Consider the following 43,382-nt stretch of genomic DNA (forward strand, 5'->3'; position numbering starts at 1 on the left):
GTGGACATTCCCGCGCCGTATGACGGCGTGGTGGCCAAGACCTTTGGCGGCGAAGGCGACATCCTGCATGTGGGCGAGCCGCTGCTGGGCTACGAGGGCGAGGCCGACGCCGGCACCGTGGTGGGCCGCCTGGAAGGCGGTGGCGGCGCCAGTGCCGACCAGTTCTTCGTCGGCGCTGCACCGTCCACCCGCGAGCACCTGGGCACCCGGGCCACCCCGGCGGTACGGCAACTGGCGCGGCAACTGGGCGTCGACCTGACCGCACTCAGCGGCTCGGGCAGCGACGGCCTGGTCACCCGCGCCGACGTCGAAGCCGCGGCGCAAGGCGCCCAGGACCGTTTCGGCGGCGAAAAGCTGCGCGGCGTGCGCCGCAGCATGGCGTTGAACATGGCCAAGTCCCACGCTGAAGTGGTGCCGGTGACCATCTTCGGCGACGCCGACCTGCACCGCTGGGGCCAGGCCCGCGACCCGCTGATTCGCCTGGGCAAGGCCATGGCTGCCGCCTGTAAGGTGGAACCGGTGCTCAACAGCTGGTTCGATGGCCGCAGCCTGTCCATCCGCACCCATGCCCAGCTTGACCTGGGCATTGCCGTGGACACCCCCGACGGGCTGTTCGTGCCGGTGCTGCGCGATGTCGGCAACCGCAGCGCCGAGGACCTGAAGGAGGGAATGAGCCGGCTGCGCGCGGACGTCAAGGCACGCTCGATTCCAGCGAAGGAGATGATGGGCGCCACTATCACGCTGTCGAACTTCGGCACCCTGTTCGGGCGCTACGCCAACCCCGTGGTGGTACCGCCGCAGGTAGCGATCATCGGCGCAGGGGGCATTCGCGAGGAGCCGGTGGCAGTGGAGGGGCAGGTCGTGGTGCACCCGATACTGCCGCTGTCGCTGACCTTCGACCACCGGGCGGTGACGGGCGGGGAGGCCGCGCGGTTCCTGCGGGCGTTGGTGGAAGAACTGGAAAAACCCTGAAACCCCCGTAGCAGCTGCCGAAGGCTGCGTCCTGGCCCCCGCGAAATACCTGATGCCAGGCGGGGCCCATGACGCAGCCTGCGGCAGCTGCTACGGGTTTATTCGGCGCCTTCGCCGCTGATCAATTCGTTCAGCGCGTCGGGCTGGCTCTTGAACGCCTTGGCGAACACGTCGCGGTTCTTGGCCATGTAGATGCCCGCGTCTTCAACCTGTTGCTCGGTCAGGGACGGGACTGCCTTTTTCAGGACTTCTGCGAGCAGCTCAGCGAGCTCGAGCATTTTGTCATGACGGTCAGCTTCGGCTTTATCCATGAACAGACGCTCCAGATCTCGGCTGCTGCGGTATACCACTTCGACGGCCATTCACCACCTCACATGCCTTTACGAAAGTTGTCGATTTCGACCACTGGTTGTTTATACAGTAAAAGGATAAGGGATTTTGCTGCCGCTGGATAGTGGCAATTTAACCAGCATTGTCGCAGGGTGAGACAAAATGCCTTCACCGCAAGGCCCGGCTGCTGATGCACAATGAAAGCATCCGCACCCCACGAGTCAAGGAAACCGCATCGTGAAAATCAACTGGGCTGATGCCATGCGCAAGAATGTCCACCACCTGGCAGGCTCGCTGGGCAACCTGCTGGTCGAGACCTTCCACTACCTGGCGCTGTTCGCCATCGGCGCCATCACCGCCTGGGCGGCCGTGGTGGCGTTCCTGGGCATGGTGGAGAAGGGCAACATCATGGTCGATGACATCCTGCTGCTGTTCATCTACCTGGAGCTGGGGGCCATGGTCGGCATCTACTTCAAGACCAACCACATGCCCGTGCGCTTCCTGATCTACGTGGCCATCACCGCGCTGACGCGCCTGCTGATCTCCGACGTGTCGCACCACGGCCCCGCCGACCTGGGCGTGGTCTACCTGTCGGGCGCCATCCTGCTGCTGGCGTTCGCCATCCTGGTGGTGCGCTTTGCCTCCTCGCGCTTCCCCTCGGCCAAGGTCCCGGACCCGGATGCCATGGTCAAAGGGGCGCTCACCGAAGAGAAAGGCGAGACTTAAGGCAGCTGGATCTTCAACCCCCGGCCCAGTTGCGAGGCAATGTAGAAGGCATCCTTCAGCGCCCGCGACAGGTCGGGGTCACTTTCCTCGAACTCCTTCACGGCGATGCTGCCCAGGGTCAACCGGTGCAGCTTCGACTTGTCGCGCTCGCGGCCTTCCAGCACGGCCTTGATGTACGCGAGCTGGTTGAGCACGGACGCATATACCTCGAAGCCTGGCGTCTTGCGAGAGCGGTCCTGCGTGGTGACGATGGCCTTGTCGATGAAATCTACGGGTGTCATGGGCTTCCCAGGTTGAACAGGTCTTTCTGATTGGAGAACAGCTGCTGTGCGCCGCCTTCTGCCGGGAAGGATTGTCCCTTCACCGACCAGAAGTCGTCCACTGGCGCCGCGGTGCTGCGCAACACCTGCACCTTGCCGGCCGTCTGGTAGTTGCCCAGCACTTTGGGTTCGATGGTATTCAGGGCGCGGTTGGTACCCATGGGGTTGATGCCCAGCTGCGTGGGCTGCACGTCCGGGCTCAGGGTATACCAGTTGCCCTGGGGCGCGCCGGGGGACTGATATTGCCACAGGTTTTTGCCGCCATTGAGGGTCTGTACCTGTACGGGCTGGTTGAAGTCCAGGCCGTTCATGTACGACGCCGAGTCGGCCTGGCTGTAGCCCCGGGACTTGAAGAAGTTCTCCGCGACTTCGCGATTGCCACGCACGTTGATGTCGTGGTTCAGGTCACCGCTGCGGCCGTACTGTTGGTTGAGCAGCTCACGGCGCGACAGCGCTGGCTTGGCGGCCTGGGGCGCGGTCGGCTCGGAGACCTTGGCGGGGGGCGCCGCCTTGGGCTGCAGTCGAATCGGCTCCTCGGCCTGTTGCACCGGCGCGCGGGTACGTGGCTGCAGGGCACCGTCGGCCAACAGCTGGGGTTCATTGCGGGCCAGCCACTCGGCCAGGCGCCGTTCGCTTATCTGCTCCTGCAACAGCGCCGAGCGTGCGGCGAGCCCTTCGGCACTGCTGGCGAGCGTGCCCTTGACCTGCCCGCGTGTCAGGTAGGTAACGATGGCCGTCAGCAACAGCAGCACCAATTGTTCCTGCCCGCGGGCCAGTTCCCTGGCTGCCTGCTCGATATGCGCCTGGCGCGAAGTGGCGTGGCCACCCCCGGCCTCGAGGCGGCTGCCGCTGGCCTTGTTGTCTATGCGCCAGGCGCTGACGATGCCGTTCTGCAGGGTTTCCAAACAGGCCGGCAGGCCCTTGTAGAAATACTCGGCAATGGCCGAGAGCCCCAGGCCCAGCAGAATCAGGTTGCCCACCTCCAGCCCGATGCCAGCGCCGGCCACGGCGCCTGGGGCCGCGCCAACCCCTGCGCCCAGCACGCCGCCGGCCACCCCGCCAGCGATGCTGCCGAGGGTAACGCTACCGCCCAGGACCAGTGTCACCTGCTTCACCAGGTGCAGCAGTACCTCGAGAATATCGTCGATATGAAGGCTTGCCCAACGTTGGCGCAGGTCGTGGCGGATGATGGGGTAGGAAAGATGCACGGCTTGCCGCACGGCGTCGATGCGCTGGCCGCCCAGTTCGGCATAAACGTGACTGGCGCCTTGTTCCAGGCGCTGGCTGACGCCGTTCCAGCTGGCATGCAGGCCGCTGCTGGCACTGCTCAGGCCATGGTTGAGCGTGTGGTGGAAGTCGCTGAACCTGTGGTTGAGGTTGCGTTCGATTTCCGCCCAGCTGGGAATGTGGGGGGCAAAATCCATTGCGAGGTGGCTGTCCATGATGAAGTTGCAGGGTGAACCTCATCATGAACTGTGGGCAGTTGCAACGAGCGGCTGCAAAAAACGCGATCAGTTCGCCCAGCCACCCTGGCGCCAGTGCCAGCCGTCGCGAGTCTGCACCCAGTGCGGGTGCACGTAGCGGTAGCCCGGGCGCACCGGCTCCCAGTGGCCGCGCACCGGCACGTAGCGGCCGCCTTCCCAGGCCCAGTAGCCACGGGCCCACACATAGCCGGGCCGTGGCCCTGGCTCCTCTTCGATGACCTGCACCGGTGGCGCCTGGGGCGCCACCACTTCGACGTATTCACGGTGTACGGGGCGGCGGTCGTGGACCACGCGCTCCTCGACGCAGCCAGCGGTGGCGGCGACGATGGCCAGCAGGGCGATGCTTCGCATCAGCATAGTGTCTACCTCTTGTAGTTTTCTGTAACAAGCTGGAAAACTACAGCAGCGACGACGGCCCGCACAGCGACTTTACCGGGGGCCTGTTATCGCGACAGGCAAGGTTCAGGCAACAGGGCGAAACGCTGGCACGTGCAAAATCTGGGCTGGCCTGGCGGCCGGCGTAGGCAGGTTCAGGGCGTCGCCGTCGGTCATGGCCGCGAGGATTTCCATGGCGCTGTGGCCGCGCTCGATGGCGATGCCGAACTTGATGCTTTCGATCAGGCGTTGCACGCGCTTGGGGTCATTGCGCTGGGCGGCGCTGATCATTCGCTTGGCCACTACCCCGGTTTCGTTGGACAGGGTCAGCATGATGCTGCCGTCTAGGCGTTCGATGCTGAGGTTGACCCGGTACTCGGGCTGGAAGGCATCGCTGATCGCTTGAAAGGGGTTATCCATGGTGCGTCACCTGAGATGTAAGACGTGCATCAATTGACTGGGGGTTTTCGCGTTAGTTCGAACCTCCAGTCCATTGAGTACGAAGCAAGGGCCATGCCGCGAACACCGGCAGGGTGTGGGAGCTGGCTTGCCAGCGAGCTGTCCAGGCGCCGAAAAACTCGCTGGCACGCCAGCTCCCACAGGGTTGCAGGCACAAAAAAGGCGAGCCATGGTGGCTCGCCTTTCTTCGTTACAGGTTGTGTCTAGCTGTTGAGCACCTGTTCGTTCTCGAGGAATTCTTCCTGCAACAGGGCATCCGCCTGGCTGCCTGCACCATTCTGGCTATTCACCGCGCGTTTGCTGCGCAGCTTGCCGAACAGGTGTTCCAGGGCGTGGGTGAGCTTGATGGCGGCGCCATCCACTGCCTGATCCAGCGTGGCGGCCTTGTGGGTCACGGAAATCGGTTGGTGGCCTTTTGGCCGCGCTTCCATCTGGCAGCGCTTGTCGTGCGGGCCGGGCTTGTCGCCGTTCTCATCGGCCAGGTGAACCTCGATGCGGGTGAGGTCCTCTTCGTAGCGGTCGAGCATGCTTTCGACGGTACTGCGTACCCACTCCTCCAGTCGGATGCTGCTTTGAATATGGTTGTCGCTATTGACTTGGATTTGCATAGTTCATCCCTTATTCAGCTAGCTCGCAAGAGATGCGCCGAGGGTGGAAATCAGCGCCTCTTGATTACAAGGTCGGGCACTTGGCCGAACAATTCAACCCCCCAACGAAGATAAATATTCAGTAACTGCATTCCCCTTGACCTGTAGCAGCTGCCGAAGGCTGCGTCACTGCGTCAGGATTCCTTTGCGCATGAGAATATTTATCATTAATATCGAAGTTTGACCGTCTTGTTACCTTGAGCCCGCCACTGCCATGAAAAGCCCTTCTGCCGGCCTGCCGGTTGCCTACCGCCTGGGTGTCTGCTCGCGCATCGTCGCGGCGGCCATGGGCGGTTATGTGCTGGCCGCGCTGGTGGGCATCAGCCTGGCGGCGCTGCTGCCGCTGGCGCGGGCCGAGGCGATGGTCAGCGGCATGATGCTGTCGTTCCTGGTGTACGTGGTGGCAGTACTCTGGTGCTTCGCCTGCCGTACCGCCACCCGCGCCTGGCTGGGCTTGCTGGCGCCAAGCCTGGTGCTGCTGGCGATCAATGGGCTGGTTTACTGGATGCAACACTCATGAAGGAAGGCTTTCGCCAAGCCATGGCCTGGCTGCACACCTGGGCGGGGTTAGTGTTCGGCTGGCTGCTGTTCGCGATTTTCCTGACCGGCACGCTGTCGTACTTCAAGGATGAGATCAGCCACTGGGCGCACCCTGAAATCGCCGCCTACCCGCTGGATGCCGCCGCCAGCCTGGGCCATGCCCAGGCCTACCTGCAAGCCCATGCGCCGCAGGCATCGGTGTGGTACATCACTGTGCCCGACGCCCGCCAGCCGGAGATCGGCTTGATGTACCCGGACGCCACGGGGACGTTCCAGCAGGTCAGCCTCGATGCCCACAGCGGCCAGGCGGTCACCGCCCGCGAATCCATGGGCGGCGAGTTCTTCTACCGTTTCCACTTCCAGCTGCAACTGCCGTACCCCTGGGGGCGGTGGCTGGCCAGCCTGTGCGCGCTGGTGATGCTGGCCACGCTGGTCAGCGGCATCATCACCCACAAGAAGATCTTCAAGGAGTTCTTCACCTTCCGCCCGCGCAAGGGCCAGCGCTCCTGGCTGGACGGGCACAACGCCGTGGGCGTGCTGGTGTTGCCGTTCCACTTGATGATCACCTACAGCAGCCTGGTGATCTTCATGACCATGCTGCTGCCGGCCAACATCCTGGCCCAGTACGGCTCGCAGACCGCGGCGGTGTTCGCCGAGCTGATGCCCACCTCGAACGTGCCGGCCGCCGCCAACCAACCGGCCCCATTGGTGCCCTTGGCCGATTTGTACGCGCAGTTCCGCGAGCACGCCCCCGGCAGCCACCTGGGCCTGGTAGAAGTCGATCACCCTGGCGATGCCAACGCCTCGGTGATCTTCGGCCGCCACGGCGCCGATCGCATCGTCCACCAGATCGGCCAGGGCCTGGTGTTCGACGGCGTTAGCGGTGCGCTGCGCGCCGACAGCCAGGTCAGCAGCCTGCCACTGGTGATTGCCGGTGGCCTGTACGGCTTGCACATGGGCCACTTCGCCGGTGCGGGCCTGCGCTGGCTGTACTTCCTCGCCGGCGTCGGCGGCACCGCCATGATCGGCACCGGGCTGGTGATGTGGCTGGGCAAGCGCCAGCTCAAGCACGCCAAGAGTGCGCGGCCGCCGTTGCACCTGCGCCTGGTGGCGGTGCTCAACACCATGAGCATGGCCGGCCTGCTGCTGGCCGTGGCCGGCTTCTTCTGGGCCAACCGCCTGTTGCCGGTGGACCTGGCGGCGCGCAGTGACCTGGAGGTGCGGCTGTTCTTCTGGGTCTGGGGGCTGTCGGCGCTGCATGCAGCGCTGCGCCCGGCGCGCCAGGCCTGGCTGGAGCAACTGGGGCTGGGAGCGCTGCTGTTCGCCGGGCTGCCGCTGCTGAATGCGCTGACCACCGCCCATGGCTTGAATCATTCACTGGCCAGTGGCGACTGGGCCATGGCCGGGGTCGACCTCGGCGCGCTGGCCTGGGGCCTGCTGATGGCCTGGGCGGTGCGCAAGCTGTGGCGTCATGCGCCGGTCAAGCAGGCCCGCAAGCTTGCGCTGCAGGCCGAGGGCGAACCGTCATGATGCCGGTGGTCGCGCTGCTGTGTTATTCGGGCTTCACCGGCCTGTGCCTGGCCATGGACCGCCATTACCGTGACCTCACGGGGCGTGCGTTGCAGGCGCGGGTAGGCCTGTTCCTGCGTGTGGGCGGGGCGCTGCTGCTAGCCGCCGCCCTGGCCGTGGCGGTGCAGGCCGACGGCGGCTGGAGCATGGGCCTGGTGCACTGGTGCGCGGGGCTGATGGGCAGCGCCATGCTGCTGGTGTTCCTGCTGCCATACCGGCCGCGCCTGGCCCTGGGCCTGGCGGCTGCGGGGTTGCCGCTGGCGCCGCTGCTGGGCCTTGCGCTTTAACCCAGGAAAGCCGCCCGGTAGCTGATGGGGGAGGCACCCAAGGCCTGCCTGAAGCGATTGCTGAAATGGCTGGCGCTGGCGAATCCGCACGCCAGGGCAATGTCCCCCACGGCCAGGCGGCTGCCCCGCAGCAACGCGCACGCCCGCGCCATGCGCCGCGCCAGCACGTACTGGTGCGGTGGCAGGCCGAAACTGGCGCGGAACATCCGCGCGAAATGGTATTCGGACAGGTTGCACAGGGCCGCCAGCTCGCCCAGGGTCAGGGGCTGGTCCAGCGCACTGTCTACATGCTCCACCAGCCGACGCCGGTGGTGGCCAGCCAAACCACCGTTTACCCGCACGCCGTCGCGCAAGCCCGCCTGGTGCAGCAGCGTATGGCTGAGCAGCTCATGGGCCAGGCTGGTGCCCAGCAGGCGTTCGGCCGGCTCCTGCCAATCCAGGGCGATCAGCTGGCGAAAACGTGCAGCCTGGCGGGGCTCGTCGAGAAACGTCACCTCGCGCAGCTGCATCTCCCGCGGCTCGCGGTCCAGCAGCGTCACGCAGCCCAGGGCGAACTGCTGCTCGCTGAAATACAGATGCGCCAGGCGCAGCTCGCCGTTCACCACCCACGCCGAATCCTGCCCGGCCGGCAGCGTGCACAGCTTGTCCGGCGCGCCTTTGCGCCCGGGCGCGTCGGTGCGAAACGTACCGGTGCCGCCGCCCACGTAGCAGGACAGCGTGTGGTGGCTGGGCGCCTGGTAGTGCTGCGAATCGTGGCGGTTGTTCCACAGCGCCGCCGTCAGGCCATCACCCAATGCAGCACTCTGCTCCAGGCGTGCGTGGGACGAGCGTTGCAGGCATTGGAATACCTGGATGGCAGGGGTTGGGGGCATGGTCGACTCCTCTGTGCGCATCGTACCGGTTGGCACCCCCCGTGGCAGTGGCTGGCCGATGAAAAGCGCAAGAATTGGCAAGTGCGCGGGGCAGGGCAGGGGGACACTGGGCCGCCACAAGGAGCGCTGCCATGAACCTGTTTCTCTACCTGCTCACCGTCCTCATCTGGGGCACCACCTGGCTCGCCCTCAAGCTGCAACTGGGGGTGGTGGCCATCCCGGTGTCCATCGTCTACCGCTTTGCCCTGGCGGCGCTGGTGCTGTTCGCCATCCTGTTACTCAGCCGGCGCCTGCAACCCATGAGCCGGCGCGGCCACCTGATCTGCCTGGCCCAGGGGCTGTGCCTGTTCTGCATCAACTTCATGTGCTTCCTGACGGCCAGCCAGTGGGTGCCCAGCGGCCTGGTGGCCGTGGTGTTCTCTACTGCCACGCTGTGGAACGCGCTCAATGCCCGGGTGTTCTTCGGCCAGCGTATCGCTGCCAACGTCTTGGGCGGTGGGGCCTTGGGCCTGGCGGGGCTGGGCCTGCTGTTCTGGCCAGAGCTGGCCGGGCACTCGGCCAGCCGTGAGACTCTGATTGGCATGGGGCTCGCCTTGCTTGGCACTCTGTGCTTCTCGGCGGGCAACATGCTGTCCAGCCTGCAACAGAAAGCCGGGCTGAGGCCACTGACCACCAACGCCTGGGGCATGCTCTATGGCTCGGTGATGTTGGCGGGCTATTGCCTGGTGCGTGGCGTGCCGTTCAGTGTCGACTGGAGCCTGCAGTACATCGGCTCGCTGCTGTACCTGGTGATACCGGGCTCGGTGATCGGCTTTACCGCCTACCTCACCCTGGTGGGACGCATGGGGCCGGAACGGGCGGCATACTGCACGGTGCTGTTCCCGCTGGTGGCGTTGAACGTGTCGGCGGTTGCCGAAGGGTATCAATGGACGGCGCCGGCCCTGGCGGGGCTGGTGCTGGTGATGGCGGGGAATGTGCTGGTGTTTCGCAAGCCCAAGCCGCCGGCCGTGGTGGCCGGCGGCAGGCTGGCCTGATCAGCCCTTGAACACCTGCGGGTTCACCAGGTCCTGCGGGCGCTGGCCTTTCAGCGCCGCGGTCAGGTTATCCATGGCGCGGTTGGCCATGGCTTCGCGGGTTTCCGAGGTGGCCGAGCCGATGTGTGGCAGGGTCACGGCGTTCTTCAGCTGGAACAGCGGCGATTCGGCCAGCGGTTCCTTCTCGTACACGTCCAGGCCGGCGCCGCGGATGGTGCCCTTCTGCAACGCTTCGATCAGCGCCGGTTCGTCGACGATCGGCCCACGGGCGATGTTCACCAGAATGGCGGATGGCTTCATCAGCGCCAGCTCGCGGTGGCTGATCAGGTGCTTGGTTTTCTCGCTCAGCGGTACCACCAGGCAGACGAAGTCGGCCTCGGCCAGCAGTTGGTCGAGGCTGCGGAACTGCGCGCCCAGCTCTTGTTCGATGGCGGTCTTGCGGCTGTTGCCGCTGTACAGAATGGGCATGTTGAAGCCCAGGCGGCCACGGCGGGCGATGGCCGCGCCGATGTTGCCCATGCCGACGATGCCCAGGGTCTTGCCGTACACGTCGGTACCGAACAGGTTGGGGCCGACGGTGGCTTTCCATTCACCGGCCTTGGTCCAGGCGTCCAGTTCGGCGACGCGGCGGGCGCTGCTCATGATCAGCGAAAAGCCCAGGTCGGCGGTGCTTTCGGTGAGCACGTCGGGGGTGTTGGTGAGCATGATGCCGCGCTCGTTGAAGTAGGCGACGTCGTAGTTGTCGTAGCCCACCGAGACGCTCGACACCACTTCCAGCTTGCTGGCGCTGGCCAGCTGCTTGGCGCCCAGCGGGCGACCGGCGCCGATCAGGCCATGGGCGTGGGGCAGGGCTTCGTCGAATTGCGCGGCAATGTCACCCTGCTTGGGGTTGGGCACAATCACGTCGAAGTCTTGCTGCAGGCGCTCGACCATGGGCGGGGTGATGCGGCTGAAGGCAAGTACGGTCTTTTTCATTGGGCTTGTTCTCGACAGTCGGGTGAAGAATGTGAGCACGCTAACATTCCCGCCCTTGTCGACACAAACCTTGTGGGAGCTGGCTTGCCAGCGAGCTTTTGCGTTTTGAAAAGCTCGCTGGCAAGCCAGCTCCCACAGGTTTCACTCAAATCGCCATGTTCAACTCATGGGTCTTCAGGTCCGCCTCATGCGCCGCCAGAATGTCCGGCAACGAGCCGCGCAGGTACTCCACCCAGGTCTTGATCTTCGCGTCCAGGTACTGGCGCGACGGGTAGATGGCGTACAGGTTCAGCTCCTGCAGGCGGTAGTCGGGCAGCATGCGCACCAGGGTGCCGTTGCGCAGGCCGTCGATAGCCGCATAGATCGGCAGCACGCCCACGCCCATGCCGCTGATGATCGCGCTTTTCATCGCGTCGGCGGAATTGACCTGGAATGGTGCATTACTGATGTTGACCATCTCCTGCCCCTCGGGGCCGTCGAACAGCCACTTCTCCAACTGCACCACCGGGCTGATCAGCCGCAGGCAGGCGTGGGACATCAGGTCGCTAGGCTTGCGCGCGGCGCCGTGGGCCTTCACGTACTCGGGCGAGGCGCAGACGATGCTGTAGGTGATGCCCAGGCGCTGGGACACGAAGCCCGAGTCCGGCAGCTCGCTGGCCAGCACGATGGACACGTCGTAGCCCTCGTCCAGCAGGTCCGGTACGCGGTTTGCAAGGGTGAGGTCGAAGGTCACGTCCGGGTGGGTCTTGCGGTACCGGGCAATGGCGTCGATCACGAAGTGCATGCCGATGCCGGTCATGGTGTGCACTTTCAGCTGGCCGGCGGGCCGGGCGTGGGCGTCGCTGGCCTCCGCCTCGGCTTCTTCGACGTAGGCCAGGATCTGCTCGCAACGCAGCAGGTAGCGCTTGCCCGCTTCGGTCAGGGCAATGCGGCGCGTGGTGCGGTTGAGCAGGCGGGTTTGCAGATGCGCTTCGAGGTTGGAGACCGCCCGCGACACGTTGGCGGTGGTTGTATCGAGCTGCACGGCGGCGGCAGTGAAACTGCCCGCTTCGGCCACGCAACTGAAAGCACGCATGTTTTGCAGGGTGTCCATGGGTCACTCTCTAAATAGACGGCAAATTGTCGCATGAAGTAACAATTGTCGTCTCGCTGCTTTATACCGATTATCGCTTTTTCCGTAACAAAGATTCACACGAACACCTGCTTATCGGCGCCCGTTTCACCCCCTAGAATCGGCGTCTCAAGGCAATCCCCTCTCTTTCAGTCAGGAATTAGCAGCTGTGCCGCGTCGCATATTTGGAAAGCTGAATGCTTTCAGCGTTTTGGCCTTAACTTTGACCATCAGCGGCTGCATCGGCACAGGAGGCATCGCCCCGCAAGGCAAGGCCCTGTCCGCCAACACCCTGGCCACCGACGAAGCCATCCAGGCCGCCGCCAAGGACGCCCATTGGCCAGCCAGCCAATGGTGGCGTGGCTATGGCGATGCGCAGCTGGACCAGTGGGTGGACACCGCGCTGCAAGGCAGCCCGACCCTGGCCATGGCCGCCGCCCGCGTGCGCCAGGCCAAGGCCATGGCCGGCGTGGCCGAGTCGGCCGAGTCGGTGCAAATCAATGGCAAGGCGTCGATGACCCGGCACAAATGGCCGACGGACAACTTCTATGGCCCCGGCGAACTGGCCGGTGTCACTGACTGGGACAACACTGCCGGCCTGGGCCTGAGCTACGACCTGGACCTGTGGGGCCGCGACCGCAACGCCACCGAGCAGGCCGTGGACATGGCCCACATGAGCGTGGCCCAGGCCCGCCAGGCGCAGCTGGAACTGACCAACAACATCGTCAAGGCGTACATCCAGCTGTCGCTGCAGTTCGCCCAGCGCGACATCGTCCAGGCCACCCTGGCGCAACAGCAGCAAATCTTGCAGCTGGCGCAAAAACGCCTCGACCATGGCATCGGCACCCAATTCGAGGTCAGCCAGGCGCAGACGCCGCTGCCTGAAACCCAGCGCCAGATCGACGCCCTGGACGAAGAAATCGCCCTGAGCCGCAACCAGCTGGCGGCCCTGGCCGGCAAAGGCCCGGGTGAGGGCGCACGCCTGCAACGGCCGACCCTGGCCCTGGGCGCGCCGCTGAAACTGCCGTCGGCGCTGCCGGCCGAACTGCTCGGCCAGCGCCCCGACGTGGTCGCCAGCCGCTGGCAGGTCGCCGCCCAGGCCCGTGGCATCGACGTGGCGCACGCCGGCTTCTACCCCAACGTCGACCTCACCGCCAGCCTTGGCTACATGGCCACCGGTGGCGGCATGCTGGGCTTCCTGACGGCTTCCAAGCTCAGCTACACCGTGGGCCCGGCCGTGACCCTGCCGATCTTCGACGGCGGCCGCCTGCGTTCGCAGCTGGGCGAGGCCTCGGCCGGCTACGACATGGCCGTGGCGCACTATAATCAGACCCTGGTCGAGGCCCTGAAGAACATCTCCGACCAGCTGATACGCCGCGAGTCCATGGACAAGCAGCAGGCCTTCGCCGCCCAATCGGTGGCCTCGGCGCAGAAGACCTACGACATCGCCCAGGTCGCGTTCCAGCGCGGCCTTACCGATTTCCTCAACGTGCTGAACGCCCAGACCCAGCTGTTCCACCAGCAGACGGTGCAGCAGCAGGTGCAGGCCGCGCGCCTCACCGCCCAGGCCGAGCTGGTGACGGCGTTGGGCGGTGGCCTGCAGGCCGGCAACGACGTGCCGAGCGACGACAAGACCGCGGCGCCGAAAACCCCGGCGGCCCTGGCCATCCTTAACCACTGACGGACCGATCATGACTTCTCTGTCTGCACCGCTGCGCCGGCTCGGGTCGCTGCAGTGGCGCCGTGGCTTCTTCGAGTGGGCGCGCAGCGACGGCGTCACCTGGGTGTATATCTTCAAGACCCTGCTGGCGGCGTTCCTGACCCTGTGGCTGGCCATGCGCCTGGAACTGCCGCAGCCGCGCACGGCGATGATCACTGTGTTCATCGTCATGCAGCTGCAAAGCGGCCACGTGTTCGCCAAGAGCTTCTACCGTTTCCTGGGCACCATCGCAGGCTCCGTGGTCACGGTGCTGCTGATTGCGCTGTTCGCGCAGAACACCGAACTGTTCCTGCCCAGCCTGGTGATCTGGTTCGGCATCTGTTCGGCGGGCGCCGTGCGCCACCGCAACTTCAAGGGCTACGGCTTCGTGCTGGCCGGCTACACCGCGGCGTTCATCGGCCTGCCGGCCCTGGCGCACCCGGAAGGGGCGTTCATGGCGGCCATGTGGCGGGTGCTGGAAATCTCCCTGGGGCTGATCGTCTCCACAGCGGTCAGCGCGGCGATTCTGCCGCAGTCGGCCAGCGCCTCCATGCGCAACGCCATGTACCAGCGCTTTGGCGTGTTCGCCGGCTTCGTCGCCGAGGGCCTGCGCGGTGCCAGCCAGCGCGCCACCTTTGAAAGCACCAACGTGCGCTTCATCTCCGAGGCCGTGGGCCTGGAAAGCCTGCGCGGCGTGGTGGCCTTCGAAGACCCGCACATGCGCCGCCGCAGTGGCCGGGTCAGCCGCCTCAACAGCGAGTTCATGGCCATCACCACGCGCTTCAACGCCCTGCACCAGCTGCTGGAACGCATTCGTGGCCGCGGCCATGCCGAGGTTGTCACGGCCATCGAGCCCGGCCTGCAGGCCCTGGCGCAACTGCTGGACGGTTTCGCCGGCCGCGCGCTGACCGTGGACGACGCCAAGCGCCTCACTGAACAGCTGTCCACCTACAAGGCCGAACTGCCGTCCCACGTGCGCCGCCTGCGGGCCATCTTCGTAGAAAGCGCGCCCAGCGAGCACGATTTGCTGGACTTCCACACCGCCTACGAGCTGCTGTACCGCTTCGTCGACGAGCTGCACAGCTACGCCCAGACCCACGCCTCGCTGGCCGACCACAGCCATGCGCGCGAAAGCTGGGACGAGCCGTTCATGCCCCAGACCAGCTGGTGGGTCTCGGCCGCCGCGGCAGTGCGGGCCATGTCGGTGTTGGGCCTGCTGGGCAGCTACTGGGTGGCCACCGCCTGGCCCAGTGGCGCCACCATGACCCTGGTGGCCGCGGCCACCGTGGGCCTGTCGGCAGCGGCGCCGAACCCCAAGCGCATGTCGTTCCAGATGGCCTGTGGGACCATGCTGGGCGCGGTAGTAGGCTTTGCCGAAACCTTCTTCGTGTTTCCCTGGATCGACGGCTTCCCGCTGCTGTGCATGGTGCTGGCGCCGGTGCTGGTGTTCGGCGCCTTCCTGGCCTCGCGCCCGCAGTGGGCAGGGTACGGCCTGGGCCTGCTGATTTTCTTCTCGATCGGCTCGGTGCCCGACAACCTCACCGTGTACAACGCCTACGGCTTCATCAACGACTACATCGGCATGATCCTGGGCATGCTCGCCTGCGCCGCCGCCGGCGCCATCATCCTGCCGCCCAACAGCCGCTGGCTGTGGCAGCGCCTGGAGCACAACCTGCGCGAGCAGGTGGTGTTCGCCATCAGCGGCAAGCTGCGCGGCCTGGGCTCGGCGTTCGAAAGCCGTACCCGCGACGTGCTCAACCAGGCTTACGGCCTGGCTGCCGGCAAGCCCGAGGTGCAGCGCAACCTGCTGCGCTGGATGTTCGTGGTGCTGGAGATCGGCCACGCCATTATCGAGCTGCGCCGCGAGCAGGCGGTGCTGCCGGTGCACCCGGCCTACGCCGAGTCGCAGCCGTGGCGCCAGGCCATCCGCGCCATGGGCCGCTCGCTGATCCGCCTGTTCATCCAGCCCAGCCGCGCCAACCTGGAGCGCAGCCTGGCGGCGGTGGACCAGGCCATCTACTGCGTGCGCGACACCGACGAGCCGTTCGCCCGGCACTTCGACACCTCGGCGCTGCGCCGGGTGCAGAGCTACCTGCACTTCATCCGCAGCTCCCTGCTGGACCCGCAATCACCGCTTGCCGAGCTGGCGCCGCCGCGCCCGCCCAAGGACTGACCCATGCCTCGCGAAATAGCCTTTCATGGCGTGTATATGCCGACCATGACCCTGATGTTCCTGATTGCCCTGGGCGTGGGCTGGGTGCTGGACCGCCTGATCAGCGGCCTGGACCTGTACCGCTTCTTCTGGCACCCGGCGCTGCTGCGCCTGAGCCTGTTCGTCTGCCTGTTCGGCGCCATGGCGCTAACCGTTTACCGTTGAGACCGACCTGATGAAAAAGTTTTTCAGCCTGATTGCCACCCTGCTGATACTGGCCCTGGCCGTGTTCATCGGCCGCGAGCTGTGGGTGCACTACATGGAAACCCCCTGGACCCGCGACGGCCGCGTGCGCGCCGACATCATCAACGTCGCCCCGGACGTGTCCGGCTACGTGGTGGCGGTGCCGGTGCGTGACAACCAACTCGTGAAGAAGGGCGACGTGCTGCTGCAGATCGACCCCGAGCACTACCAGATCGCCGTCAAGCAGGCCCAGGCGCTGGTTGCCTCGCGCAAGGCCACGTGGGAAATGCGCCAGGTCAACGCCAAGCGCCGCGCCGACATGGACAACCTGGTGGTGTCCAAGGAAAGCCGCGAAGACGCCGGCAACGTCGCCAGCTCCGCCGAGGCCGACTACCAGCAGGCCGTGGCCGCGCTGGACGCCGCCCAGCTGAACCTGGCCCGCACCAAGGTGCTGGCCACGGTGGACGGCTACGTCACCAACCTCAACGTGCACGTGGGCGACTACGCCCGCACCGGCGAGGCGAAAATGGCCGTGGTCGACAAGAATTCGTTCTGGGTGTACGGCTTCTTCGAGGAAACCAAGCTGCCCCACGTGAAGGTGGGCGACAAGGCTGACCTGCAGATGATGAGCGGCGAAGTGCTCAAGGGCCACGTCGAGAGCATCTCGCGCGGCATCTACGACCGCGACAACCCCGAGAGCCGCGAGCTGGTGGCCGATGTGAACCCGACGTTCAACTGGGTGCGGTTGGCCCAGCGGGTGCCGGTGCGGATTCATATTGATGAGGTGCCGGATGGCTTCCTGCTGGCGGCGGGGACTACGTGTACGGTGGTTGTGAAGGAAGGTTCGGCGGGGGCTCTGTAGGGGAGCGCCCTGGCAGGTGATTGCATCAAGGCGACCAGGAGCTAGCCGATGTTCTCTTATCGCTCTTGAGATCGAGCGCCGTCCGCACGGCGCATCGCGACCAAGGTCGGCTCCTACATCTGTTTCGGGCCAGTTATGCCAGTGCCATCACTTGGTCCGCCTTGTTGGTTCACTGCAGATTCATGGTGGTGCCACCAAAGCGGGCAAGGTGATCTAACAGGCATAATTGGCCCGAAACAGATGTAGGAACGGCGGGGCGGCCATCCGCCTTGGCCGCGATGCGCCGCGCGGGCGGCGCTCGATCTCAAGGACACTGCACCTCTCAAGACATGCCCCTGGAAGCCCCAGCGCGATCGACCGCCAAGCCCAGCACAGCCTGGCGGCAGCGGCTAAACCGAACCCGCGTAGCAGCTGCCGCCAGGCTGCGTCCGGCCTCTGCGCGGTCTGCCCGCCATGCGCGGCGCCTGCGGACGCGGCCTACGGCCGCTGCTACGGGGGCCCGTGTACCTCGGCGCGCGGCCAAGGACGGCTCCTACCACGCACGGCGTAGGAGCCGACTTTAGTCGCGATGCAGACGACGCCGTTTCAAAGCATCTAGCCCAGTGAAAACCGTGCCTCTTTCGCCAGGACTTCGGTTACCCACTGGTTGATGCTTTTGTGCGCCAGCTCGGCTTTCACCGCAACGGTTGCGTGAAGGCTGGGTTCCAGGCGCAGGCTCAATTTGCCGGAATAGGCTTTTTGCGGCTCCTTTCCCAGTTTCCGGCACGTATCGAGATAGTCCACTACGGCCTCCTCGAAGGCGGCGCGCAATTCGGACACCGATTCGCCATGAAACCCGACCACATCCTTGATGCCAGCCAGGTGGCCAATCAGCAGGCCATCTTCGTCGCTGTATTCGATGCGGGCGGTATAGCCCATGTAACTCATCACGTTCATGGTGTAACTCCTGCTTGTTCGAGAAACACCCGGGCACGTTGATCTGGTACCAGATTATGATACCGTTTTGGCGCGGTCTACCGGAGCCGACCTGTTGACCCTGTGGGAAATCTCCGAAACTCTAGCGGTGGGCTGTAGGCCCAGCGCAGCCTGGCGGCAGCGGCTACAAATCCCGGTTCAACCCGAACTTGCGCTTTAAAATCCCTTCGACGATGCCCTTCGGCACCCACCTCTCCAGCCACGGCAACGCCCGGCTGCCGTTGCCGATACGCACCAGGCGCGGTGGCACTGGCTTCTGCACGGCCGCCAGCAGGCGGCCGGCGAACTCTTCGGCCGGCGTAGGCCGGTCTTGCGAGGCCCGCGCCCGCGCGCGGATCTGCGCCTGCAACGGCCACCACGGCGAACCCTCGGCAAGCACCTGCTCGGCTTCGCGGCTGGCGTTGTTGGCGAACTGGGTGTCGATGGCGCCCGGTTGTACTTCCATGACGCGAATGCCGAACGGCGCCAGTTCCATGCGCAGGGCATCGCTCAAGCCGTGCACGGCGGCCTTGGAGGCGCAGTAGGCGCCGGCGAACGGGGTCACCAGCACGCCGGAGACGCTGCCGATGTTCACCACCAGCCCATGGCTGGCGCGCAGCAGCGGGAACAGCGCGCGGGTGACGCCGACGATGGCGAAGACGTTGGTCTCGAACTGCTGGCGCATGCCGGCCACGCCGCCGTCCAGCAGCGGGCCCATGGCGCCGTAGCCGGCGTTGTTGATGAGGATATCCAGCTGCGGCAGCTCGGCGGCCAGGGCCGCCAGCGCGGCCTCGTCGTTGACATCGAGCTGGCGCGCCTGGAAGCCTTCGGCCGCCAGGCGCTCTACGTCCGCGGGTCGTCGTGCCGTTGCCCAGACGCTGTGGCCTGCCTGCTGGAAGCTGCGCGCGAGGGCGAGGCCGATGCCGCTCGAGCAGCCGGTGATGAGGGTGACGGGCATACGGGGTCCTTGTTCGGCGAGTCGGGTATGAGGTCGATCAAGGCGCAGTCTAGCTGCTCATCCTTGCCCCCCGTGATCAATAATCCATGGCCATCAGCGTGCACCACGAACTGCGCCGGCACCCCGGTCACGCCCAGGGGCTGCCACAGGGCGCCGTTGCCTTCGGTGGGCATGCTGAAGATGTCGACGCCCGGGTGCTGGCTGGCGATGGCCGTGAGGTGCTGCAGGCGCATGCTGCAGCTAGGGCACCCAGCCGAGTGCAATAACAAAAGCCGCCCCCGGCGTGCCGGGGCAAAGGCATATTCATTGGCGCCGGTCTGCTTGCCTTCGCCGAAATGTTCGACGAAGGCGGCAGCGTTTTCGAGCGGTTTGATGGCATTCATGTCGCTGTCCCCATGATGAATAACGTGATCACGTATTCAACGCCTATGGGGCACAGCGCGAAACTGTAAGAACTGACAGGTACCCCGTCAGTTGGCGAAGCGCCCTTGCACCCGCTCGGCCCGCCATTCCAGGGTCTGCGCGCGGTAGCCGGGGCGCAGCGGCGGCAGCGGCAGGCAGTCGCTCCAGCTGGCGCCGGGCTGCAACTGGCCCGGGCCGCGGTAGCGCGGGGCGTCGTAGTCGTCCTGCACCAGGTTCACGGTGTCACCCGGCGCGAAGGCGGCCAGGCGCCATTGCAGCTCCACCATGGGCACGCTGTTGCCGTTCTTCATGCTCACTTGCAGCGGCTTGTCGGCGGGGCACTGCTCGGCCTCGTACTTGAAGTGCAGGCCCATGCGCGCCAGTTGTGCCAGTTCGCGGTTGTCCTGCCACAGCACGCTGAGGCCGACCATGGCCAGGCCAACTACCGCCACCAGGGAAATCGGCAGGGCTTTCTTCGGGTAGCGAATGAGCAGGAACAGCCAGGAGATGATGAGGAGAGTGCCGATGAGCATGGCTTTGATCGCGTGTTGTGGGACAGGCCTGCCATCGTAACCCAATAAAAAAGCCCCTGCTTCACCGGCTGCGGATAGGGGACGCAGCGGATGAGGCAGGGGCTTACGGGGCGACCTTACTGGGCGATGGTTTTTACCGACACGCCGCGCTCGATCGGGGTGGAGCGACCGTAGATATCTTCGAAGCGCTCGATGTCGTCTTCACCCAGGTAGCTGCCCGACTGCACTTCGATGATTTCCAGGGGGATCTTGCCCGGGTTGCGCAGGCGGTGCACCGAGGCGATCGGGATGTAGGTGGACTGGTTCTCGCACAGCAGGAACACGTTCTCGTCGCAGGTCACCTCGGCGGTGCCCGACACCACGATCCAGTGCTCGGCGCGGTGGTGGTGCATCTGCAGGCTTAGGCAGGCGCCCGGTTTCACCGAGATGTGCTTGACCTGGAAGCGGCCGCCCATGTCCACCGAGTCGTACGAGCCCCAGGGGCGGTACACTTCGCAGTGGTTCTGGGTTTCGCTGCGGCCCTGCTCGTTGAGGGTGGCGACCATCTGCTTCACGCCCTGGACCTTGTCCTTGTGGGCAATCATCATCGCGTCCTTGGTTTCCACCACCACGATGTTTTCCAGGCCGATCACCGACACCAGCTTGCCGTTGCCATGGATCATGCAGTTGCGGCTGTCCTGCACCACCACGTCGCCCTTGGTGACGTTGCCGTTGGCGTCCTTCTCATGCACGTCCCACAGCGACGACCAGCAGCCTACGTCGCTCCAGCCGGCAGTCAGCGGCACCACGCAGGCGCGCTGGGTCTTTTCCATCACCGCGTAGTCGATGGAATTGTCCGGGCAGCAGGCGAAGGTGGCTTCGTCGATCTCGATGTTGTCGCCGTCCTTCACGCTGCGCTCAAGGGTGAGCATGCAGGTGTCGTAGATGTCCGGGTCGTGCTTTTTCAGCTCTTCCAGGAAGCGGCTGGCGCGGAACAGGAACATGCCGCTGTTCCAGAAGTAGCCACCGGCCTCGACGAATTCGCTGGCGCGTTTTTCATCCGGTTTCTCGACGAACTGGGCCACGCGGCTCACGCCTTCTGGCAGCAGCGCATCGTTGGTGGACTTGATGTAGCCATAACCGGTTTCCGGCTTGGTGGCCGGCACGCCGAACAGCACCATCTCGCCGCGCTCGGCGGCCACGGTGGCCAGGGCCAGGGCGCGTTGCAGGGCTTTCTGGTCGTCGATCACGTGGTCGGCGGGCAGCACCAGCATCAGCTCGTCGCGGCCTTCATTCACCAGCTTCATGGCGGTCAGGGCCACGGCTGGCGCGGTATTGCGGCCGAAGGGCTCCATCAGGATGCCCTGGGTTTCCAGCTTCAGGTTGGCCAACTGTTCGTTGACGATGAAGCGGTGATCCTTGTTGCAGACCACGATGGGGGTGTCCATGCCTTCGAACACCAGGCGCTCCAGGGTTTGCTGGAACAGCGTGTGCTCGCCGGTCAGGGCCAGGAATTGCTTGGGGAATTGCTTGCGCGAAAGCGGCCACAGACGAGAGCCACTACCACCTGACAAGATCACCGGAATCATAATGTTTCTCCATAAAACGAATGGTTAGTTAGACGCGTTGCCGTTTCTGTCTTGTTGTTGTTCCCTGCTGGCCGCCCGTTGCTGCGGGCGGCCGGCTCGATGCTTCTCAGCGGGTGGACACCGGGCGCTGTACCCAGACTGGCGACAGGCTGCTGCCTTCGCCGGTCACGTAGAGCACGGCGGCCTCGCCACGCTCCAGGGCCACGGGCTTGAGGTCGCTGACCTTCTTGTCGCCTTCGTACAGCGCCAGGCTGACTTTCACCGGGTTGATCTCGCGCTCGCCGGTGCCCTTGGCGGCCACGTCCTTGACCACGTCGGTCTTGCCGTCGGCGGTCTTCAGGGTCAGCGGCTTGTCACTGAGGTTCTGCACGCGTACCAGCGACTTCTGCTTGTTCTTGAACGGTGGCTCTTCCACCAGCTGCGGGTTGCCGTTGGTGTTGTTGACCACGGTGTAGTAGTGGTCCGAGGCCAGCTTCACCGGCAGGGTCTTGCTGCCGACCTTGGCGCTGTAGTCGCCCTGGGGCATGAAGCTGAAGTCGCTGCTGGCCAGCGGCGCGATCTCGTTGAGGTTGGTGTTGCCGACGCTGGCGCTGACTTCCTGGTTGCCGGCGTTGTAGACCCGCACGAACGCCGAGCCTTTTGGCGCGGTAGGGCCGTAGAGGGCGGCATCGCCACCGGCGAAGGCGTGTGCGGAGAGCAGGCCGGTGGCGGCAATCAGGGCAGCGGCCAGACGGTTCTTGGTGGTATGTGCGGTCATGTGCATTTCCTCTTTGCTTGTAAGGTTCGAGCTTTTCAACGGCTCAGTTGGATTGGCCCACAGCCAGGTTCTGGTTGGTATTCGGGTCTTTTTTCAGTTCGGCGATCCAGTTCGGGTCGAACTCGCCGAGGTCGTTCTTCATTGGCAGATAACGTTCCGGGAACTCCCAGATCAGCACCTGTGGCGGGCTGTTCTTGAAGGCGTCGGTTTGCAGGTACTTGAGCATCGGCAGGATCGGGCCGTGGCCGTCTTCGGCGTAGTTGACGACGTCGCTGTTGAGCGACTGCTTCAGCGCGCCCAGGAAGTTCCAGTGCGGGTTGGCGCTGTAGCTGGTGCCCACCAGGGCCACCGGGATTTCGCTGCCGCCAAACAGCGCGTCGCCGCTGTCGGCCTGCTCGCCTGCCTGGGTGGTGGTGCGCTGGGCCAGCTCATCCGGCTTGGGCAGCAGGTTGCTGAACAGCGGGTCCAGGGGCAGGAAGTTGGTCAGGTCGCCCTTGTAGGGCTTGCTGCTGTCGCTGGCAGTGACGAAGGTCTGCGGCTGGCCGCTGAGCGGCATGTGCGCGCTGATGGCGGTGCCCAGGTTGTGGGCGACCACGTCGGCGCCCATGGGCGTCCAGTGGGTGTCGGTGCGCAGGAACACCTGGCCCTGGGCCTTGGCCTGCTGCAGCGGGGCCAGCAGGTCGGGGGCGAAAATGCCGGCGGCCGCAGCCTGGGCGTGGAACTGCTGGTACAGGTCCTTGTGCAACTCGGCCGGGGCGGTGGCGCCGATGTGCTCGGGGTACAGGCGGGCCTTGGCCGGGACGATGGCCAGCACCAGCTGCACACCGTGCTGCTTGAGCTGGGCCTGCACGCCCTTGATCAGGGCGAAGTTGTCGGCTTCCACCTGGGCGCCGTTGGCCACCGGGTCGAATTCCTCGTCGCTGTACAGCCACTGGTCGCGGCCCAGCACCACGCCGGGGCGGCCTTCGTGGAACAGCTTGAAGTCCACCGCCGCCCACAGGTTGGTGCCCAGGCGCTTGATCGGGAACTGGTCGTCGTAGTGGGTTTCCACCGCCTTGGTGAACTTGCCGTTGAGCACGGTCATCTGTTGGGTGCGGTTGAAGCTGGCGAAGCTCCACAGCGACCAGAGGCCCAGGCCCAGCAGCACGGCCAGGAACAGCAGGATGTAGAGGATGCGTAATGATCGGGTCATGGTCGGCTCGCTCAGAACTGGAAGTAGAGGAACGGCGAGAAACTTTGCGCCGACAGCTTCAGGATCGAGGCCAGGAACAGCACCAGCACCAGGGTGCGCATCAGGTAGCGCGACCAGTCCACGGTCCAGTACGAGGCTTGCACCTGATGACCATGGGCGTGGGCCGCCAGCGCGGCCGGGTTATCGCCCGGGGTGGCGCGGTACAGGCCAGGTTGCGCGGTGGCCGGGCCGTTGGCTTCGGCAACCGGGGCCTTGGCTTTTGGCTTGGGCTGGTTGGTGTACAGGTCACGCAGGCCGAAGAACGCCAGGGTGATGTAGGCGATCACCAGGGTCGCCACTTGCAGGCCGGTGAGGCTGGCGGCGTTGAGCTCGGACAGGTGCCAGTCGCCGAAGCTGAACATGGCGCCGTACATGCGGTAGGCCACGTGCAGGTTCTCGGCGCGGAAGATCACCCAGCCCATGATCACCAGCAGGAAGGTCAGCGCCCAGCGAATCGGGTTCAGCGCCCGTGGCGTGGTGTTGATGCCCAGCAGGCGCTCGATGGCCAGCCACGCGCCGTGCCAGGCGCCCCAAATGATGTAGGTGAAGTTGGCGCCGTGCCACAGGCCGCCCAGCAGCATGGTCAGGAACAGGTTGCGGTAGGTGGCCAGGGTGCCTTTGCGGTTGCCGCCCAGGGTGATGTACAGATAGTCGCGCAGCCAGGTCGACAGGCTGATGTGCCAGCGGCGCCAGAACTCGGTGATCGACTGGCTGATGTAGGGCTGCTTGAAGTTTTCCATGAAGCGGAAGCCCATCATCAGGCCCAGGCCGATGGCCATGTCGCTGTAGCCGGAGAAGTCGAAGTACAGCTGCGCGGTATAGGCCAGGGCGCCCAGCCAGGCGTCGCCGGTGGTCGGTGCGGCCAGGGCGAAGCAGTGGTCGGAGACGGTGGCCAGGGTGTCGGCGATGAACACCTTCTTGATGAAGCCCTGCATGAACCGCGTGGCGCCCTCGCTGAACTTGTCGAGGGTGTGGGTGCGGTTGTTGAACTGGTCCACCAGGTCGGCGAAACGCAGCACCGGCCCGGCGATCAGGTGCGGGAAGATGGCCACGAAGGCGGCGAAGTCGATCAGGTTGCGAGTGGCCGGGGTGTCGCCGCGGTACACGTCGATGATGTAGCTGATCGATTCGAAGATGTAGAACGAGATGCCGATGGGCAACAGCACGTGCGTGAGGATGAACGGCTGCATGCCGAACGAGCTGATGATGGCGTTGATGCTCTCCACGCCGAAGTTGGCGTACTTGAAGTAGCCCAGCACGCAGAGGTCCACGGCCACGCCCAGCAGCAGCCAACGCTGCGCGGGTTTGGTACGGATGCCGGCGGCGCCTACGCGCAGGCCGATCCAGTAGTTCCACAGGGTGACCGCGGCGAACAGCGCCAGGAAGTCCACCCGCCACCAGGCATAGAACACGTAGCTGGCGACCAACAGAAGCAGGTTGCGGTAGCGATTGCCGCACAGGTAGTACAAGCCGAGAAAGACCGGCAAGAACAGGAACAGGAACACGTTAGATGAGAAAACCATCCCGATCTCTCCTTGTTTGATCCATACACAAGGGCCAAAGCCCCCCCAAACCCCCCATTTATTCCAGGGGGTAAATACATTCTGCTGGCCTGATCGTTGATCAATGTGGGAGCTGGCTTGCCAGCGAGCTTTTCAGGGCCTCAACAGCTCGCTGGCAAGCCAGCTCCCACAGGTTCAGCAGTTCCAACGTTTAATCGTTCACGAACCCTTGTTGCCTTTTTCGTGCTCGGGGTCGTAGACCTTGGTCAGGTCGCCGCCCAGGCGGAAGGTCTTGAACGGCTGCCCTTCGTGCTTGCGCTCAAGCGCGTCGGGCGGGCAGCTGTAGAGGCTGCACCAGGGCTCCAGCCAGGCGAATTTGCTGTCCACCTTGAGGTCGGTCATGTCCTGGTCCTTGCCGTTCTTGGCTTCGAAGATGTCCGGGTCCTTCACCCCGGCCAGCACCTTGTCGCCCAGGCGTTTCAGGGCACCGTTGTTTTCCTGGCGCAGGTCCACGCCGTTGGCCTGGGCGAAGCTGGCGATCATGGCCAGCGGCGGCAGGGCGTAGTTGTGGTAGGCCAGGGCACGCTGCTGGCGCTTGAGCTCGTTGGGCAGGAAGCCATCGGCGTCGACCTGGCTGGCGCCGATCTTGTATTCCTTCACCGACCAGTCGAACAGGTCACGACGGTCCAGGGCCACGGAGGCGGCCATCACCGACCAGGCCGCCCAGTACGAATGGTTGTTGGTGTGGTCCAGCGGCAGGTTGTTCCAGTCGCTCACCACCTGGTCGGCCAGGCGCCCGAACCAGGCTTCGATCACCTGGGTCTGCTGCTGGTGGGTGGCCAACGGGTGCGAGTCGGAGAACTTCAGCCGCACATACGCCGAGGCCATGCTGCCCAGTGCCCATTTGCGCATGGACTTGCCGGTGTGGTTGAAGTCCTTGGACATCAACGCGTCGGCCTGGGCCCACGTCACCATCCAGTTCAGCGCGCAATCCAGTTGCGCCGGGTTGCCGTCGCGCATGTACACCATCACCTGCTTGCTGATGCCGCGCTCCATGCTGGTGATGTCCTTGGTGGCATCGCGGAAGGCTTTGTCAGAAGTGGCGTTGAAGGTCGAACGGGTCTTGTCCGAACCTTCGTACTTGCTGCGGAACTGCAGGCTCTGGGTGTAGGGCTGCGGCATGGCCGGGCAGCCCTGGTCGTTGGGGCTGGTCTTGAACTTGTCCACGGCCGCCAGGTAACCCTGTGGCGGGTGCAGTGGCGCGGCGGCCTGGGCGTGGCCGGCGAAGATGGCCAGGCCCAGCAGGGTAGGGGCGAGCAGATGGCGTAGTGCGTTGGTGCGGTTCATGGGTAACCTCACAGTCCGGCTTGGGCGTTCTGTTGTTTCGGCGATTGCTGAACGCCAGGGAAGACGTTGCGCTTGCACACGGTGGCTTCGACTTTCTGGGCAGGTTGGCCGGCCTCTGGGCCTTCCACTTCCAGGGCCAGCAGGTTCTGCGAAGCCCAGTCCTCGTCGTTGCGCAACTCGAAGGCAAAGCGCCCGTCGGTTTCCGATGTGGTCGGTTTTTCGATCTTCAGGTCCTCATGCCGCCCGTTCAGGTACCACAGGGTGGCGTGCAGGGTCTTGACCGAGGTGTCGGCAAACTTGATGTCGATCTGGTGGTTGCCGTTGTGCAGGTCCTTGATGCCGTTGCGGCCGTTGATCAGCAACTCGTTCTTGCCGGTCTTGAGCGTGGTGCTGGCCGACAGCTCGGCGGTCTTGCCGTCGCAGCCGTTGTCCAGCAGCGACATCATCTGCCGGTAGATGGTCTCCTGGTCCAGGCGGTACAGCGGTGAGAACTCCCAGATGAGGATTTTCGGCGGGTGCTTCTGGAAGTCGTCGCTGCCCAGGTACTGCAGCATCGAGCCTTCCAGGCCGCCGCCGGGGAAGGCGACGTTAAGGATGTCGGCACCGATGTCCTGCTCCAGGAAACCCGAGAAGTTGTAGTTCTTGCCGCTGTGGCTGGTGCCCACCAGGGTGATCTGCGGGGTGCCGGCGTCGCCGAACAGGTCGCCGTCGGCGGCCTCGCCCTTGGGCTCGGTGGTGAACTGGTCCATGTACTGGATGGCGTAGCTGGTGCCGCATAGCTGGCCGGCCATGTTGTGCAGGGTACCGGTCTTGCCCATGCGGCCGGACAGGTGGGTCTCGAACTCGCGCTTGGGAATGTCGGCGAAGGCCGGCATTTTCTTCACGGTCTCGGCGACGATCTTGGCGGTGCGCTGGGCGCCGTACGGGGTCCAGTGCTGGTCACCGCGGAAGTAGAAGTCGTGGGCCTGCTGCTCGTTGGTCAGCGGCGACAGGTCCGGCACGTTGAAGCCCATGCTGGCGAAGCGCTTGAGCATGGCCTGGTAGTTCTGCAGCGCCTTGTCGTACTGGAACTTGTCGCGGTCGGCCGGGAACAGCTTGTTGCGGTCCACCAGGCCACGGGTGGGCTGGTACACCACCACCAGCTCCACGCCCTTGCTCTTGAAGGCGTCGTGCAGCTGTTGCAGGCGGCGGTAGCCCTCGGGCGTGGTGTCGAATTCGGTGCGCAGGTCTTCCTGGGTACGGAACAGCCAGTCGCCTTGGGCCTGTACCAGGGTGGTGAAGTTCTGCTGGTAGCGCGTCACGTAGTTCTTCGCGTCATGGGCGGCCGGGCACAGGCTGCAGCACGGCGCTGCCTGGTACTTGGGCGCGGCGAAGTCCTGGGCGCTGGCGCCGTTGGACGCGGCCATCATGGCGGCGGCCAGGCCGGACAGGCTGAGCAGCTTGATCAAGGTGGGGTGCATGAAATTCATCCTCAGTCCTGCATTTCGGTCTGGCGTTCGACAGGGTCGATCAGCACGGCTTTTTGTTGGCGAACCATCAGGTCCATGATTTCGGCCTGGCGGTCGCCCAGGATGCCGGTGAAGCTGATGCCGCTGGATTTGGTCGGGGCAAGCATCGACACGCGGTACATTTCAAGCGACAGCGGCGAGTCGATGGACAGCGGCCCGGTGCCGTTGCCGGCCAGTTCGCCACCCACCAGGATCAGCGAGACCTGGGCGTCGAACGGGTCGAGCTTGATGTTGCGGTCGGTGTTGCTGAGGTCCTTGATGTGCCCGTACACGCCGGTCAGGCCGTTGCCCAGGGCCTTGTTCTCGTAGAGGCGGATGTTGGTGCTGTTGCGCACGCGGATGCCGTGGCGCTTGTTGCCCAGCAGCATGTTGCCCCACAGCAGGTTGTCGGCGCTTTCGTACAGGGTGATGCCGTCGGTGTGGTTCTTGTAGATCTTGTTGTAGGCCACCAGGTTGCCCACGCTGTTACGGTCGATCACCACGCCGGACAGGTGGTTGTCGTAGCTGCGGTTGTTGATGATGAAGCTGTCGTTCACCTCGCGGGAGACGATGATGCCGTGCTTCTTCTTGGTCCCGTACACGGTGTTGTCGGCGATGATCAGGCCGTGGGAGCGGTCGTGCGGGTCGATGCCGTAGATGACGTTGTCGCGGTAGGTATTGCTCTTCACCACGAAGTCGGTGGTCTCATAGCAGTAGAAGCCGTACCACATGTCCGAGAAGGTGCTGCCGATGATCCAGCCGGTGGGCTGGGCACGGCCCATCTGTTCGCTCATGTTCGGCGTGTACTGCGAGATGCTCACCCCGTACGACTTGGACTGGTTGTAGCCCATGCTCGCCATCACGGTGTTGACCATGTAGGTCTCGGTGCCGCCCCAGGACAGCAGGAACGGGCGGAAATCCTTGGGGTCGCGGAAGGTCGACGGGCCGTTGTCGGCCTCGCGCCAGCCCAGCACCCGGGTGTCACGGATGAACAGCTTGCCGTCGTTGACGATGAACGCACCGCCCTCCTGGGACAGGCGCAGTTCCTTGGTCTGCTTGTCGATCTCGAAGGTCGCGTTGTGCCCGACCACGATCGGCAGGCGCGCCAGGTACACGCCCGGGGCGGTCTCGCGGATGTACTGCTTGGGCAGCTTGCGCACCAGCTCGGTGAGGTTGACGTAGCCGTCCTCGACGAAGATGGCCTGGGGAATGCCGTGCTGGCGGTTCACCCACTCGGCCATCTTGTTGTCGCCGCCGATGAATTCCTTGAGCACGTCTTCCTGCAGCATGCGCTTGACCACGATCTTGCCGGCCTTGCGACGGTCGATCTTGGCGGCCACGGCCTTGGCGGTGTAGCCGCTCAGGTCGGGCAGTTTCGGCGCGGCCAGCTCCAGCGACTCGGGGGCCGCGGTGGTGATGGTGTAGGTCTTGGCCTGCTGCAGGGTCTTGGCCTCGTCATCGCCCAGGGGCGGCGCCGGGTGGGCCGCCGGCGCGGCAGCCAGGGCCGCGCCGCTGGCCAGCAGCAGGGCGGTGGCCAGCAGGGCCCTGGGCCATGGCAATCTGTCTGAATTCATCATTTCCTCGCACTCCCTTCGCGGTCGCATCAGAAGCGCCAGATCACGTCGATAAAGGCGCGGTGCATGTAGCTGTCCACTTGATTGCCATAGGCCGAGCCGGGTTTGAACACACCCGCGCGCAGGCGCACCAGCGCCGAGGGCTCGTCGATGGACTGGCTCAGGGCGGCAGGCAGCAGGCCTTGCTTGAAGTACTTGCTGACCACCAGGTCCATCTCTTGGCCCAGGTCCTTGTCACCGTCAGCCAGCGGCAGCGAGCTGATGGAGGTGATGTCGGTCGGGTTTTCCGGGTCGGTGGTGGTGTTCACCGCGTCCAGGGTGCTGGTGCCGATGCCCTGGTTGCCGTCCACGCGCCAGAACTTGTGGTAGATCAGGCTGGCGTCGTATTCGTCGCGCAACTGCCAGCTGGCGAACAGCGAGGCGCTTTGCACGTTGGCCATCTCGGCCTGGTAGGCCTCGCCGAAGCGCGCCACGCGGGCACGGGTGCCGGTCCAGGTCGAGCGGTTGCTCTGCAGGCCGTTCTGTTCGTAGTCGCGGCTGGCACGCGAATAGGCGCCGCCCACTTGCCACTCGGGCGTCAGGTGCACGCGCAGGCCCAGGTCGGTGGCCCAGCCGTTGACGTGGCCACTGGTCTTGTCGCCGGCCACGGTCTGGCCGTCGACCACGTTGCTGCCGATGCTGTCGCGGTTGCCGGACATGAACGTCAGGCTGCCCCAGTAGTTGATGTTGTTCAGGTTGTCGTGGTTGTAGGCGTCGCTGTCGGCCTCAAGGCCCAGCCAGGTCAGGTCGCCGGTGCTGCTCTTGTCCGAATCGTCGATAGCCTGGCCGGTGCTCGGCAGGCTGCCGCTGTCATGGGTGTGGTGGGCGCGCACGCCAACCCACTGGCCCGGGGTCCACTGGTACGAGACGTCGCCGTAGGCGTGCAGCACGTCCTTGTCGGTGGCGGCCAGTTCGGTGAGGTCGGTGCGGTATTCGCTGAACCGCTCGGCGACGCCGGCGTGGGCGCGCAGCAGGGTGGTGTCGAAGTCCCAGTTCAGGGCCTCGATGTTGGTGTCTTTCCATTCGCCGTCGTCGTTGCGCAGGCGCTGGCGGCCGAACTTGAGGATCTCGCCGGGGTAGGGCGTGAAGCCGCTGTAGCCGACCCAGAATTCACGCATGGCCAGGTAGTTCTTTTTCTGCTCGCGGCCGCTGGCAGTGCTGTCGCTGCTGACGTTGGACTCTTGCAGGGTGTCGGTCTGGATGGTGTCGGTGGCGGTCACCAACTGGCCCATGGCGTAGGCGCTCCAGTCGCCCCATTGGCCGTACGCCCAGGGGCGCAGGTCCAGGCCCAGGCCGTTGACGTCGCCGCCGGAGCGGGTGCCCAGGTCGCGGTCGTCCTCGGACTGCAGCGTGCCTTTGACTTCGATGCCGAAGTTCTGGTCAGCGGTCAGCGCCGCCAGTGTCGGGCAGGACCAGAGCGCGGCGAAACCCAGGCCAATGCCGGCTTTCATCCATTGGTTCAGTTTCATAGCGATTTGTCCTCAGCGTCTTCGTCTTCCAGCGTCTGCAGGGCAATGCTGCTGTTCTGGTTCATGGCACCGCGCACGTGCTGCTCCTGTTGCAGCAGTTGCTGGGCCTGGGCGCGTTGGTCGGGTGTCAGGGTGGTTTCCAGCTGGGTAGCCAGGTCCAGCACCGGCTGCGCCGGTTCGGGCTGGGCCTTGGCCAGTTGCACGAACATATAGGCGTACACCGGGTTGGGCTGGGTGCCGCGGCCGCCCGAATACAGCTGTGCCAAGGCGAAGTCGGCGCTGGCCTGGCCACCGCGGGCGGCCATCAGCAGGTTGTCCACGGCTTTCTGCGGCTCGGGCTCGCCCAGGTAGCCACGGCGGTAGATCTGGCCCAGGTAGTAGTGGGCGCTGATCTGGGTAGGGGCGGCGGCCTTGAGGTGCTGCTCGGCCTTCTTCGCGTCCGGGATCACCAGCTTGCCTTCGTAGTACACCTTGCCCAGCAGCAGCTCGGCGCGCGGCTGGTCGGCGTTGCGGCCCTTGTCCAGGTACTCCATCATCTTGTCGACGTCGCCCAGTTCCGGGAAGTCGTAGAGCAGTTGCGCCAGGCTCACCCATGAGGCGGGGTACACCGGGGCGATCTTTTCCAGCATGGCCTGGGCGGTCTTCTCGTCGGTCTGGCCCAGGGTGGCGTCACCCAGCACGCGGGCCACGGCGTCCACGCGCATGGCCGGCACGGCGCCGCGGGCGTAGGCGGCCTGCAGTTGGGCCAGCAACGCTTGCTGACGGTCGGTCTGCTGGCGTTTCTGGTACACGGTGGCCAGTTCCACGTAGCACACGTCGGCCACGGTCAGGGCCTTGCGGCACAGGTTCTCGACGTCGTCCAGGTGCTGGTCGTAGGTGCCCTGGATGCGGTACACCAGCACCTGGGCCAGGTTGGCCTCGGCGTAACCGGCGGCCTGCCATTCGTTGATCTTTGCCTGGGCGTTCACGCCCGGGAAGGTGTTGGGGTATTGCAGGTAGAGCATGGCCAGCGGCGTCAGGGTGTTGCCCTCGCCGTTGGCAAAGGCTTTCTTCAGCAGGCCTTCGGCTTCGCGTTGTTCCGCCTCGGTGGGGTGCGGCTTGAGGGCCAGCAACCGGCCCAGGCGTGCCTGGGCCCGTGGCGAGGTGTCGGCCGCGGCGCGGTAGGTCGCCTCGGCCTGGCGCAGTTGCTCGGGGTCGCGGGTGCCCACCTGGATATCGGCCAGGCCGACCTGGGCTTCGGTGTAGCCCAGGTCTGCCAGTTGCTGATAGTTCTGCTGGGCCAGCGCGGTGTCGCCACGCTTCAAGGCTTCGTTGGCCAGGCGTTGGTCCGGCAGGCCGCTGCAACCGGCCAGGCCGATGGCCACGGCCAGGCCCAGCAGTGCAGATCCTGGCAATATTCTTAGAGTGCTAGCCACAGGTGTTCTCCTCGATCCCACTTACTGGCCGGCGGCCATGGCTTTGTCCATCAGCCAGTTCAGCGACGGACCACGGTCGCTGCTGACGTCCACGGCGCGGCCGGTGAGGTTGCTGTTCAGTGGCTCGTCGGGCTGGATCTGCACGCGCAGGTCCGAGGACAGGTCCAGCGGGTTGATGCTGGTGGCGTTGATGATCTTGCCCTGGCGCACGGTGCTGTCGCCGGCCACCTGGAAGTTCACGGCGGTGCCCGGGGTCACGTCGCCGAACTGGCGGTAGGCGAAGCGCGCCTCGACGTTGGCGGTGGTGTTGCGTGGTACCAGGGTGAAGATCACGTCACCCTTGCTGGCGTACTGGCCGTCGGCAACCAGCTGTTGGCCCACGGTGCAGTCACACGGCGAGGTCAGGGTGCCGGTCATCTGCTTGCCGAACAGTTCGGTGATCTTGTCCGGTTGCAGTTGGTCCGGGTCCAGGTTGCCTTTGAGCACGTCGAGCATGCTGGTGCTGAAGCTGGCCAGCGGTGCGCCTTTGGGTGCCACGCCGTCGGCGCCCACCAGGCTCTGCACGGTGCCGTCGCGGGGCATGGTGATGTTCATCGATGGTGCGGCGACCAGGCCCGCCTGGGCATGGGTCACGAAGTACAGGCCGTACACCGATTTCAGCACGAAGCCGAAGGCCGCCAGGCCCACCACGAATACGCCGGCGCTGAAGGTCACGGCTTTCAAACGGGCGAACGCCGACTGGCCACCGCCCAGTTTCTTGTCCTTGCGCGCCTTGGTGAAGTTGTCGCGCTGCAGGGTGCCCAGCACGTCGCCGACGCTGATGATCTCGCCGCTCAGGTGCGAGGTGATCAGGTGGCGCATGGTGGCTATGTCCTGCTGTTCCAGGTTCTGGAACTGGCAGCCGACGCGGCCGGTGCTGTCGTTGAACGAACGCACCTGGAACTCGATGTCCATGCCCAGGCCCAGGGTGTCGATGACGAACATCAGGCGCCCGCGGTGTACCTCACCTTCCTTCAGCGGCTTGGGCGCGTGGAAGGCCAGGCCACCGGCCGACAGGTCCTCGATGCGCACCTCGATGTTTTCCCGGTTGGGCCCCTGGTAGCGCAGCTTGGCGGGCAGCTTGACCCGGGCGTGCTGGCGCTGGGCTTCGGACTCATGCACGACATTCACGTTCACGGCGTTATTCATGGCGGTAATTCCTGGTTAATCCATTAGTGTCCGGTTCACACCATCACGAACAGCACAGCCACGAAGATGCTGGCGGCCGAGAACGTCATGGTCCGTGAAGACCAGGTGTTGAACCATTGTTGAAAGCTCGCGAGATCGCGTTTGAGCACGGTGGGCTGGCGGGTCCAGGACTGCTTGTCGAGGCGGAAGAACACGTAGATCTTCATGATCGCGCCGACGATCTGGTTGTAATACAGGATCACCGGATAGGCAGGCCCTACCGAGTGGCCCGAGCACATCAGCATGATGGTCAGGATCAATCGGGTGATGCCGATCCACAGCAGGTAACCCAGCAGGAACGCGATGTTGAACTTGAGCGTGGCGATGATGGCCGCGGTCAGGCCCAGCAGGCTGGTCCACATGGACACACGCTGGTCGAACAGCACGATGCTGGTGAACACCCCCAGGCGGCGCACGCCCAGGCCCAGCGCGCGGGAGTTCTGGCGCAGGTTGTTGCCGTACCAGCGGTACATCAGCTTGCGGCTGGCCTTGAGGAAGCTCTTCTCCGGCGGGTGCTCCACGGTGTTGATCGCGGCATCGGGCACGTAGAAGGTGTCGTAGCCCAAGCGCATCAGGCTGAACCAGCTGGACTTGTCGTCACCGGTAAGGAACTTGAAGCGGCCCAGGCGCCAATGCTCCAGGGAGTCGCTTTCCACGTCGGCGATGAACTCGGGGTTGGTGACCACGGTGGCGCGGAACACCGACATGCGCCCGGTCATGGTCAGCACGCGCTTGGACAGGGCCATGGAGCACATGTTGATGTGGCGCTGGGCGAAGCGCAGCTTGTGCCATTCGCTCATGATGTAGCCGCCGCGCACTTCGCAGAACTCGTTGGTGGTCAGGCCGCCGACGTTGTCGTAGAGCTTGAACCAGGGCACGGTCTTGCGCACGCAGCCGTCGGCCAGCACGGTGTCGCCGTCGATCACCGCTACTACCGCGTTGTCGTCGGGCAGGTGGCGGGAGATGGCGCGGAAGCCGAAGGCCAGGCCGTCGCGCTTGCCGGTGCCGGCGATGCGCACGAAGTCCAGGGAGACCCGGTCAGGGGGAGCCATCTTGGCCCACAGCGCCTTGACCAGCAGTTCATCGGACATTTCCACCAGCGAGCACACCACGGTGGTGGGGTAGCCGCAGTTGATGGCTTCGCGGATCACCGAGCTGTACACCTGGGCGGTGGTCAGGGCGTCGATGCGGAAACTGGTGACCATCAGGAACACATGGCTGGGGTCTGCCGCGGCGCCCAGCTTGCGGACCTTGCGGCGCAGGTGCGGGTACACCACGTACAGGAACAGCATGCCGCGCACGAAGTGCGTGGCGCCCATCGAATAGCGCCAGATACCCACGGCGCCAATCAGGAAAATGAAGTCTTTCGACTGCGAGTCGAAAAGAGTGGTTGGCAACGCCAGGGCGAGTGCCATCAGCAATGTCAGGTAGAACAACCATCCGGCGGCCTGGAGTAGACCGTGTTTTAGCCTGTGCATGATCTGCGTCCGTATCGATTGTCGGTCATTGCGGGGTAGGGGAGCGGGCCTGCCGGCGAACCGGCAGGCCCGTAGGCCTTACCAGCAGATGCCTTCAGTGCGGGCTTCCGGGCAGGTGGTGTTGGGCATGAAGCCCACCAGGTCGATGACCTGCTTGCCGTGTGGCACCGATTGCACCAGCGCACGGAATTTCTCGTCGCGGTTGCCCAGGATGATCACGTCGGAGTTGTCGATGACGCCCTCGAAGTCCGAGTCCAGCAGCGACGACACGTGGGGGATCTTCGACTCGATGTAGTCCTTGTTAGCGCCGTGGACACGGGCGTACTCGACGTTGCTGTCGTAGATCTTCAGGTCGAAGCCCTTGCCGATCAGCATCTCGGCCAGCTCTACCAGCGGGCTTTCGCGCAGGTCGTCGGTGCCAGCCTTGAAGCTCAGGCCCAGCAGGGCGACCTTGCGCTTGTCGTGGCTGGAGATGATGTCGAAGGCGTTCTGCACCTGGGACACGTTGCTGCGCATCAGCGAGTTGAGCAGCGGCGCGTCCACGTCCAGGGAGCTGGCGCGGTAGGTCAGGGCGCGTACGTCCTTGGGCAGGCACGAGCCGCCGAAGGCGAAGCCTGGGCGCATGTAGTACTGCGACAGGTTCAGGGCCTTGTCCTGGCAGACCACGTCCATCACTTCGCGGCCATCGACGCCGACTGCCTTGGCAATGTTGCCGATTTCGTTGGCGAAGGTGACCTTGGTGGCGTGCCACACGTTGCAGGTGTACTTGATCATCTCGGCCACTTCGATGTCCTTGCGGATGATCGGCGCGTCGAGCTCTTCGTACAGGGACTGCAGGGCATCACCGGAGGCGGTGTCGAACTCGCCGATGACAGTCATCGGTGGGTGGTCGTAGTCCTTGATGGCGGTGGATTCGCGCAGGAACTCGGGGTTCACGGCCACGCCGAAGTCGACGCCGGCCTTCTTGCCCGAGCAGTCTTCGAGGATCGGGATCACCACGTTCTTGACGGTGCCCGGCAGCACGGTGCTGCGTACTACGATGGTGTGGCGGGTGGTCTTGTCACGCAGCACGAAACCGATTTCACGGCACACCGATTCGATGTAGTTCAGTTCCAGGTCGCCGTTCTTCTTGCTCGGCGTGCCGACGCACAGCATCGACAGATCCGTGTCACGAATGGCTTCGGAGAAGTCGGTGGTGCCACGCAGGCGGCCACTTTGAATTCCCTGTGCCAACAGCTCTTCCAGACCCGGTTCGACAATAGGCGATTTACCGTTGTTGATAAGGTCAATCTTGGCCTTGGAAATATCCACGCCAACCACGTCGTGACCGCGTGCAGACAGGCAACCGGCACAGACTGCACCGACATAACCCAAACCGAAGATGCTGATACGCATCGCATTCACCTCATGTGTTATCGCGCCGACTCAAACAAGTAAGAGCCAGACCGGGTTTAATTAACCAGCAGTATTCGCGCACTCGGAAGTGTGACAATTGAATGTCATGCTCCCGCTTGCAGGCATATATTTAAAAGTGAGTGCGCAATAATGCACTCAAGTAGCGCAGCACGTGGCCGTGTCGTGGGCTTGTGCCCTAGTGTGTAGCCAGCCTGTAGTACAAAGACGACTTCCTAGCTTGCAGTGCTGACTGCTGTCTTGGCTATCCGCCAATGAAATCAAGCACTAAGACGCTTTGCAGGAGCTCGGTATACGAGGCTCTGGCGTGGCCATGTCAAAGATTACTTTTGGTGCGTTCTCTCCTGAGATCAACTTCCGGTCATAACCATGACCGTTGTTTGCAAGTTGTTCGAACGATAAGGCTCGAATCGTTCCCTGTTTCGCTGTAGGTCATCTCTCACATAGCGCTCGAGAATCGTTACGGGTGGTATGAGCTATTGGATTTGAAATTAGTTCCTGATGTCATTCCGCTCGGATGACAAAATCTTCAAGAAATTCATGGTTACAAATGCTTTCATTCTGATAGCACTGTAGGGTTTTATCCTGCGGGGCTGGGGACTTGCGGAGCTATCATGTTTTTGTGCCAGCATTCAAAAAAAAGTCGTCAAAAAAAGCGAAGTTTTCTGAACGGGAGCTGAATGAAGGACGGCAATCATCTAATTTGACGGCTATTTGACGCCATTCGGTTGGCGGGTGGTGGCACTCTGCACTTTTTTGCAGGGGTAGCGGTGCCCGTTTTGTAGGACAAAACGGTGCACCGAAAGGAGGCTCAGTCGGCGGGGTAGTCGCGCAGGAAAACCAGATTGTCGGGTTTCGACTGTTCGGCGCTGAAGTAGTAACCCTGCTGGTCGAACTGCTTGAGCTGCTGCGGGTCGTTGATGCGTTCCTGGATGACGAAGCGGCTCATCATGCCCCGGGCCTTCTTGGCGTAGAAGCTGATGATCTTGTACTGGCCGTTCTTCAGGTCCTTGAACTCGGTGTTGATGATGCGGGCCTTGAGGGCCGTGCGCTTGACCGCCGAGAAGTACTCGGTGGAGGCCAGGTTCAGCAGCAGGTCGTCGCCCTGCTCAGCCAGGGTGTCGTTCAGCCATTCGCTGATGCGCGTGCCCCAGAAGGCGTACAGGTCCTTGCCGCGGGCGTTGGCCAGCTTGGTGCCCATTTCCAGGCGGTAGGGCTGCATCAGGTCCAGCGGGCGCAGCAGGCCGTACAGCCCTGAGAGCATGCGCAGGTGGTCCTGGGCGTAGCTGAAATCGGCGTCGGTGAGGCTGTTGGCGTCGAGGCCGGTGTACACGTCGCCTTTAAAGGCCAACAGGGCCTGCTTGGCGTTGTCGGGCGTGAAGGCCGGGTTCCAGCTGCCGAAGCGCGCGGCGTTCAGGCCGGCCAGTTTGTCGGACAGGTGCATCAGCTCGCTGATTTGCGCCGGGGCCAGCTCGCGCAGGATCTGGATCAGTTCCTGGCTGTGGTCAAGGTACTGCGGCTGGGTGAAGCGATCGGTTACGGGGGGCGTTTCGTAATCCAGGGTCTTGGCGGGGGAAATCACCGTCAGCATGAAATCGTCTCCATTTATCGTGGCCGCGATTTTAGGGGGTGGGGGCGGGGAACTCCATCTATTAGGGCGATAGAGGATCGGCGGTGCTGCCGGACGCGGCCTGCGGCCGCTGCTACAGGGAGGGTTTCCCCGCCCCGTAGCAGCTGCCGCAGGCTGCGTCCGGCGCCCGCGCGGTCTATCATGGCACCGCCCCCTTGGATGGAGATCCGCCCTTGCGCCTTGCCTGCCTGCTATTTGCCGCCCTTGCCAGCCTTGGCGCCCAGGCCGCCGTGCCGCCGCCGGTCGCCACCATCGAGCGCAGCGCCTGGCCCGAGACGCTGAGCACCCCGGCGCTGTTCGACGTGGCCTCGCGTGCGGAAATCCTCATGTTCGCCCACGTGCTGTTGCAATCCGAAGCCCTGGGCGAAGCCGACCTGGCCGACCGCCTGGACCTGCGCACGGTGAACATGGTGGCCATCAACGACCTGCGCCAGCAGCTGTGGCAGCGCCTGTGGAAGAACTACGACGCGGCGCAGCAGAGCTGCGACCAGGACGCTTCATTCTGTTTCGCCATCGACAGCCTCGACGACCTGCGCACCCAGGCCAACAATTTCGCCGTGGCGCCGGATTCCTTCTATGCCAACTGGGGGGCGCCGGCGCGGGTGTTCGACCTGATCTACGTCGACGAGCTGCTGCGCAAGGCTGCGCTGGCGCCACAGATCAGCAGCGAAGTGCTGAAAATCTCCGATAATGAGCTGAACGGCAGTGATTTCAACGACCGGGTGTTCCTGCTGACGTTCGACAGTGGCCCCAGCGTCGCCGTGGGCGGCACCGAGTGGGTCACCGACTACCTGCGCAAGCAGAGCATCAACGCCACCTTCTTCGTGCTCGGGCAGAGCTTCAGCAACCGTCGCGACAAGGGCGAGCCGGGCAGCCTGGTTGCTCTTTATAAAGGCCAGTGCGTGGGCGTGCAGGGCTGGCAGTACCGCTCCCATGCCGACTGGAACGACTGGCAGGGCTCCATCACCCGCAGCACCACCCTGGTGGAAAACGAACTGCCGGACAACTATGTGCCGCTGTTCCGCCCGCCCTATGGCACCCGTCGCGCCGACGCCGATACCTTCCTGGGCACGCAACAGATGAAGGTGGCGCTGTGGGACATCGACTCCCAGGACAGCAACGCCCAGCTCACCGCCGAGCAGAGCGCCCAGCGCGTGCTGACCCTGATGCTGTTGTGGCGCCATGGCGTGATCGATTTTCACGATACCCAGGCCAAAGTGCAGGTGGCGTTGCCCTGGCTGCTCACCCAGACGGCCCAGGCGGGCATCGGCTGGCAGGATTGCCGGCAGTTTCAGTAACCGGGCGTCACAGCCAATGTTTACGGGCACGGCGAGGCTGGAACGGTAAAATTTCCAGGGCAGCAGGAGGGGGGTGGACTTCTGACTTTACCGGTGGTTTTGACCCGCGCCAAGCGTTATTCGTCATGCAGAAAAATAAACTTCAAAAAAGCGTCAAAGTGCTTTTTAACGTCATGGGTTTTGCGGTATTACGAAGTTAGATCGCCGAACCCTGCAGCACAGGTGGCGTCGTCACCCGGCCCACCGCAGTTGCAGTTCCACACGTCCACAGCCCTCTGGGAGGTGCGGAAACGGCGGTCACTTCGCGGCGCAGCACCGTTCAGGTATTGCGTCGAACGGCTCTCTCAAAGGTGACCGAGTATGGATGATCAAGGACGCACCATTTCTTCCGACAAGCCAATCCTTTATGTGCTCGATACCAATGTACTGATCCACGATCCAAACGCGTTGCTGAACTTCGAGGAACACCACGTCGCCATCCCCATGACGGTGCTGGAAGAGCTGGACAAGCTCAAGAGCGGCAAGCAGTCGGTGGCTGCCGAGTGTCGGCAAGCCATCCGCCTGATCGACCAGACCCTGGGCGACGCCTGCCCTGCGGACGTGGAACTGGGGGTGCCGATCCAGCGTGGCAAGGGTGCACCGAAAGGTTTCCTGTCCATTCTCATGACCAAGGGCGGCCCGCCCACCACCGTGCTGCCGGGCAACCTCAACGACAACATCATCATCAACCAGCTGGTTGACTTGCACCAACGCAAGAAAGACTGGGACGTGGTCCTGGTCACCAAAGACATCAACATGCGCCTCAAGGCCCGTGCCTGCGGCATCGCGGCCGAGGACTACAGCACCGACCAGTTGGTGGACGACGTCTCCCTGCTGTCGCGCGGCTACCACGAAATGACCGGCTCGTTCTGGGACCGCGTCAGCAAGGTCGAAACCCGCCAGGACCATGGCCGCACCTGGCACCGCGTGCAGTTGCAGGAACAGCTGCCGGCCGTGCACATCAACGAGTTCGTCATTGATGAGCAGGGCTTCGTCGGCTGGATCAAGGGCGTGAAGGACGATGAGCTGGTGCTGCTCGACCTGCACCAGGAACCGCTGTTGCACCAGGAAGCCTGGGGCCTGAAACCGCGTGACATTCATCAGGCGCTGGCGCTGTTCGCGCTGTTGGACCCGGACATCCACCTGGTCAACCTGACCGGCGCCGCCGGTTCGGGCAAGACCATCCTGGCCCTGGCGGCGGCCATCGAACAGACCATGGTGAGCAAGCGCTACCGCCGTATCATCGCCACGCGCAGCGTGCAGGGGCTGGATCAGGAGATCGGCTTCCTGCCGGGCACCGAGGCGGAGAAGATGGAACCTTGGCTGGGGGCCATCACCGACAACCTCGAAGCCCTGCACATGGACGATGAAAACACCCACGGCAGTGTTGACTACATCCTCAGCAAGGTGCCGCTGCAGTTCAAGTCGCTGAACTACATCCGTGGCCGCAGCTTCCAGCAGAGCCTGATCCTGATCGATGAGTGCCAGAACCTAACGCCGCACCAGATGAAGACCATCATCACCCGTGCCGGCGCCGGTTCCAAGGTGATCTGCCTGGGCAACCTGGCGCAGATCGACACCCCGTACCTGTCGGCGCCAAGCTCGGGCCTGACCTACCTGACCGAGCGTTTCAAGGACTTCCCCAATGGGGTGCACATCACCCTTCAAGGGGTACCGCGCTCGATTCTGGCGGAGTACGCGGAGTCGCATCTGTAAGGTTGACGGAAGTTGGCCAAACGCCGCCCTTGTTCACGCAACGGCGGCGTTTTTCATGGGTTGGCGTCGAACACCAGGGTCACATCGCCTTGATAGCTGGCGCCCCGGAAGCCTGCGAGCATCTTTCTGACATCGGCGTGCGATACATCGAAGTGCACGTGCCCGGGTTGACTGGAAACGTTGCCCGCCGGGCTCAACAGCCTGGCGTTGGCAGCGCCCACGCCCAGGGGTAGCCGGGTGACTGGCTGGCCGTTGTGGCTGAAGGTTGCCGGCAGGCTCAGCGCAACGTGCACCGGCGTTACATCGTTGGATGGCCGCGTGACCATGTTGCAGAACTCGGAACTGGCACCATATTGGCAGGTCATGTACACCGCAAACGGGCTTGAGGCCCATATTTTCAGCGGGGCGTCATGGAACAGGCGCGGTGGTATCGCATTGGTGGTCTGCCAGGCTTTCCAGCCGCCTGGCGGCAGCACCTCGACCTGCCTGCCGCTGTCGGGCATCTCCACCTGCATGTCGTGCTTGACCTCCAGTTCGATGCGGAAGCGAATATTGTTCGCGCTCATACGGGTGGTATTGCCGAAATCGAAGCCGTTTCCCTGGCCGATCGGGTAATCGATATGGCCTTCCCACAGGCCGGGGGTGAGGCTGGACGGCTCCGGGAAGTCTGCGAAATACGACAGCATGAAATCGCTGACTTCGGAGTACTGGAGGTTAGGCAGCGCTGCAGCGGCGGTAGCCGTACAAGGCTGTTGTGCATTGGGGTAGGGCGTGTTCCAGAGAAACCTCGAGTAACCGTTTCCTCCCAGCATCCCCTGAGGGGCCGTGCAGCCGCGTACCCCCGCGCCCACGGCGCCTTCGGTCTGGTGGGTGACTTTCTGGCTGATATAACCGAACGCCAGGGTGGCGGTTGCCGTTTCCTGAGTATCACGGTTGATCAGCATGACGTTCTGGCGAGAGGGCAGACGCACGTGCACTCGGTCGCGGTCATCCGTAGCCGCGAGGTTCACCGTCTTGCTGTACTCGAACGGAACATCGATGGTGCGTGAAGTGACGCACATGTTCCACGTGCCACTGAAGCGTGAAGGCGTGGTCAGGTCCACCACCCTGTCTCTCTCCACCCTGGCCTTGATCAGCGCCTCGGCGGCATGGGTGGTCTGCATGCCCAGGCATAGAAGCCCGTACAGCAGGGCGCGGACGAGCGCCATGGAAGTGAGGTTCGGCATGACTGTGCTCCAGCGAATCAGAAAGCGCGAGTATCGTGACGTCACGCGTATTGCAAAGCCGGACAGATCCGAAGCCAACTTAGGAAATATCCGACGGCGCCCCCCGCAGGTGCATCGCCACCGCCCCGGGTTTACAATCCCCCCTCCGCCCCCAGGAGCAAGGCAAGTGCTGACCCATCTCGATTCCCAAGGCCATGCCAACATGGTCGACGTCACCGAAAAAGCCGTGACGTCCCGCGAAGCCGTGGCCCAGGCGCGGGTGCGCATGCTGCCTGCCACCCTGCAGATGATCGTCGACGGTGACCACCCCAAGGGTGACGTGTTCGCTGTGGCGCGCATTGCTGGCATCCAGGCAGCGAAGAAGACCAGCGACCTGATTCCGCTGTGCCACCCGTTGATGCTCACCAGCGTCAAGGTGCAGCTGAGCGCCGACGGCGCCGACGCCGTGCTGATCGTGGCGCGCTGCAAGCTGGCCGGGCAGACCGGGGTGGAAATGGAAGCGCTGACCGCCGCCAGCGTCGCCGCGCTGACCATTTACGACATGTGCAAGGCCGTGGACAAGGGCATGACCATCGAGAGCGTGCGCCTGCTGGAGAAAATCGGCGGCAAGAGCGGCCACTACCAGGCGGAGCAGGCATGAACGTCAACATCGTTTATTTCGCCCGTTACCGTGAAGCCATGGGCATGGATGGCGAAGCGCTGGTGGGCACCTTCAGCACCCTCGAAGACGTACGCCAGGAGCTGCTGGAACGCGGCGGCAACTGGAGCGTGCTGGGCGAAGCCAACCTGATGTGCGCGCGCAACCAGGACCTGTGCAAGCTCGACGAGCCGGTGGCCGACGGCGACGAAGTGGCGTTCTTTCCGCCCGTGACCGGGGGTTGACCATGACCGTTCGTGTGCAGGCCGAGCCGTTCGACCCAGGCGTGGAAGTGAACGCCATGCACGCTGCCAACGTCGGCGTGGGCGCGGTGGTGAGTTTCGTGGGGTACGTGCGGGACTTTAATGATGGCCTGGATGTGGCCGGCATGTTCCTTGAGCATTACCCGGGCATGACCGAGAAGGCCCTGGGCAAGATCGTGGTGGAGGCCGAGCAGCGCTGGCCGCTGCTGAAGGTCGAGGTGCTGCACCGCATCGGCGCCCTGGCGCCGGGCGAGCCCATCGTCTTCGTCGGCGTGGCCAGCGCCCACCGGCAGGCGGCGTTCGACGCCTGCAACTTCATCATGGATTACCTGAAAACCCGCGCGCCGTTCTGGAAGAAGGAACAGACCGGGGCAGGGGAGCGCTGGGTGGAAGGCAAGGCCAGCGACAACCAGGCGGCTGACCGCTGGGACTTGCCTGCTTAGCTGCGACCTTCTTTAGACCGCGTCGTCTGCATCGCGACTAAAGTCTGATCTGGTCAACCAATCCCGGACATTTGTTTAGGAGCTACGCCGCCAGCCTTTCATGCTCCACCGGCGTGCGG

The 43,382-nt window shown here is 64.2% G+C and carries 42 protein-coding genes (1 of these 42 only partly in view); 15 read left to right on the forward strand and 27 right to left on the reverse strand.

The features are described from left to right. Positions 1 to 972: the 3' portion of a dihydrolipoamide acetyltransferase family protein gene (locus ACWKWX_RS18040; RefSeq protein ID WP_416422581.1), read on the forward strand. It extends 132 nt beyond the left edge of the window; only the last 972 of its 1,104 coding nucleotides appear in the window; its start codon lies beyond the left edge, outside the window; it ends in the stop codon at positions 970 to 972. Between the two features lie 98 nt (positions 973 to 1,070). On the opposite strand, the gene ACWKWX_RS18045 is transcribed toward ACWKWX_RS18040, so the two are convergent. Continuing rightward, positions 1,071 to 1,334 (reverse strand): YebG family protein, encoded by a 264-nt coding sequence (locus tag ACWKWX_RS18045; protein ID WP_027979086.1) that lies wholly within the window; start codon positions 1,332 to 1,334, stop codon positions 1,071 to 1,073. A gap of 205 nt (positions 1,335 to 1,539) precedes the next feature. Between ACWKWX_RS18045 and ACWKWX_RS18050 the strand changes: the two genes are divergently transcribed. Then, on the forward strand, positions 1,540 to 2,028 hold the full coding sequence (locus ACWKWX_RS18050) for a phosphate-starvation-inducible protein PsiE (RefSeq protein ID WP_416422582.1): 489 nt from the start codon (positions 1,540 to 1,542) through the stop codon (positions 2,026 to 2,028). Here ACWKWX_RS18050 and ACWKWX_RS18055 read toward each other — a convergent pair. From ACWKWX_RS18055 to ACWKWX_RS18075, 5 genes are all read right to left on the reverse strand, one after another. Beyond that, a complete protein-coding gene (locus tag ACWKWX_RS18055; protein ID WP_416422583.1) occupies positions 2,025 to 2,309 on the reverse strand; it encodes an immunity protein Tsi6 family protein in 285 nt (94 codons plus the stop codon). The two genes, ACWKWX_RS18050 and ACWKWX_RS18055, sit on opposite strands and share 4 nt — an antisense overlap. After that, complete coding sequence (locus ACWKWX_RS18060; protein WP_483828499.1) at positions 2,306 to 3,772, reverse strand: polymorphic toxin type 46 domain-containing protein; 1,467 nt, start codon at positions 3,770 to 3,772, stop codon at positions 2,306 to 2,308. The genes ACWKWX_RS18055 and ACWKWX_RS18060 overlap by 4 nt, the downstream gene beginning before the upstream one ends. Before the next feature lie 87 nt (positions 3,773 to 3,859). Further along, on the reverse strand, positions 3,860 to 4,189 hold the full coding sequence (locus ACWKWX_RS18065) for a YXWGXW repeat-containing protein (RefSeq protein ID WP_483828500.1): 330 nt from the start codon (positions 4,187 to 4,189) through the stop codon (positions 3,860 to 3,862). A 105-nt stretch (positions 4,190 to 4,294) separates the two neighbouring features. After that, the gene (locus ACWKWX_RS18070) at positions 4,295 to 4,627 is read right to left on the reverse strand and encodes a DUF3509 domain-containing protein (RefSeq protein WP_416422586.1); all 333 of its coding nucleotides are present in this window, start codon (positions 4,625 to 4,627) and stop codon (positions 4,295 to 4,297) included. Between the two features lie 242 nt (positions 4,628 to 4,869). Continuing rightward, on the reverse strand, positions 4,870 to 5,274 hold the full coding sequence (locus tag ACWKWX_RS18075) for an HPF/RaiA family ribosome-associated protein (RefSeq protein ID WP_483828501.1): 405 nt from the start codon (positions 5,272 to 5,274) through the stop codon (positions 4,870 to 4,872). A gap of 253 nt (positions 5,275 to 5,527) precedes the next feature. Here ACWKWX_RS18075 and ACWKWX_RS18080 point away from each other — a divergent pair, with 253 nt between their 5' ends. From ACWKWX_RS18080 to ACWKWX_RS18090, 3 genes are read left to right on the forward strand one after another with little or no spacing between them, the layout of a single operon-like run. Beyond that, complete coding sequence (locus tag ACWKWX_RS18080; RefSeq protein WP_416422588.1) at positions 5,528 to 5,833, forward strand: DUF3649 domain-containing protein; 306 nt, start codon at positions 5,528 to 5,530, stop codon at positions 5,831 to 5,833. Next, a complete protein-coding gene (locus ACWKWX_RS18085; RefSeq protein WP_483828502.1) occupies positions 5,830 to 7,383 on the forward strand; it encodes a PepSY-associated TM helix domain-containing protein in 1,554 nt (517 codons plus the stop codon). The genes ACWKWX_RS18080 and ACWKWX_RS18085 overlap by 4 nt, the downstream gene beginning before the upstream one ends. Next, positions 7,383 to 7,709, forward strand: coding sequence for a DUF3325 domain-containing protein (locus ACWKWX_RS18090; protein WP_416427538.1), 327 nt, complete (start codon positions 7,383 to 7,385; stop codon positions 7,707 to 7,709). Before ACWKWX_RS18085 ends, ACWKWX_RS18090 begins: the two co-directional genes overlap by 1 nt. Here the strand turns inward: ACWKWX_RS18090 and ACWKWX_RS18095 are convergent. Then, complete coding sequence (locus ACWKWX_RS18095; protein ID WP_473005440.1) at positions 7,706 to 8,581, reverse strand: helix-turn-helix transcriptional regulator; 876 nt, start codon at positions 8,579 to 8,581, stop codon at positions 7,706 to 7,708. The two genes, ACWKWX_RS18090 and ACWKWX_RS18095, sit on opposite strands and share 4 nt — an antisense overlap. Positions 8,582 to 8,712: 131 nt before the next feature. On the opposite strand from ACWKWX_RS18095, the gene ACWKWX_RS18100 reads away from it, so the two are divergent. Beyond that, positions 8,713 to 9,615, forward strand: coding sequence for a DMT family transporter (locus tag ACWKWX_RS18100; protein ID WP_483828503.1), 903 nt, complete (start codon positions 8,713 to 8,715; stop codon positions 9,613 to 9,615). Here the strand turns inward: ACWKWX_RS18100 and ACWKWX_RS18105 are convergent, their stop codons facing one another. Next, complete coding sequence (locus ACWKWX_RS18105) at positions 9,616 to 10,590, reverse strand: 2-hydroxyacid dehydrogenase (RefSeq protein WP_473005442.1); 975 nt, start codon at positions 10,588 to 10,590, stop codon at positions 9,616 to 9,618. Between the two features lie 145 nt (positions 10,591 to 10,735). Next, positions 10,736 to 11,683, reverse strand: a complete 948-nt coding sequence (locus ACWKWX_RS18110; RefSeq protein WP_416422594.1) for a LysR family transcriptional regulator — start codon at positions 11,681 to 11,683, stop codon at positions 10,736 to 10,738. A 187-nt stretch (positions 11,684 to 11,870) separates the two neighbouring features. On the opposite strand from ACWKWX_RS18110, the gene ACWKWX_RS18115 reads away from it, so the two are divergent. Genes ACWKWX_RS18115 through ACWKWX_RS18130 form a run of 4 tightly spaced genes read left to right on the forward strand, consistent with a single transcriptional unit; the run spans position 11,871 to position 16,657 of the window. After that, positions 11,871 to 13,382, forward strand: a complete 1,512-nt coding sequence (locus ACWKWX_RS18115; RefSeq protein ID WP_473005443.1) for an efflux transporter outer membrane subunit — start codon at positions 11,871 to 11,873, stop codon at positions 13,380 to 13,382. Between the two features lie 10 nt (positions 13,383 to 13,392). Next, complete coding sequence (locus ACWKWX_RS18120) at positions 13,393 to 15,573, forward strand: FUSC family protein (RefSeq protein WP_483828504.1); 2,181 nt, start codon at positions 13,393 to 13,395, stop codon at positions 15,571 to 15,573. Between the two features lie 3 nt (positions 15,574 to 15,576). Then, positions 15,577 to 15,777, forward strand: a complete 201-nt coding sequence (locus tag ACWKWX_RS18125) for a DUF1656 domain-containing protein (protein ID WP_416422597.1) — start codon at positions 15,577 to 15,579, stop codon at positions 15,775 to 15,777. Positions 15,778 to 15,787: 10 nt separating this feature from the next. Beyond that, positions 15,788 to 16,657: an efflux RND transporter periplasmic adaptor subunit gene (locus ACWKWX_RS18130; RefSeq protein ID WP_483828505.1), complete on the forward strand. Its 870-nt coding sequence runs from the start codon at positions 15,788 to 15,790 to the stop codon at positions 16,655 to 16,657. 594 nt (positions 16,658 to 17,251) lie between these two features. Here the strand turns inward: ACWKWX_RS18130 and ACWKWX_RS18135 are convergent. The 17 genes from ACWKWX_RS18135 to yaaA all read right to left on the reverse strand — a co-directional run bounded on the left by ACWKWX_RS18135 (position 17,252) and on the right by yaaA (position 37,602). Next, positions 17,252 to 17,593, reverse strand: coding sequence for a type II toxin-antitoxin system HicB family antitoxin (locus tag ACWKWX_RS18135; protein WP_416422600.1), 342 nt, complete (start codon positions 17,591 to 17,593; stop codon positions 17,252 to 17,254). A gap of 163 nt (positions 17,594 to 17,756) precedes the next feature. Beyond that, entirely contained in the window at positions 17,757 to 18,569 is an 813-nt protein-coding gene (locus ACWKWX_RS18140) for an SDR family oxidoreductase (RefSeq protein WP_483828506.1), read from the reverse strand. Beyond that, positions 18,455 to 18,952, reverse strand: a complete 498-nt coding sequence (locus ACWKWX_RS18145; RefSeq protein ID WP_416422603.1) for a TlpA family protein disulfide reductase — start codon at positions 18,950 to 18,952, stop codon at positions 18,455 to 18,457. The genes ACWKWX_RS18140 and ACWKWX_RS18145 overlap by 115 nt, the downstream gene beginning before the upstream one ends. A gap of 87 nt (positions 18,953 to 19,039) precedes the next feature. After that, positions 19,040 to 19,504: a multidrug transporter gene (locus ACWKWX_RS18150; RefSeq protein WP_416422604.1), complete on the reverse strand. Its 465-nt coding sequence runs from the start codon at positions 19,502 to 19,504 to the stop codon at positions 19,040 to 19,042. Positions 19,505 to 19,620: 116 nt separating this feature from the next. Continuing rightward, positions 19,621 to 21,072 (reverse strand): mannose-1-phosphate guanylyltransferase/mannose-6-phosphate isomerase, encoded by a 1,452-nt coding sequence (locus ACWKWX_RS18155; RefSeq protein WP_416422605.1) that lies wholly within the window; start codon positions 21,070 to 21,072, stop codon positions 19,621 to 19,623. Between the two features lie 106 nt (positions 21,073 to 21,178). Beyond that, complete coding sequence (locus ACWKWX_RS18160) at positions 21,179 to 21,829, reverse strand: alginate O-acetyltransferase AlgF (RefSeq protein WP_027979062.1); 651 nt, start codon at positions 21,827 to 21,829, stop codon at positions 21,179 to 21,181. Positions 21,830 to 21,872: 43 nt separating this feature from the next. Next, positions 21,873 to 23,021 carry an alginate O-acetyltransferase gene (locus ACWKWX_RS18165; protein ID WP_483828507.1) on the reverse strand — a complete coding sequence of 383 codons (1,149 nt, stop codon included), beginning with the start codon at positions 23,019 to 23,021 and terminating at the stop codon, positions 21,873 to 21,875. A gap of 11 nt (positions 23,022 to 23,032) precedes the next feature. Next, a complete protein-coding gene (locus tag ACWKWX_RS18170; RefSeq protein ID WP_483828508.1) occupies positions 23,033 to 24,583 on the reverse strand; it encodes an MBOAT family O-acyltransferase in 1,551 nt (516 codons plus the stop codon). Between the two features lie 198 nt (positions 24,584 to 24,781). Next, positions 24,782 to 25,909 (reverse strand): mannuronate-specific alginate lyase, encoded by a 1,128-nt coding sequence (locus tag ACWKWX_RS18175; RefSeq protein WP_416422608.1) that lies wholly within the window; start codon positions 25,907 to 25,909, stop codon positions 24,782 to 24,784. Between the two features lie 8 nt (positions 25,910 to 25,917). Continuing rightward, entirely contained in the window at positions 25,918 to 27,369 is a 1,452-nt protein-coding gene (locus ACWKWX_RS18180; protein ID WP_416422609.1) for an alginate O-acetyltransferase, read from the reverse strand. 11 nt (positions 27,370 to 27,380) lie between these two features. Beyond that, complete coding sequence (gene algG / locus ACWKWX_RS18185) at positions 27,381 to 28,973, reverse strand: mannuronan 5-epimerase AlgG (protein WP_416422610.1); 1,593 nt, start codon at positions 28,971 to 28,973, stop codon at positions 27,381 to 27,383. Positions 28,974 to 28,999: 26 nt separating this feature from the next. After that, the gene (locus ACWKWX_RS18190) at positions 29,000 to 30,478 is read right to left on the reverse strand and encodes an alginate export family protein (RefSeq protein ID WP_416422611.1); all 1,479 of its coding nucleotides are present in this window, start codon (positions 30,476 to 30,478) and stop codon (positions 29,000 to 29,002) included. After that, entirely contained in the window at positions 30,475 to 31,893 is a 1,419-nt protein-coding gene (gene algK, locus ACWKWX_RS18195) for an alginate biosynthesis TPR repeat lipoprotein AlgK (protein WP_416422612.1), read from the reverse strand. Before algK ends, ACWKWX_RS18190 begins: the two co-directional genes overlap by 4 nt. A gap of 21 nt (positions 31,894 to 31,914) precedes the next feature. Then, entirely contained in the window at positions 31,915 to 33,081 is a 1,167-nt protein-coding gene (locus tag ACWKWX_RS18200) for a PilZ domain-containing protein (protein ID WP_416422613.1), read from the reverse strand. 35 nt (positions 33,082 to 33,116) lie between these two features. Further along, positions 33,117 to 34,598, reverse strand: a complete 1,482-nt coding sequence (gene alg8, locus ACWKWX_RS18205; RefSeq protein WP_416422614.1) for a mannuronan synthase — start codon at positions 34,596 to 34,598, stop codon at positions 33,117 to 33,119. A 78-nt stretch (positions 34,599 to 34,676) separates the two neighbouring features. Next, on the reverse strand, positions 34,677 to 35,993 hold the full coding sequence (locus ACWKWX_RS18210; protein WP_416422615.1) for a nucleotide sugar dehydrogenase: 1,317 nt from the start codon (positions 35,991 to 35,993) through the stop codon (positions 34,677 to 34,679). A gap of 829 nt (positions 35,994 to 36,822) precedes the next feature. After that, entirely contained in the window at positions 36,823 to 37,602 is a 780-nt protein-coding gene (gene yaaA, locus ACWKWX_RS18215) for a peroxide stress protein YaaA (RefSeq protein WP_483828509.1), read from the reverse strand. Between the two features lie 212 nt (positions 37,603 to 37,814). Between yaaA and ACWKWX_RS18220 the strand changes: the two genes are divergently transcribed. Both ACWKWX_RS18220 and ACWKWX_RS18225 read left to right on the forward strand, forming a co-directional pair. Beyond that, entirely contained in the window at positions 37,815 to 38,939 is a 1,125-nt protein-coding gene (locus ACWKWX_RS18220; protein WP_416422617.1) for a polysaccharide deacetylase family protein, read from the forward strand. A gap of 360 nt (positions 38,940 to 39,299) precedes the next feature. Then, on the forward strand, positions 39,300 to 40,694 hold the full coding sequence (locus ACWKWX_RS18225; protein WP_416422618.1) for a PhoH family protein: 1,395 nt from the start codon (positions 39,300 to 39,302) through the stop codon (positions 40,692 to 40,694). Between the two features lie 53 nt (positions 40,695 to 40,747). Here the strand turns inward: ACWKWX_RS18225 and ACWKWX_RS18230 are convergent, their stop codons facing one another. Further along, positions 40,748 to 41,920, reverse strand: a complete 1,173-nt coding sequence (locus ACWKWX_RS18230) for a hypothetical protein (protein WP_483828510.1) — start codon at positions 41,918 to 41,920, stop codon at positions 40,748 to 40,750. A 166-nt stretch (positions 41,921 to 42,086) separates the two neighbouring features. On the opposite strand from ACWKWX_RS18230, the gene moaC reads away from it, so the two are divergent. Genes moaC through moaE form a run of 3 tightly spaced genes read left to right on the forward strand, consistent with a single transcriptional unit; the run spans position 42,087 to position 43,263 of the window. Next, positions 42,087 to 42,560: a cyclic pyranopterin monophosphate synthase MoaC gene (gene moaC, locus ACWKWX_RS18235; protein ID WP_473005457.1), complete on the forward strand. Its 474-nt coding sequence runs from the start codon at positions 42,087 to 42,089 to the stop codon at positions 42,558 to 42,560. After that, positions 42,557 to 42,802 carry a MoaD/ThiS family protein gene (locus ACWKWX_RS18240; protein WP_416422621.1) on the forward strand — a complete coding sequence of 82 codons (246 nt, stop codon included), beginning with the start codon at positions 42,557 to 42,559 and terminating at the stop codon, positions 42,800 to 42,802. The genes moaC and ACWKWX_RS18240 overlap by 4 nt, the downstream gene beginning before the upstream one ends. A 2-nt stretch (positions 42,803 to 42,804) precedes the next feature. Continuing rightward, positions 42,805 to 43,263 (forward strand): molybdopterin synthase catalytic subunit MoaE, encoded by a 459-nt coding sequence (moaE, locus tag ACWKWX_RS18245; RefSeq protein WP_483828511.1) that lies wholly within the window; start codon positions 42,805 to 42,807, stop codon positions 43,261 to 43,263. Positions 43,264 to 43,382 lie beyond the last annotated feature (119 nt).

This window comes from Pseudomonas imperatae (genome assembly GCF_057128625.1).

Bases quoted from the DNA above. Each gene is read 5' to 3' on its own strand.
- ACWKWX_RS18045 (WP_027979086.1), bottom strand. From the start codon at position 1,334: ATGGCCGTCGAAGTGGTATACCGCAGCAGCCGAGATCTGGAGCGTCTG.
- ACWKWX_RS18055 (WP_416422583.1), bottom strand. From the start codon at position 2,309: ATGACACCCGTAGATTTCATCGACAAGGCCATCGTCACCACGCAGGAC.
- ACWKWX_RS18060 (WP_483828499.1), bottom strand. From the start codon at position 3,772: ATGGATTTTGCCCCCCACATTCCCAGCTGGGCGGAAATCGAACGCAAC.
- ACWKWX_RS18065 (WP_483828500.1), bottom strand. From the start codon at position 4,189: ATGCTGATGCGAAGCATCGCCCTGCTGGCCATCGTCGCCGCCACCGCT.
- ACWKWX_RS18070 (WP_416422586.1), bottom strand. From the start codon at position 4,627: ATGGATAACCCCTTTCAAGCGATCAGCGATGCCTTCCAGCCCGAGTAC.
- ACWKWX_RS18075 (WP_483828501.1), bottom strand. From the start codon at position 5,274: ATGCAAATCCAAGTCAATAGCGACAACCATATTCAAAGCAGCATCCGA.
- ACWKWX_RS18080 (WP_416422588.1), top strand. From the start codon at position 5,528: ATGAAAAGCCCTTCTGCCGGCCTGCCGGTTGCCTACCGCCTGGGTGTC.
- ACWKWX_RS18085 (WP_483828502.1), top strand. From the start codon at position 5,830: ATGAAGGAAGGCTTTCGCCAAGCCATGGCCTGGCTGCACACCTGGGCG.
- ACWKWX_RS18090 (WP_416427538.1), top strand. From the start codon at position 7,383: ATGCCGGTGGTCGCGCTGCTGTGTTATTCGGGCTTCACCGGCCTGTGC.
- ACWKWX_RS18095 (WP_473005440.1), bottom strand. From the start codon at position 8,581: ATGCCCCCAACCCCTGCCATCCAGGTATTCCAATGCCTGCAACGCTCG.
- ACWKWX_RS18100 (WP_483828503.1), top strand. From the start codon at position 8,713: ATGAACCTGTTTCTCTACCTGCTCACCGTCCTCATCTGGGGCACCACC.
- ACWKWX_RS18105 (WP_473005442.1), bottom strand. From the start codon at position 10,590: ATGAAAAAGACCGTACTTGCCTTCAGCCGCATCACCCCGCCCATGGTC.
- ACWKWX_RS18110 (WP_416422594.1), bottom strand. From the start codon at position 11,683: ATGGACACCCTGCAAAACATGCGTGCTTTCAGTTGCGTGGCCGAAGCG.
- ACWKWX_RS18120 (WP_483828504.1), top strand. From the start codon at position 13,393: ATGACTTCTCTGTCTGCACCGCTGCGCCGGCTCGGGTCGCTGCAGTGG.
- ACWKWX_RS18125 (WP_416422597.1), top strand. From the start codon at position 15,577: ATGCCTCGCGAAATAGCCTTTCATGGCGTGTATATGCCGACCATGACC.
- ACWKWX_RS18130 (WP_483828505.1), top strand. From the start codon at position 15,788: ATGAAAAAGTTTTTCAGCCTGATTGCCACCCTGCTGATACTGGCCCTG.
- ACWKWX_RS18135 (WP_416422600.1), bottom strand. From the start codon at position 17,593: ATGAACGTGATGAGTTACATGGGCTATACCGCCCGCATCGAATACAGC.
- ACWKWX_RS18140 (WP_483828506.1), bottom strand. From the start codon at position 18,569: ATGCCCGTCACCCTCATCACCGGCTGCTCGAGCGGCATCGGCCTCGCC.
- ACWKWX_RS18145 (WP_416422603.1), bottom strand. From the start codon at position 18,952: ATGAATGCCATCAAACCGCTCGAAAACGCTGCCGCCTTCGTCGAACAT.
- ACWKWX_RS18150 (WP_416422604.1), bottom strand. From the start codon at position 19,504: ATGCTCATCGGCACTCTCCTCATCATCTCCTGGCTGTTCCTGCTCATT.
- ACWKWX_RS18155 (WP_416422605.1), bottom strand. From the start codon at position 21,072: ATGATTCCGGTGATCTTGTCAGGTGGTAGTGGCTCTCGTCTGTGGCCG.
- ACWKWX_RS18160 (WP_027979062.1), bottom strand. From the start codon at position 21,829: ATGACCGCACATACCACCAAGAACCGTCTGGCCGCTGCCCTGATTGCC.
- ACWKWX_RS18165 (WP_483828507.1), bottom strand. From the start codon at position 23,021: ATGACCCGATCATTACGCATCCTCTACATCCTGCTGTTCCTGGCCGTG.
- ACWKWX_RS18170 (WP_483828508.1), bottom strand. From the start codon at position 24,583: ATGGTTTTCTCATCTAACGTGTTCCTGTTCCTGTTCTTGCCGGTCTTT.
- ACWKWX_RS18175 (WP_416422608.1), bottom strand. From the start codon at position 25,909: ATGAACCGCACCAACGCACTACGCCATCTGCTCGCCCCTACCCTGCTG.
- ACWKWX_RS18180 (WP_416422609.1), bottom strand. From the start codon at position 27,369: ATGCACCCCACCTTGATCAAGCTGCTCAGCCTGTCCGGCCTGGCCGCC.
- algG (WP_416422610.1), bottom strand. From the start codon at position 28,973: ATGATGAATTCAGACAGATTGCCATGGCCCAGGGCCCTGCTGGCCACC.
- ACWKWX_RS18190 (WP_416422611.1), bottom strand. From the start codon at position 30,478: ATGAAACTGAACCAATGGATGAAAGCCGGCATTGGCCTGGGTTTCGCC.
- ACWKWX_RS18200 (WP_416422613.1), bottom strand. From the start codon at position 33,081: ATGAATAACGCCGTGAACGTGAATGTCGTGCATGAGTCCGAAGCCCAG.
- alg8 (WP_416422614.1), bottom strand. From the start codon at position 34,598: ATGCACAGGCTAAAACACGGTCTACTCCAGGCCGCCGGATGGTTGTTC.
- ACWKWX_RS18210 (WP_416422615.1), bottom strand. From the start codon at position 35,993: ATGCGTATCAGCATCTTCGGTTTGGGTTATGTCGGTGCAGTCTGTGCC.
- yaaA (WP_483828509.1), bottom strand. From the start codon at position 37,602: ATGCTGACGGTGATTTCCCCCGCCAAGACCCTGGATTACGAAACGCCC.
- ACWKWX_RS18225 (WP_416422618.1), top strand. From the start codon at position 39,300: ATGGATGATCAAGGACGCACCATTTCTTCCGACAAGCCAATCCTTTAT.
- ACWKWX_RS18230 (WP_483828510.1), bottom strand. From the start codon at position 41,920: ATGCCGAACCTCACTTCCATGGCGCTCGTCCGCGCCCTGCTGTACGGG.
- ACWKWX_RS18240 (WP_416422621.1), top strand. From the start codon at position 42,557: ATGAACGTCAACATCGTTTATTTCGCCCGTTACCGTGAAGCCATGGGC.
- moaE (WP_483828511.1), top strand. From the start codon at position 42,805: ATGACCGTTCGTGTGCAGGCCGAGCCGTTCGACCCAGGCGTGGAAGTG.